The sequence below is a fragment of the Aestuariispira insulae genome (assembly GCF_003385955.1).
Taxonomy (GTDB): domain Bacteria; phylum Pseudomonadota; class Alphaproteobacteria; order UBA8366; family Aestuariispiraceae; genus Aestuariispira; species Aestuariispira insulae.
Map to the genome: position 1 here is coordinate 1 of NZ_QRDW01000002.1, position 56,987 is coordinate 56,987.

Annotated in this window: 53 protein-coding genes (1 of these 53 running past the window's edge); 22 read left to right on the forward strand and 31 right to left on the reverse strand. The window is 56.6% G+C overall.

Annotated features, from left to right (window positions below; all coding sequences use genetic code 11):
• Positions 1-812: IS66 family transposase (tnpC, locus tag DFP90_RS05965; protein WP_115935550.1), on the forward strand; the 812-nt coding region annotated here is incomplete at its 5' end.
• A gap of 149 nt (positions 813-961) precedes the next feature.
• Here the strand turns inward: tnpC and DFP90_RS05970 are convergent.
• Together DFP90_RS05970 and DFP90_RS05975 are read right to left on the reverse strand one after the other, a co-directional pair.
• The gene (locus tag DFP90_RS05970; RefSeq protein ID WP_115935551.1) at positions 962-2,152 is read right to left on the reverse strand and encodes a YbfB/YjiJ family MFS transporter; all 1,191 of its coding nucleotides are present in this window, start codon (positions 2,150-2,152) and stop codon (positions 962-964) included.
• Positions 2,149-2,715: a hypothetical protein gene (locus tag DFP90_RS05975; RefSeq protein ID WP_147300946.1), complete on the reverse strand. Its 567-nt coding sequence runs from the start codon at positions 2,713-2,715 to the stop codon at positions 2,149-2,151. Before DFP90_RS05975 ends, DFP90_RS05970 begins: the two co-directional genes overlap by 4 nt.
• Positions 2,716-2,933: 218 nt before the next feature.
• Between DFP90_RS05975 and DFP90_RS05980 the strand changes: the two genes are divergently transcribed.
• Positions 2,934-3,587 carry an MBL fold metallo-hydrolase gene (locus DFP90_RS05980; protein ID WP_115935553.1) on the forward strand — a complete coding sequence of 218 codons (654 nt, stop codon included), beginning with the start codon at positions 2,934-2,936 and terminating at the stop codon, positions 3,585-3,587.
• 12 nt (positions 3,588-3,599) lie between these two features.
• Here the strand turns inward: DFP90_RS05980 and DFP90_RS05985 are convergent, their stop codons facing one another.
• From DFP90_RS05985 to DFP90_RS06015, 6 genes are all read right to left on the reverse strand, one after another.
• Positions 3,600-4,241, reverse strand: a complete 642-nt coding sequence (locus tag DFP90_RS05985) for a LysE family translocator (protein WP_115935554.1) — start codon at positions 4,239-4,241, stop codon at positions 3,600-3,602.
• Positions 4,242-4,307: 66 nt separating this feature from the next.
• Entirely contained in the window at positions 4,308-4,994 is a 687-nt protein-coding gene (radC, locus tag DFP90_RS05990) for a RadC family protein (protein ID WP_115935555.1), read from the reverse strand.
• Between the two features lie 81 nt (positions 4,995-5,075).
• Positions 5,076-5,888, reverse strand: a complete 813-nt coding sequence (gene map, locus DFP90_RS05995) for a type I methionyl aminopeptidase (RefSeq protein ID WP_115935556.1) — start codon at positions 5,886-5,888, stop codon at positions 5,076-5,078.
• A gap of 42 nt (positions 5,889-5,930) precedes the next feature.
• Positions 5,931-6,647 carry a DNA/RNA nuclease SfsA gene (sfsA, locus tag DFP90_RS06000; RefSeq protein WP_115935557.1) on the reverse strand — a complete coding sequence of 239 codons (717 nt, stop codon included), beginning with the start codon at positions 6,645-6,647 and terminating at the stop codon, positions 5,931-5,933.
• A 29-nt stretch (positions 6,648-6,676) separates the two neighbouring features.
• Positions 6,677-7,444 (reverse strand): DsbA family protein, encoded by a 768-nt coding sequence (locus DFP90_RS06005; protein WP_245956990.1) that lies wholly within the window; start codon positions 7,442-7,444, stop codon positions 6,677-6,679.
• Between the two features lie 130 nt (positions 7,445-7,574).
• Entirely contained in the window at positions 7,575-8,960 is a 1,386-nt protein-coding gene (locus tag DFP90_RS06015; protein ID WP_181905216.1) for a M48 family metalloprotease, read from the reverse strand.
• 39 nt (positions 8,961-8,999) lie between these two features.
• On the opposite strand from DFP90_RS06015, the gene DFP90_RS06020 reads away from it, so the two are divergent.
• The gene (locus tag DFP90_RS06020; protein ID WP_181905217.1) at positions 9,000-10,628 is read left to right on the forward strand and encodes a gamma-glutamyltransferase; all 1,629 of its coding nucleotides are present in this window, start codon (positions 9,000-9,002) and stop codon (positions 10,626-10,628) included.
• Between the two features lie 19 nt (positions 10,629-10,647).
• A complete protein-coding gene (locus tag DFP90_RS06025; protein WP_115935560.1) occupies positions 10,648-11,811 on the forward strand; it encodes a pyridoxal phosphate-dependent aminotransferase in 1,164 nt (387 codons plus the stop codon).
• A gap of 20 nt (positions 11,812-11,831) precedes the next feature.
• On the opposite strand, the gene DFP90_RS06030 is transcribed toward DFP90_RS06025, so the two are convergent.
• Together DFP90_RS06030 and DFP90_RS06035 are read right to left on the reverse strand one after the other, a co-directional pair.
• Positions 11,832-13,835, reverse strand: coding sequence for a methyltransferase domain-containing protein (locus DFP90_RS06030; RefSeq protein ID WP_181905218.1), 2,004 nt, complete (start codon positions 13,833-13,835; stop codon positions 11,832-11,834).
• Position 13,836: 1 nt separating this feature from the next.
• Positions 13,837-14,400: a TetR/AcrR family transcriptional regulator gene (locus DFP90_RS06035; protein WP_115935562.1), complete on the reverse strand. Its 564-nt coding sequence runs from the start codon at positions 14,398-14,400 to the stop codon at positions 13,837-13,839.
• Between the two features lie 158 nt (positions 14,401-14,558).
• Here DFP90_RS06035 and DFP90_RS06040 point away from each other — a divergent pair, with 158 nt between their 5' ends.
• The gene (locus DFP90_RS06040; RefSeq protein WP_115935563.1) at positions 14,559-15,221 is read left to right on the forward strand and encodes a cupin domain-containing protein; all 663 of its coding nucleotides are present in this window, start codon (positions 14,559-14,561) and stop codon (positions 15,219-15,221) included.
• A 16-nt stretch (positions 15,222-15,237) separates the two neighbouring features.
• Here the strand turns inward: DFP90_RS06040 and DFP90_RS06045 are convergent, their stop codons facing one another.
• The 4 genes from DFP90_RS06045 to DFP90_RS06060 form a co-directional block, all read right to left on the reverse strand.
• Entirely contained in the window at positions 15,238-15,699 is a 462-nt protein-coding gene (locus DFP90_RS06045) for a GNAT family N-acetyltransferase (RefSeq protein ID WP_115935564.1), read from the reverse strand.
• Complete coding sequence (locus DFP90_RS06050) at positions 15,692-16,285, reverse strand: DUF2062 domain-containing protein (RefSeq protein ID WP_147300948.1); 594 nt, start codon at positions 16,283-16,285, stop codon at positions 15,692-15,694. Before DFP90_RS06050 ends, DFP90_RS06045 begins: the two co-directional genes overlap by 8 nt.
• Positions 16,286-16,316: 31 nt before the next feature.
• Complete coding sequence (locus DFP90_RS06055) at positions 16,317-16,985, reverse strand: CDP-alcohol phosphatidyltransferase family protein (protein WP_115935566.1); 669 nt, start codon at positions 16,983-16,985, stop codon at positions 16,317-16,319.
• 81 nt (positions 16,986-17,066) lie between these two features.
• A complete protein-coding gene (locus DFP90_RS06060; protein WP_115935567.1) occupies positions 17,067-17,696 on the reverse strand; it encodes a class I SAM-dependent methyltransferase in 630 nt (209 codons plus the stop codon).
• A 97-nt stretch (positions 17,697-17,793) separates the two neighbouring features.
• Here DFP90_RS06060 and DFP90_RS06065 point away from each other — a divergent pair, with 97 nt between their 5' ends.
• Entirely contained in the window at positions 17,794-18,678 is an 885-nt protein-coding gene (locus tag DFP90_RS06065) for a LysR family transcriptional regulator (protein WP_115935568.1), read from the forward strand.
• Here DFP90_RS06065 and DFP90_RS06070 read toward each other — a convergent pair whose 3' ends face one another.
• The gene (locus DFP90_RS06070; protein ID WP_115935569.1) at positions 18,679-19,560 is read right to left on the reverse strand and encodes a PHP domain-containing protein; all 882 of its coding nucleotides are present in this window, start codon (positions 19,558-19,560) and stop codon (positions 18,679-18,681) included.
• A gap of 232 nt (positions 19,561-19,792) precedes the next feature.
• On the opposite strand from DFP90_RS06070, the gene DFP90_RS06075 reads away from it, so the two are divergent.
• Complete coding sequence (locus DFP90_RS06075; RefSeq protein WP_115935570.1) at positions 19,793-20,971, forward strand: helix-turn-helix transcriptional regulator; 1,179 nt, start codon at positions 19,793-19,795, stop codon at positions 20,969-20,971.
• A 218-nt stretch (positions 20,972-21,189) separates the two neighbouring features.
• Here the strand turns inward: DFP90_RS06075 and DFP90_RS06085 are convergent, their stop codons facing one another.
• The 3 genes from DFP90_RS06085 to DFP90_RS06095 all read right to left on the reverse strand — a co-directional run bounded on the left by DFP90_RS06085 (position 21,190) and on the right by DFP90_RS06095 (position 25,892).
• Positions 21,190-21,957 (reverse strand): substrate-binding periplasmic protein, encoded by a 768-nt coding sequence (locus DFP90_RS06085; protein WP_115935572.1) that lies wholly within the window; start codon positions 21,955-21,957, stop codon positions 21,190-21,192.
• 123 nt (positions 21,958-22,080) lie between these two features.
• Positions 22,081-24,531: a transketolase gene (locus tag DFP90_RS06090; protein ID WP_115935573.1), complete on the reverse strand. Its 2,451-nt coding sequence runs from the start codon at positions 24,529-24,531 to the stop codon at positions 22,081-22,083.
• 122 nt (positions 24,532-24,653) lie between these two features.
• The gene (locus DFP90_RS06095; RefSeq protein ID WP_115935574.1) at positions 24,654-25,892 is read right to left on the reverse strand and encodes a methionine gamma-lyase; all 1,239 of its coding nucleotides are present in this window, start codon (positions 25,890-25,892) and stop codon (positions 24,654-24,656) included.
• A gap of 252 nt (positions 25,893-26,144) precedes the next feature.
• Here DFP90_RS06095 and DFP90_RS06100 point away from each other — a divergent pair, with 252 nt between their 5' ends.
• Positions 26,145-27,686 (forward strand): sigma 54-interacting transcriptional regulator, encoded by a 1,542-nt coding sequence (locus DFP90_RS06100; RefSeq protein WP_115935575.1) that lies wholly within the window; start codon positions 26,145-26,147, stop codon positions 27,684-27,686.
• 6 nt (positions 27,687-27,692) lie between these two features.
• Here the strand turns inward: DFP90_RS06100 and DFP90_RS06105 are convergent, their stop codons facing one another.
• The 5 genes from DFP90_RS06105 to DFP90_RS06125 form a co-directional block, all read right to left on the reverse strand.
• Positions 27,693-28,217 (reverse strand): hypothetical protein, encoded by a 525-nt coding sequence (locus tag DFP90_RS06105; RefSeq protein WP_115935576.1) that lies wholly within the window; start codon positions 28,215-28,217, stop codon positions 27,693-27,695.
• 3 nt (positions 28,218-28,220) lie between these two features.
• Positions 28,221-28,700 carry a RidA family protein gene (locus DFP90_RS06110; protein ID WP_115935577.1) on the reverse strand — a complete coding sequence of 160 codons (480 nt, stop codon included), beginning with the start codon at positions 28,698-28,700 and terminating at the stop codon, positions 28,221-28,223.
• 74 nt (positions 28,701-28,774) lie between these two features.
• A complete protein-coding gene (locus tag DFP90_RS06115; protein ID WP_115935578.1) occupies positions 28,775-30,088 on the reverse strand; it encodes an HlyD family type I secretion periplasmic adaptor subunit in 1,314 nt (437 codons plus the stop codon).
• Positions 30,081-31,820: a type I secretion system permease/ATPase gene (locus DFP90_RS06120; RefSeq protein WP_181905219.1), complete on the reverse strand. Its 1,740-nt coding sequence runs from the start codon at positions 31,818-31,820 to the stop codon at positions 30,081-30,083. The genes DFP90_RS06115 and DFP90_RS06120 overlap by 8 nt, the downstream gene beginning before the upstream one ends.
• 75 nt (positions 31,821-31,895) lie before the next feature.
• Positions 31,896-34,343 (reverse strand): hypothetical protein, encoded by a 2,448-nt coding sequence (locus tag DFP90_RS06125; RefSeq protein ID WP_115935580.1) that lies wholly within the window; start codon positions 34,341-34,343, stop codon positions 31,896-31,898.
• A 447-nt stretch (positions 34,344-34,790) separates the two neighbouring features.
• Here DFP90_RS06125 and DFP90_RS06130 point away from each other — a divergent pair, with 447 nt between their 5' ends.
• The 4 genes from DFP90_RS06130 to DFP90_RS06145 all read left to right on the forward strand — a co-directional run bounded on the left by DFP90_RS06130 (position 34,791) and on the right by DFP90_RS06145 (position 38,352).
• Positions 34,791-35,408, forward strand: a complete 618-nt coding sequence (locus DFP90_RS06130) for a LysE family translocator (protein WP_115935581.1) — start codon at positions 34,791-34,793, stop codon at positions 35,406-35,408.
• Positions 35,409-35,458: 50 nt separating this feature from the next.
• Positions 35,459-36,316 (forward strand): putative RNA methyltransferase, encoded by an 858-nt coding sequence (locus tag DFP90_RS06135; protein ID WP_218044597.1) that lies wholly within the window; start codon positions 35,459-35,461, stop codon positions 36,314-36,316.
• Between the two features lie 137 nt (positions 36,317-36,453).
• A complete protein-coding gene (locus DFP90_RS06140) occupies positions 36,454-37,398 on the forward strand; it encodes a DMT family transporter (protein WP_218044598.1) in 945 nt (314 codons plus the stop codon).
• Between the two features lie 48 nt (positions 37,399-37,446).
• The gene (locus DFP90_RS06145) at positions 37,447-38,352 is read left to right on the forward strand and encodes a type 2 periplasmic-binding domain-containing protein (RefSeq protein ID WP_115935582.1); all 906 of its coding nucleotides are present in this window, start codon (positions 37,447-37,449) and stop codon (positions 38,350-38,352) included.
• A 6-nt stretch (positions 38,353-38,358) separates the two neighbouring features.
• On the opposite strand, the gene DFP90_RS06150 is transcribed toward DFP90_RS06145, so the two are convergent.
• Positions 38,359-38,562: a hypothetical protein gene (locus tag DFP90_RS06150; RefSeq protein WP_115935583.1), complete on the reverse strand. Its 204-nt coding sequence runs from the start codon at positions 38,560-38,562 to the stop codon at positions 38,359-38,361.
• 417 nt (positions 38,563-38,979) lie between these two features.
• Here DFP90_RS06150 and DFP90_RS06155 point away from each other — a divergent pair, with 417 nt between their 5' ends.
• Positions 38,980-39,939: a DUF3137 domain-containing protein gene (locus DFP90_RS06155; RefSeq protein WP_181905220.1), complete on the forward strand. Its 960-nt coding sequence runs from the start codon at positions 38,980-38,982 to the stop codon at positions 39,937-39,939.
• Here the strand turns inward: DFP90_RS06155 and DFP90_RS06160 are convergent.
• Positions 39,936-40,847 carry a LysR family transcriptional regulator gene (locus DFP90_RS06160; RefSeq protein ID WP_115935585.1) on the reverse strand — a complete coding sequence of 304 codons (912 nt, stop codon included), beginning with the start codon at positions 40,845-40,847 and terminating at the stop codon, positions 39,936-39,938. The genes DFP90_RS06155 and DFP90_RS06160 overlap by 4 nt on opposite strands.
• Before the next feature lie 116 nt (positions 40,848-40,963).
• Here DFP90_RS06160 and DFP90_RS06165 point away from each other — a divergent pair, with 116 nt between their 5' ends.
• Positions 40,964-41,899, forward strand: a complete 936-nt coding sequence (locus DFP90_RS06165) for a carbon-nitrogen hydrolase family protein (RefSeq protein WP_115935586.1) — start codon at positions 40,964-40,966, stop codon at positions 41,897-41,899.
• A 3-nt stretch (positions 41,900-41,902) separates the two neighbouring features.
• Positions 41,903-42,637: a glutamine amidotransferase-related protein gene (locus DFP90_RS06170; protein WP_115935587.1), complete on the forward strand. Its 735-nt coding sequence runs from the start codon at positions 41,903-41,905 to the stop codon at positions 42,635-42,637.
• 38 nt (positions 42,638-42,675) lie between these two features.
• Here DFP90_RS06170 and DFP90_RS06175 read toward each other — a convergent pair whose 3' ends face one another.
• Positions 42,676-43,590 carry a DMT family transporter gene (locus tag DFP90_RS06175; RefSeq protein ID WP_115935588.1) on the reverse strand — a complete coding sequence of 305 codons (915 nt, stop codon included), beginning with the start codon at positions 43,588-43,590 and terminating at the stop codon, positions 42,676-42,678.
• 98 nt (positions 43,591-43,688) lie between these two features.
• On the opposite strand from DFP90_RS06175, the gene DFP90_RS06180 reads away from it, so the two are divergent.
• The gene (locus tag DFP90_RS06180; RefSeq protein WP_115935589.1) at positions 43,689-44,621 is read left to right on the forward strand and encodes a LysR substrate-binding domain-containing protein; all 933 of its coding nucleotides are present in this window, start codon (positions 43,689-43,691) and stop codon (positions 44,619-44,621) included.
• Between the two features lie 143 nt (positions 44,622-44,764).
• Positions 44,765-47,665, forward strand: a complete 2,901-nt coding sequence (locus DFP90_RS06185; protein ID WP_115935590.1) for a PAS-domain containing protein — start codon at positions 44,765-44,767, stop codon at positions 47,663-47,665.
• A 61-nt stretch (positions 47,666-47,726) separates the two neighbouring features.
• Here DFP90_RS06185 and DFP90_RS06190 read toward each other — a convergent pair whose 3' ends face one another.
• From DFP90_RS06190 to DFP90_RS06200, 3 genes are all read right to left on the reverse strand, one after another.
• Positions 47,727-48,509 carry an enoyl-CoA hydratase gene (locus DFP90_RS06190; RefSeq protein WP_115935591.1) on the reverse strand — a complete coding sequence of 261 codons (783 nt, stop codon included), beginning with the start codon at positions 48,507-48,509 and terminating at the stop codon, positions 47,727-47,729.
• Positions 48,509-49,390 (reverse strand): 3-hydroxyisobutyrate dehydrogenase, encoded by an 882-nt coding sequence (gene mmsB / locus DFP90_RS06195; protein ID WP_115935592.1) that lies wholly within the window; start codon positions 49,388-49,390, stop codon positions 48,509-48,511. Before mmsB ends, DFP90_RS06190 begins: the two co-directional genes overlap by 1 nt.
• Positions 49,391-49,475: 85 nt before the next feature.
• Positions 49,476-50,975, reverse strand: a complete 1,500-nt coding sequence (locus DFP90_RS06200; protein WP_115935593.1) for a CoA-acylating methylmalonate-semialdehyde dehydrogenase — start codon at positions 50,973-50,975, stop codon at positions 49,476-49,478.
• A gap of 105 nt (positions 50,976-51,080) precedes the next feature.
• Here DFP90_RS06200 and DFP90_RS06205 point away from each other — a divergent pair, with 105 nt between their 5' ends.
• Positions 51,081-51,980: a LysR family transcriptional regulator gene (locus tag DFP90_RS06205; protein ID WP_115935594.1), complete on the forward strand. Its 900-nt coding sequence runs from the start codon at positions 51,081-51,083 to the stop codon at positions 51,978-51,980.
• Positions 51,981-52,128: 148 nt separating this feature from the next.
• On the opposite strand, the gene DFP90_RS22670 is transcribed toward DFP90_RS06205, so the two are convergent.
• The gene (locus tag DFP90_RS22670) at positions 52,129-52,482 is read right to left on the reverse strand and encodes a hypothetical protein (RefSeq protein WP_147300949.1); all 354 of its coding nucleotides are present in this window, start codon (positions 52,480-52,482) and stop codon (positions 52,129-52,131) included.
• A 17-nt stretch (positions 52,483-52,499) separates the two neighbouring features.
• The gene (locus tag DFP90_RS06210) at positions 52,500-53,288 is read right to left on the reverse strand and encodes a hypothetical protein (RefSeq protein ID WP_115935595.1); all 789 of its coding nucleotides are present in this window, start codon (positions 53,286-53,288) and stop codon (positions 52,500-52,502) included.
• Between the two features lie 474 nt (positions 53,289-53,762).
• Between DFP90_RS06210 and DFP90_RS06215 the strand changes: the two genes are divergently transcribed.
• The 4 genes from DFP90_RS06215 to DFP90_RS06230 form a co-directional block, all read left to right on the forward strand.
• Complete coding sequence (locus DFP90_RS06215) at positions 53,763-55,283, forward strand: bifunctional metallophosphatase/5'-nucleotidase (RefSeq protein WP_115935596.1); 1,521 nt, start codon at positions 53,763-53,765, stop codon at positions 55,281-55,283.
• A 98-nt stretch (positions 55,284-55,381) separates the two neighbouring features.
• On the forward strand, positions 55,382-55,819 hold the full coding sequence (locus tag DFP90_RS06220) for an NUDIX hydrolase (RefSeq protein WP_115935597.1): 438 nt from the start codon (positions 55,382-55,384) through the stop codon (positions 55,817-55,819).
• A gap of 5 nt (positions 55,820-55,824) precedes the next feature.
• Positions 55,825-56,307, forward strand: a complete 483-nt coding sequence (locus DFP90_RS06225) for a methyltransferase family protein (protein WP_115935598.1) — start codon at positions 55,825-55,827, stop codon at positions 56,305-56,307.
• A 119-nt stretch (positions 56,308-56,426) separates the two neighbouring features.
• Positions 56,427-56,987, forward strand: partial view of an FAD-dependent oxidoreductase gene (locus tag DFP90_RS06230; protein WP_115935599.1) — the 5' end (the start) only. The gene runs 690 nt beyond the window's last position; the window shows 561 of its 1,251 coding nt (coding positions 1-561); the start codon lies at positions 56,427-56,429; its stop codon lies beyond the right edge, outside the window.

Consider the following 56,987-nt stretch of genomic DNA (forward strand, 5'->3'; position numbering starts at 1 on the left):
ATGACACGCCGGTCAAAGTCCAGGCTCCAGGCCAAGGCAAAACCAAGACCGGCCGGCTCTGGACCTATGTTCGTGATGAGCGGGATTGGGGCAGCCATACCGCCCCGGCGGCTTATTACCGCTATTCCCCGGATCGAAAGGGCGAGCGTCCCCGGGAGCATCTGAAAAGTTACAGCGGCTACCTGCATGCGGATGGATACTCCGGCTACGAACATCTCTATCGCAGCGGCAACATCACCGAAGTTGCCTGTCTGGCGCATATCAGGCGCAAGTTCTACGATATTCACCAGGCGACTAAATCACCGATTGCAGAAGAAGCGCTGAAGCGAATTGCCGGCCTTTATGCCGTGGAAAAGGAAATCCGCAGTAAACCGCCGGACCTCAAAAAGGCCGTTCGTGAGGAAAAAGCGAAGCCTCAGTTCGAAGACCTTCAGGGCTGGTTGCAGGGTCAGCTCACCCGTTTGCCTGCGCGTTCCGCCCTGGCGGGAGCAATCCGCTATGCCGTCACCCGGATGAAGCGGCTGGAGATCTATCTCCAGGATGGCCGGCTGGCCATCGACAATAACGCGGCGGAAAGATCCATCCGTGGCATCGCCCTTGGCCGCAAGAACTGGCTGTTTGCCGGATCTGATGCCGGTGGCGAACGCGCCGCCAACATCTATACACTGATCGAAACAGCCAAACTCAATGGTGTGGATCCGCAAGCCTGGCTGACCCACGTTCTGACCATCATCGCAGATCATCCGATCAATCGGATTGATGAACTGTTGCCCTGGAACTTCAGGGTCAGTCAGGAAAAACTGGCCGCTTGATCAGCCGACCGGGCGCTTACGGATCTGGCAGACCGCCTTGGCGCGGTTGTTCGAGGCGATGAAGGTGAAGAATACCAATAGCCTCTTCCATCTGGTGAGTTGCCGAAATCCGGTTCTATGGGATTTTTGGAACCGGAGTTGAAGATATGTCAGGAATGCACTGTGCTGGGGCGTGGGCTGATCAATGCTAAAATAGCCCCCATTGCCAACGCGATCCAGCCTGCCTGGAACAGCGGGAAATAGCTGGCGGTTACATCAAACAGCCAGGCCATGAAAAAGCCGCTCACCGCTTGCAGGATGGCAAACGCAAAGGTCATCCAGCCCCAGACCTGGCGGTTTTTCTCCGGTCCGACCAGAACGGCGGTGAAGCCGGACACCAGCGCCACCATGCCAGGAATGATCGCGCCCACCACAAGGGAAGAGACAGTCAGCAGGGGCAGGGAGGTGTCAATCAGGGGCAGGGAGACGGCGGCTGCCTTCATTCCAAATGCCAGGGTCATGGCCCATTTGAAACCGATCTTATCGGCGCTCCACCCGGCCAGGACCGGGCCGAAGACCGCACCCAGGCCGACCAGCATCCAGAAGAACCCGCCCAATTCTTTTCCATGGCCCAGGCCGCGGGCGATGAAATCGACCCAGAAAACCGTGTGCGGCACGAAGCCGAAGGCGTCCAGCGCATAGGCGCCCAGCAGCAGGATCACCGGCCAGGTGAGCAGCTTGGCCGCGGGGGCGGCGCTGGCGGTTTGGATGGTTTGGGGCTTGGCCTCCCACGGGGACCAGGCCAAAGCGGAAAAAAACACGCAGACCAGGCCTAGAATCAGCCAGGTTTCCACCACGCCCAGTTCCGCCAGCTGTGGCATGGCCAGGCCGGAAAAGATGATGCCAAAGCCGATCCCGGAAAAAACAATGCCGCTGGCCCGGCCCTTGCGGCTGGGCGGGATGGCGGAAAGGACGGCGGGGACGGCCACCACCATCAACTGTGCACCGGTCACACCGGCGACCAGACGCCAAAAGGCCAGCCATTCAAAGCCCAAGGGCCAGGCGCAGGCGGCGAAGCTGATGATTGAGATCAGCATATTGGCGCGGACCACTGAACGCACGCCGAATTTTAAAGCGGTAGCATTGGCGCTCAGTGCGCCCAACAGATAGCCCAGCAGATTGGCCGCCCCCAGATATCCTGCCTGTTCCGGTGTCAGCCAGTTGGCGGTGATCAGGATTGGGATGAAGGCGATATAGGAAAACCGGTTGAGGCCGATCCCGATAATGATTGCGGAAAACCCTGCCAGGATGCGGGGCGCGATGCTCTCATTGTCGATGACGGGCAGGCTGGACGGGGTCATTGCCGGGTCAGAAGGCCGGTAATGGTTTTCAGCGGTTTGCTGTCCTTGATCCGTTTGAAGATCACATCCAGATTGCCGTCTGCCCGCAAGGTGCGGTCATATTGCTGCATCTCATAGCCACCCTCATCGGGGATGATCAGGGCGTAAACGCTTAATGTGTCACCTGCCAGAGTCGCCCAGACATAGGGATCGCCCTTCAGGGGGTTAAGTGGGATCCATTTACCAAACATGTTTTTCTTCATGGCCGAACTGAAGGTGCCATCCTGCTCGGTTTCCTGGAAATGGATTGAGTAGGAGACCTTTTTCACCCGGCCATCCTTCTTGGTGATGATCGTGGTCCAGTTCAGCCGGAACCCCTTATCTTCTTCGATAATATCAACGGCGGTCTTGCGTTCGTTGCCGCCTTCTTCGCCCTCAACTTCCTGATCGAGCACGACGGAACCTTCGTAATGGCCGTAGAATTCTTCAAGATCAGCGGCTTGTGCCATGCTGGCAGTGGCCAGGATCATTCCGGCGGCAAGGGGGCCGCCCAGGCATTTCAGCATTTTGCGCAAGGCTGTCATGTTTCTCAATTCTCCCGGTGTTCTGCTGGCTTTTTCGCCTGCCAGTTTCCTGGCATTATTCTTAACTAATTCAAATATAGGTGTCATTGCCGGTTTTTGCATCTCTCCTATTTGTGATATTCCACCAATCGCGCGGCAAAACCTTCGCTGCTTGCAGGATCAGGGCATGAGCCCTATCTTTCGCGGGCGAAAAGAATTGAACAACCGGAATTGCCGTTATGCCGCTGAAAGCCTGCATCATCCCCGTGACTGCCTTTGCCCAGAATTGTTCGTTGATCTGGTGTGATGAAACCATGAAGGGGGCCTTTGTTGATCCGGGCGGTGAGGCGGAACGCCTGTTGGCGGCGGCGGAAGAGAATGGGGTCGAGATCGAAAAGATCCTGGTTACCCACGCCCATCTGGATCATGCGGGCGCGGTGGCGGACTTGGCGGAAAAACTGGGTGTGCCGATCGAAGGGCCACATCGCGATGATCAATTCCTGATCGAGAGCCTGCCCCAGCAATGTGAGATGTACGGCTTTCCGCCTTCTAGAAGTTTCGAACCCAGCCGCTGGCTGGATGGCGGTGACGAGGTTAGCGTTGGCAAACTGACCCTGACTGTGCGCCATTGTCCGGGCCATACGCCGGGCCATGTGGTGTTTTATGAAAAAGAGACCGGCCTGGCCTTTGTCGGCGATGTTTTGTTCCGGGGATCGATCGGGCGGACCGATTTCCCACGCGGCAATCATGCTGACCTGTTGAATTCCATCCAACAGCAGCTCTGGCCGCTGGGCAGCGAAACGGTCTTCGTGCCGGGCCATGGCGATACCTCGACTTTTGGCGAGGAACGGCAATCCAACCCCTTTGTCAGTGACCGTGCATTGGCGGGCTAGCCCCCGCCCATATCAGGTTGCGCGCCTGACCACGGCAGTTAGCAGGCCAGCCCCCATCAGGAAGGATCCTCCGATCCGATTAACCCATTTGAGAGTGGTTGGTTTCCGGAACTTAGCCCGTAAACCGCCCGCCACCATTGCCCAGCAGGTCACCACCAGGGTTGCTAGGCCGACAAAAGTGAATTCCAGCAGAGCGAATTGTGCCAGCGCCGGGGCGGCCGGATCAACAAACTGCGGCACAAAGGCGATGAAAAAGACAATGCCTTTTGGGTTGAGGGCGGTCACTAGGAACGCATTCCAGAACATCTTACGCGTATTGTTGGTCAGGACGTCCTGGTCCGGCTCCGTCGGTTCCAGATGGTTTTCCGCGGGGGCAGAGCGCCAGAGTTGAACACCCAGAAACAGAAGATAGGCACCGCCTATCAGTTTCAGCACGGTAAATAAGGTGGCTGAAGCCGCCAGAACCGCACCTGCACCGGCCAGAGAAATGGTCATCGCGGTCAGATCGCCCAGGGCAACCCCCGGAACCGTTGCCAGCGCGCTTTTGCGCCCACGGCCCAGGACGTAAGAGATCACCAGCATCACCGTCGGCCCCGGTATCACCAGAAGGGCCAGCGACGCCACAACAAAAGACAGCCAGAGTTCCAACGACATTCCTACCTCCATAAGCCATGATACTGTGACTAAAGACAGCCGTTCTTTCAGGAGGCAAGGGGTAATTTACAGCAATCCTTCGGCCCGGAAGCTGAAATGGCGGTCCCGTCCGATGATCAAATGGTCATGCAGGATGATATTGAGGGCAGCCCCCGCATCGCGCACCGCCTGCGTCATGCGCTTATCGGCGTCTGACGGGGCCGGGTTCCCGCTGGGGTGGTTATGGACCATGATCAGGGCTGAGGCGGACAGCTCCAGCGCCCTTTTGACCACTTCCCGGGGATAGATGGCGGTATGGTTGATTGTGCCGGTCTGCTGAACCTCGTCCGTGATCAGCTGATTCTGGGCATCAAGGAAAAGCAGCCTTGCCTGTTCGACCTTTTCCCGGGCCATAGTTGCGTGGCAATAGTCCAGCAGTTGGTGCCAGCTGGAGAGAACCGGCTGGTCGAGTGCCTCGTGGCGCAGCAGGCGCTGGGCGCTGGCCTGGGCCAGTTTCAAGGCAACCAGGGCGGCGTCTTTGATACCGGGAACGCGGGTAAGGGCTTCCCGGTCGGCGGAGATGACATTGGCATAGGATCCAAACGCCGCCAGCAGGTTTTTCGCCAGCGGTTTCACATCCCCACGCGGCAGGGCCTGGGTCAGCAGCAGCTCCAGGATTTCGTAATCCTCCATGGAAGCGCCCATATCGCGCAAAAATCGTTTGCGCAGACGTTGCCGATGGCCGTGATAATGTGGTTTTTCTGCATCCTTCATGCCGGATGATCCACTCCCTTTCCCCCTGAACGGGCAAAGTCTGCGTGAATTCCAGTGAAAAGGCCAGTTGCTTTTACCTCATCATGCGTAAGGCGGACAGGTGAAGCCTTTGGGGGATTTGGTGAAAATCTCGACCCCATCGGCGGTCACGCCGATGGTATGTTCGAACTGGGCGGACAGGGATTTGTCCTTGGTAACTGCGGTCCAGCCGTCCTGCAGGACTTTGACCCCGTATTTGCCGGCATTGACCATGGGTTCGATGGTGAAGAACATGCCTTCCTGCAGGGTGACGCCGGTATTGGGCTTGCCGTAATGCAGGACGCTGGGCGCATCATGGAACACCCGGCCAATGCCATGGCCGCAGAAATCGCGGACAACGGAATAGCGGTTTTTCTCGGCATGTTGCTGGATCGCATGGCCGATATCGCCCAAGCGCACGCCCGGTTTGACCATCTCGACACCGATCATCAGACATTCATAGGTGGTCTGGACCAATTTGCGCGCCTTGACCGGGATCTTATCACCGACCAGGAACATGCGGCTGGTATCGCCGTGCCAGCCGTCGACAATGACGGTGACGTCGATATTGATCGCGTCGCCTTCCTTGAGCTTCTTGGTGTCGTCGGGAATGCCGTGACAGACCACATGATTGATGCTGGTGCAGATGGATTTCGGGAAACCACGGTAATTGAGCGGCGCGGAAACCGCCCCTTTGGAAGCGGTATATTCCGCGCACAGGCGGTCCAGCTCTCCGGTGCTGATGCCCGGCACCACATGGGGGGTGATGTAATCGAGAACCTCGGCGGCCAGGCTTCCGGCCTTGCGCATGCCTTCAAAATCCTCCGGACCATGCAGTTTGATTTTTCCAGCTTCGGGATCAAAGGCTTCGTTCATCGCGATTACGTCTTTCTGTCTTAGGTCCTGGTCTTTGAAACATCAGTCTGAAATCCGGATCGGCAGCGGCTTTCGGATATGGATGCCGTCGGCACTGACGTCACAATCATAGCACAGAGCCTCCACACCGGCGTTTCGGGCGGCCCTGAAGGCGCTGATATACGCGGGATCAATGTCTTCCGCCAGCCCAAAATCCAAACAGTCAGGGCGCTGGACCAGATAAAACATGACCGCGCGGTGCCCTTCGGCCACCATATCGGCCAGCTCATTCAAATGTTTGGCGCCCCTGGCGGTGACGGCATCGGGAAATTCCGCACGTTCCGGATGGGGGCCATCGGGGCGGCGCAGGGTCACATTCTTGACCTCTACATAGGTCTTCCGACCGTCTTTTTCCAGCAGGATGTCTATCCGGCTGTTCTGGCCGTATTTGACTTCCCGCCGCAGGCTGTCATGGCCGGTCAGCTCCGGAATTCTCCCGGCTTCGATGGCGTCGGCGACAATGGCATTGGGTCGGCTGGTGTTGATCCCGACCGGCACGCCGCCTTGGGAGGCGAGCTCCCAGCGCCAGTCCAGCTTGGCCTTGGGATTGCTGTTCGGTGAAAGCCAGACCTGGGACCCTTCATCCTTCAACCCCATCATGGAACCGGAATTGGCGCAATGGGCTGTGACGAGCCGGCCGTCGGGCAAGGTAACATCGGCAAGAAACCGTTTGTAACGCTTGATCAGGCGGCCCGGTTGCAGGGCGGTCTCAAATTCCATGATGCTGCTTCCCAGATCCCTTCGACGGCTCAGCTGCCCTTGCGGGCATTGGCAATCATTTCTTCCATGGCGGCCTTGTCGATTGCGCCGGGGGCCAGCTCTGAACCGATCAGGAAGGCGGGAGTGCCGCGGATGCCGAGGGCGCTCGCCAATTCCTGGTTCCTGGCAATATGACTAGAAATCTCATCCGAGGCCATGTCTTTTTGCAACTGGTCCGCATCAAGGCCGACCTCTTCTGCTGTCTCAAGAATGACCTTTTCACTCAGCCGGCCCCGATAGCCCATCAGCGCCACATGGTATTCCATGTATTTGCCCTGGTTTCGGGCGGCGAGGGCAGCCTTCGCCGCGTATTCGGAAACCGGCCCAAGGACCGGGAATTCAACCATCACCACATCCAATTTGCCGTCTTCTTCCATGATGTCCATCACCTGGGGAAAGACCTTTTTGCAATAGCCGCATTGGTAGTCGAAAAATTCAACCATTTGAACATCGCCTTCGGCATTGCCGGTCCGGGGGAAATCCTTGGCATTGGCAAAGAATGCGGCGGCCCCTTTCAGTGCCCCTGCCTGCTGTACCCGTTCTGCTTCTTCCTGCGCCGCACGGTGCTTCATGGCTGCTTCGATGACGATCTCCGGATGTTCCAGCAGATAATCACGGATCATCTGTTCGATTTCACTACGCTGCTGGTTGGAAAAACTGTCCGCGTGGGCCGGCGCGATGGCGGCGGGAAGAGATATCCCGGCGGTCATTGCGGCGCCAAGAAAGAGGGCCTTCAGGGAGTTTGCGCGGTTAGACATGGTTAATCCTTGGTCAATGAGGTTCTCATTCGGTTCCGTCAGCAGACGGTTTACCGATGCTTATATGGTCTGGGGGAAGCAAAAGGGCAAATCACGAAGGCATGATCACAGCAGGATGCGGTTGGCTTCTTCATCCTGCGGACTTGTTTTCATCCACATCGTTGATTTCGCCTTTGTTGGCTTCAAATTCGATATCCTGGGCACGCAACCAATCCGGTGAGCCTTTTGGCAGCAGTTCCATGGCTTCGCGTGCCTTGAATTTCGCTTTTTCATGATTGCGGGTCAAAATGGCATATTCTGCCTCGGCCAGCTTTGCCTTTGGCTGGTTGCCGAGGCGATAATAGGCCGTGCCTTTCAGCTGCCAGCTGAACGCAGATGTCGGCGCATAGCGCTGTGCGGCATCAAGATGGGTGATCGCGGCTTTCAGGTGCTTTTCGGTTTCCGAATCCGAAACGGAACGGTTCGATGCCTCGATATGGGCCCGTGCGGCGGAAACACGGATCTGATCCGCCCATTCTAAAATTTGGACGGCACGCTCAAAAAAGGGAATGGATTCCTCGATCCGACCCGCCCGGAACAGGATGTCGCCTTTAACTTCCTGAAAATAGGGGTCGTCCGGCAGTTTATTGATCAACCCGTCAACAATCTGAATGGCCTCTTCGGTCTTGTGCCGCTGCATCAGGCTGAAGACCCGGGCATATTGGGCATAAAAACCGGTATCGCTGGGGTCGTAATACCGGTCTACTGAATCCGCCATGAAATACCCGATCAACTTCGCTTTCATCCGTTGATGCAATTCATTATACAGCGGATCCAGCTTATTTTCGCTGAACCGGGATATCTGGACATGGTGATCAACAAAAGCGATACGATCCGCGGTCAGGGGATGTGAACGAGTGTATGGGTTCTGACTGGCGCTATAAAGGGCCTCGTTCTTTTGCAGTTTTCCGAAAAACTCGAGCATCCCTTCGGCGGAAATGCCCGCATCATCCAGAAAACCAACAGCGGCCTGATCGGCGGCTTGCTCCATGGAGCGGGTGAATTTCAGGAAACTGCGGTTTCCGATTTGTTGGGAGGCGGATTGTCCGGCAACAACGAACTCTCCTTTGCCGGTTGCAATGGCCAGCGGGATCGACAGCAGAAGCGTTGCGATTGACCGGGCCTGGGCATTGCGGATGCCTTCGTCAAATTGCGATAGGTGACCGCCGGTGATGTGGCCGGTCTCATGGGCCATGACCCCTATCACCTGGTCAGCATTGTCGGCGGCCATCAACAATCCGGTATTGAAGAACATATGCTGGCCGCCGGATACAAAGGCGTTCAGCCGGGGATCATTGATCAAATGGATCCTGACGGTGTTGATGTCCAGTCCGGCGGCTTCGAATATCGGCCTTGCATAATAGCGCAGCGTGTTTTCAATTTCGGTGTCCCGAATAGTGCTTGCCTGTGCCGAAGCGGCTGTGGCAAGACCTATGGTCAGTGTTATCAGGGACATGAAAACTTTAAGAAGACGCATTATATGATGCTCAGCCAGAGAAACGTTTTGACTAACATAATGAGTGCTTTCCGCGGGCGCAATTGCCTCGCGGCAGTTTTCGCCGCCGGCCTGTTGCTGTCCGGCTGTGAAACCGGCGAGGAATTGGAACCTGGAACCATCGGGTATGTCGGCGGTTTCTTTGGCGGTGTCGCCGGGGATGAACCCAATGCCGTGCTGCTGGCGCGCGATGTGCTGACGGCAGGTGGCACGGCGGCGGATGCGGCTGTCGCCATGTCCTTTGCCATGACGGCAACGGCGCCGGGCAATGTCAGCCTGGGTGGCGGCGGTGTCTGTATGGTGCATGATTCCACTGCCGGCATTACGGAAATGCTGGATTTCACGGCAGTTTCCGCCACAGGAAAAACCGGCCCGGTCGCGGTTGGCGTGCCGGCATTCACCCGTGGCATGGTTGCGCTTCATGCCCGCTATGGCAGCCTGGACTGGCGATTGTTGCTGGCGCAGCCGGAGCGGATCGCCCGGATTGGTCATCGTTTGTCCCGGGCAACCGCGACCGATCTCAAACGGGTTTATTCCGCGTTGTCCCGAGATCCGGAATTCCGGAAAATCTTCACCAGTCCGGAAGGCCGGTCTTATGAAGAAAGTCAGGCTTTGCGCCAGATTGATTTGGCGACCTTGCTGGGCCGTATCCGCGTTCAGGGCGGTGGGGTGATCTATTCAGGCAATACAGCCCGCCAGATTGTTGCCGCCGTGGGCGAGGTGGGAGGAAACCTTACGCTTCAGGATCTGCAGGATTACAGGCCGCAGTGGCGCAACACGCTGACGGTGGAACTGGGAGATGACGCAGCACATTTCCCGATGCCGGATGTCGGGGGCGGTGCGCTTTTGGCTCAGGCATTTGCACAGCTTGCCTATGATGACCGTTATGCCGAAGCCGGTGCCGACGAAAGGCCGCATATGATTCTTGAGGCATTGAAGCGGGCCTATATCGAGCGCGGGCGTTATCTGGATCAGGATTGGCAGGACGATACCTCTGCACAGGGGATTCTGCTGTCCGAGGAAAAAATAGAAGGGTTGATTGCCAGCTATGATCCGTCAAAGGCGACAGCCCTCAGCCGTCTCGGCCCTGTTCCCAGCAAAACGGAACCCCCCGCCGGTACCGGTATCCTGGTAGTTGATCCATCGGGGATGGCGGTGGCTTGTGAATTTGGCCTCAACAACCTGTTTGGGATTGGGCGGATTGCGCCCGGGACTGGTTCTTTTATCGCCGCGGCACCCGATGCCCGGAACCGCAACAGCTTGAATCTCGGAGCCTTCATGGTTTCCAACCGGGCCAATTTCAAATTTCGCTATGCGGCGGCAGGTGGCGGCGGCATCACCAAGGATGCGGCGGTCCTGTCCATTGCGGCTGAGACCCTATTGGGGAATACACCGCTGGAAGAAGCTGTGCGCCAGGCCCGGCTTTCCGCAGGGCCCAACCTGACCAACAGCTATGTTGAAAATGAAAATGGGGCGAATCTGAAGGCCTCGCTGATGAAGCGCGGCCATAAGGTGGAAGGGGCTGGGCGTTTCGGCCGGGTGAACGTGATGTATTGCCCCAGTGGCCTGCCGCAAAGTGATCCGGGCCGGATTGCCTGTGCGATTGAAGAAGACACGCGTGGCCATGGCCTCGGGATCATGTCGAAGTAGCCTTGGGAGCCAATGGGCCATGTCTGGTTTGAAACAGTCCCTGCGGGGCAAAATTCCGCCTTTTATTGTCATGGAAGTGATGCGGGCGGCCGCGCTTCGGGAATATGAAGATAAGGCCGTATATCATCTGGAGGTTGGCCAGCCGGGAACCGGGGCGCCAAGAGGTGTGATCACCGCGGCGAAAGAGGCGCTGGATAGCAACCGGATCGGTTATACCGTCGCACTTGGCGTGCCGGAATTACGTGAAGCAATCGCGAAACATTATTCAACGGTTTATGGTGTTGAGGTGCCGGCGGATAATGTGGTGGCGACCACTGGTTCCTCCGCCGGGTTCCTGTTGTCTTTCCTGGCCTGTTTTGATCCGGGCGACAGGGTTGCGCTGGCTGCGCCCGGTTATCCCTGTTACCGGCATATCCTGAATGTGCTGGGGGTTGAGCCTGTCAGCCTGGAAACCGGTCCGGCGGAGCGGTATCAGCCGACACCGGCATTGCTCGAAAAAGCCCTGCAGGATGGGCCGATCCATGGTTTGATTGTGGCCAGCCCTTCCAATCCCAGCGGCACAATGCTGGGGGATGAGGAAATGAAGGCCCTGGCGGATTTCTGCCGTGACCATGGCATTCGCATCATCAGTGATGAAATTTACCAGGGCATCAGCTATGGCAAGCCGACAAGATCCATGCTCTCTTTTGAGCCTGAATGTCTGGTGATTAATAGTTTTTCAAAATATTTCTCCATGACCGGCTGGCGATTGGGCTGGATGGTGGTGCCGGACGGGCTGATGCGCTCTGTGGAAAGCCTGGCGCAAAATCTATTCATATCGCCGCCGACCTTGAGCCAGGTTGCGGCGGTGGCCGCCTTTGATTGCGAAGAGGAATTGCAGGCGAATGTGGCCAATTATGCCCGCAGCCGTGAAATGTTGTTGAATGAACTACCGGGCATGGGATTTGATCGGCTGGCACCATCCGACGGCGCGTTTTACGTCTATGCGGACGTGGCCAATCTCACGAATGACTCACAGACATTTTGTCGTCGGATTCTGAATGAGACCGGGGTGGCGGTGACGCCCGGGCTGGACTTTGATTCAGGCCGCGGCCATCACACAATGCGCTTTTCCTTTGCTGGAAGCCCGGATGAGATCCACGGTGCGATCAAGGCGTTAAAGGGCTGGCACGGACTGAGATGAGTGTTCTGGTGCCGAGGCGCTCAGATTTTCAGGCACCAGAAAACATACATGGACCCGAAAGCGTTGGGATATGCCTCTTCAAAGTCGGCCCAGCGTTCCAGGTCCCGCAATAACGCCGGATCGTGGTTCTGATCCAAAAAGCGCTGTCGCTGCCAGCGGCTGGGGAATTGGAAGCCCAAAAACCGAAGGCCCAGCATCTGGAGGGCGGATTGTATTTCCGCAATGGTGAACTGATGTTCCTGCACATGAAAGACCAGGTCCCGGCAGGCGGAGAGGGTGTAAAAGTCACTGCTTTTCAGGATTTCGCGTTCCGGAGCATTTTCCGGCAGGGCTAGGATCTCCGCGCGATAGGCACGAATATCATCCAGGGTCGCAGTATAGCCTTTTTGTTTTATCTGGTTCCTGGCGTCGCGGATAGCGCTGCGGGCAGACCGGCTGTAGAGGCCGATTTTCATAAAACCGCCCGTTTCCAGGAGGTCGGTCAGGATGCGCCAGCCCGCCATCGGATCCGCCAAATGGTGCAAGACACCGGTGGATTCAATGATATCAAACCGGCGGTCCCAATCCTTCAGGGACAAAATGTCGGCCTGCATGAACTCTATATTCTCCAGTCCGGCATTGTGGCATTTCCGGATGGCATAGGAAAGCGAGCGCCGGGAAAGATCCAGGGCGGTAATATCCGCCTGGGCAAGCGCGTCCGCTGCCAGAACGCATTGTCGGCCGGTACCGCATCCGGCCAACAGCATGCGGGGAGTCTCCAGGAGTTCAGCCTCTGCCGGCAGGTCATGGTAGGGGAGCTGGGCATGAAGCAGGTCAGAAAAGTTCCCAGCGGTGCCGCGGCCGACAAGATTCCAACGCGGATAGGGGGATTCCTCGTATTGTGCGCGGACCTGTTCGGAAACGCCTGCCTGAATGGTCCCAAAAGTTGGAATATTCCGGGCAATCTCTGCTTCGGCTAGGGGATGCTCGAGATGGCGTTCCATCAGTGCGGCAAAAAGCGGTCCTTTGGCCTCTTTTCCCAATGTGAGAATCTTATCCTGGAGCGGATGGCCGAACAGGGGCCTGAAGCATGCCAAACAGCAAACTAACCCTGTCATTGGACCGAGAGCGTCTGAGGTGGCTTCCTCGATCAGGTGCTCGATCTGATCAACTAGCGCATGATCGTCTGTTTGTTCCTGATAGGCATATTCCGTCAGCAGGCATTGCTGGGCAAGTGCAATGGCCACCGGCTGCGCGGCTTCAAAGTTTTCCGGATCGGCCAGCAGGTGACGTGCCAGTGCCGAACGCAGACTGATCAGTTGGCTTTCCAGCCCGGGATCGGTCATGGGGCATTCGCGCAGGAAGAACAGTAACAGCATCTCCCCGGCCAGCAGCTTAAAGTCGTCGGCGGTGAAATCAACGCGGTTCAAGATGGTTTGCAGGGTGGGTTTTGCGGCCAAAAGCGCTTGAACATTCGGGCGCAACGGCACTGGATTGATCTCGCCGGTTTGGATGACTTGCATTGCCAGCCTTTCCAACGGCTCAATATAGCGGTCGGGTCGGAAATCAGCCAGATAGCGATTCACTTCGGACCGGGCCTTGGGGCTGCTGGCCGGATGGGCAAGCGCCACAGAAAACGACTGGATCGCCGTGGCGTGATCAGGCATGTCCCGAGCCGCGATGGCGAGCAGGAAGTGACTTTCGCCATAGGCAGGATCGGTTGGTGTTGTGATCAGGGAAAGCGCTGCACGATGGGACTGCATCGCCTCTTCGGGACGGCCCAGCTGACAGAGTAACTCTCCCAGCGCGTTCAGGATCAGCGGGCTTGGCGATGCTTTGGCCGCCGTCAGGTAGTAATCCACTGCCTGTTCGGATTTGTTGGTTTTTTGCAGGAAGACCGCATAGGCGACATTCACACGCGGATCGTCCGGGACCTGTTGCAGGATTGCCTGATAGGCGCGGTCGGCCTCGGACAGTTTGCCTTCATGAACCAGAACATGGGCATCATACATTCTTGCAGGAATATCGAATTCTTGCCCTGTCATATTAATCTGAAGCCTCCGAGACCTCATTGAGCAGTGATTTTGCGATGAGGTCGAAACCCTCCATGTCCGACATGGTTCGGGCGACAATCATGGCCCCTTCCAGGGTCGCTAAGGTTCTCATGGCCCAGATAGCAGGAGACATTAATCGCCTGTCTTCCGCAACCCCGCGATAAAGGGCTTCCAGCCAACCTTTATTCATTTGGAAAAAGCGTTCAACCTCGGTGTTGACCTGTTTGGGTAGCGATGCGCTCTCCGCCCCGAGCATGCCGCAAAGGCACATTTTGCCATCCTGCATCAGCGCATTGCGGAAAGCGGAGACGTAGAGAGTCAGCTTTTCCAAGGGCTGGATAGAGCTATCTTCACTGTCGGGCATGCCTTGCAGAAAGCGGTCTGTATAGCGTTTCGCAAGGGCCGAGCCCAAAGCTGCTTTTGTTGGGTAATGATAATGCACGCTGGCGCTTTTGATGCCCACTGTCTCGGCAATATCCCGGAAACTGAAGCCGTTATAACCCTGGCGCTGGACCATATCCTCTGCCACATCGAGTATTTCGTTGGCTTTGCTCATACCTGTATCCTTTTCTTCCCTATCGATAGATAGGGGTTGAAAGCAGTTTAGGGAAGCCCAAATATTGTTGATGAAAACTATCTAGTGATAGATAGAATGATGAGCAAAGCTCTGAGAGGCGCTGTGGATATGGACATTCAAAGAGGGATATTGGAACCATGATGATCAATGCGGATTTTTCCAAGCGGGTTGCGATATTGCCCGACCAGATGCAGTGGGAGGCCTCGCCAGCCGGCGGGGTGGAGCGTATCAAGCTGGATCGGATCGGCGTGGAAAGTGGTCATGCCACATCCATCGTCCGCTTTGCGCCCGGGGCGGCCTTTCCGGAACATGAGCATCCGGGCGGAGAGGAGTTTTATGTGTTGGAAGGTGTCTTTTCCGATGACAGCGGTGATTATCCGGCTGGCAGCTATATCCGCAATCCCATCGGCACCCGGCACAGCCCGCACAGTAAAGATGGGTGCACCATCTTCGTGAAGCTCTGGCAGTTTGAGGATGAGGACCAGACGCAGCTTGCGATAGATAGCCGCGCATCACGATGGATGCCGGGGCTGGTGGAGGGGCTCAGTGTCTTACCACTGCATCAGTTTAGCACCGAGCATGTAGCCCTGGTCCGTTGGGAGCCAGGCACGGTATTTATGCCGCATTACCATCCGGGCGGTGAGGAAATCCTAGTTCTGGAGGGGACCCTCTCAGATGAAAAGGGGGATTATCCAAAGGGCAGTTGGATTCGGAATCCACCTGGCAGTCACCATGCGCCTTTCAGCCATGAAGGATGCCTGATACTGGTGAAAACAGGGCATCTTTCCCGGACAGCTTAAGGGCAGGCTTAAAATGTCAGAGGGTTTTTTCCATGAAAAGGGAATAGGGATCTTCCCGGTAGTCGCCGAACGGGCCGGTTTCGGCAAAGCCGAGGGATTGATACAAGGCCTCGGCTTCCGGCTGGGAAGGCCCCATTTCCAGTTTCAGACAGGGCAGCTTGGCCTGTTGGGCATGATCAATGATGGCCTGCATCAAAAGTCGACCGACTTTTCGCCCGCGGCCCTCGGAACCGACAAACAGACGTTTGATCTCGCCATATTGGCCCTTGTTAAGATACCCGCCACATCCGACGGCACGACCGCTGATCCTGGCCACAAAGAAAGTGACGTCGGCGGCTTCAAGGGCGGAAACATCAACCAGATGATTGCTTTCCGGTGGATAGAGATCTGCGAAAAAGGCGTCACTGGCATCCAGTAGCGCTTTGACCTCTGGCGCGATTTTTTCTTCAATCGCGATTGTGATACCGGTCTCAGTCATTGCGATGCCGGAAACGCTGATAGCGTTTTGCCAGCACCAGGGCGAGCCAATAGCCGAGCGCTCCAAAGCCGATGGCATAGGGCAGGCAACCGACCACCAGGGCCAGGCCGATATCCTGGATCATGGTCCAGAGAAACAGCATGGAATCGCTGAAAGTGTCGATATTGGACAGGCCTTCGTTGATATAGCTGCGGAAACTATCCTCATCCAAGTCGCTGCCGTTGGACGGCAGGATCGCCTTGCCCGTGACATAAAAGACGTAATAGAGCGGCACCATGGTTGCGCCATTGGATAGCCAGGACCAGGCAATTGCCATGATCAGGCTGAAATGGAAATCAAAACGCCGGGCGGCATACCAAAGCAAGATGACAAAGGGAATCTGGATGCCAACGGTCGGAGTCATGCCGACAAACAGACCAATGGCAGCCCCCCAGGCTATCACTTGCGGGCCGCGTTTCTCCCGAATGATCGGCACCACCAGGCGGAAATAGAGCAGCCGCACAAATCGGGTCAGGAATTTATGCTTGTTGTCGCGATGCCGCACCTCGTCAAACCAGTGCAGCGCTTCACCGTTCGGGCCTTTCATCGCGTTATCATTTTCTCTTTTGTTGTTCTCGTTACCGGTGGTCACGCGTGCGGCCCTCAAGGCTGAAATGCCGGTGAATTCGGATCAGTGCGTGGAGAATATAGAAGATGTAGTAGACGGAGAAAACCATCATCAGCAGGTTTGGCAGATCATAGGCGCTAAAGCCCTTGATTTGATAGGCCGGACCGATCAGCGATGCCAGGCAATAATTGAAGTAAAAGAAATACTTAACTCGCAAGAAGCCCCAAAGCCTTACCCCACGCCCATTGGCATAAATCGCCAGCGCGATGAAGGAGAGATAAGCGCTTGAAAAGAGAGTGGCGAAGACCGGGCTCGCGCCATAATGGAATGTAGCGGCGGCAGCCACCACGGCCACCCCAACCTGGTCCGCGGCAATATCAAGCATGGCCCCGCCTTCATGGGCCTGTCCCGTGCGCCGGGCCAGCGGGCCATCAAAACCATCCAGCACACAATAGAAAAACAGGCAGAAGGAGAGATAGAACCAATTCCCGGTTACCGGAAGGTTGCCCTGAACGGGAATGAAAACCCCGATCACTAACAGGATGACGGCGAAAAGCGTTATATGCCAGGGGCGGATACAGGCCTTGATGAAAAAGCCGGTGACCGGCTCCAGGGCGCGGTCCCGCCAACGGGCAAATTCTTTTTGTTTGGCCCGTTCTTCTTCGTTGAAATAATCCATATGTCCTGTACCAGCCAATCCGGAGACTTGTAACTTTAAAAGCCTTCTACAGGATCACAGGCCCGGCGGCAATTGCCGCGCTCAGGAAACTGGTTTTCTTGCCACGATGAATCTCTTGGGCTTGTTTGCTGGATGATTGACGGCTTCGACCAGCTCAAATCCTGCGTTCGCGATGATGTTTTCCAAATCCCGGATGGTCAAAAACCGCACAAAGGGCCAACCCCGCAAGCGCTGCATGATCCAAAGGACCGGTTTGAACCAGCGATAATCCTCTTCCAGGCAGGCGGTTTTTGAGATGAAAAGCCCGCCTGGCAGGACATGGTCATGGACCAGAGCCAGATAACTTTCCAAATCGTCAACAAGATGCAGCAGGTTAAAGGCCAGAACCCGGTCATATTTTTGGCCATCCAGGTGGCCGTCCCGCAAGGATGTTTGAACGAAATCCATATTGTCAGCCTTTTGTTCCCGGGCTTTCTCGACGGCGATATCCAGCATGGATTGTGAAAAATCACTGGCGGTGATGTGACCGACCAGCTTTGCCAGTCTGAGGGCGGTTGTACCGGTGCCGCAACCGATTTCCAGCACACTGTCCGTTTTGTTAAGATGGCGTGCGGTGCTTGCCAGGGTGTTTTCGTAACTGTCCGGGTCGGCGACAGGACGTTTGGCATATTTCCGCGCAATCTTGTCCCAGAATGTGAATGGTTTGGTCATATTTGAGCCCCGATAGAAAATTCTTTGCTGAAAAGCTTATATATGCAGAGAAGACGGATAAATTGACAAAATTCTCCGATCCATTATGCAAATATGCATGAATTGGCGATCAATAAAATTTGACTGGAACCGGGCCCGCGCCTTCCTAGTGACCGCGGAAGAAGGGTCCTTATCCGCTGCGGCAAGGGCTCTGGGGATGGTGCAATCCACGCTGGGTCGACAGGTCGAGGCGTTGGAGGCGGAGCTTGGCGTTACCCTGTTTGAACGGGCTGGGCGGCGTTTGGTCTTGACCCGGAATGGCCGTGATCTGCTGGAACATGTACGCGCCATGGGGGAAGCTGCCGGCCAGGTCTCCATGTCCGCCTCCGGGCAGTCAGAGTTGATCGAAGGCACGATCCGTATCTCTGCAACGGAAACCTTTGCCGCCAAACGGCTGCCGCCGGTAATCGCCAAACTTCGGAAGTTTCAGCCGGAGATCACTGTGGAGGTTTGCGCAACGAACAAGGCGGTGGATCTCAACCGCCGGGAGGCGGATATTGCGCTCCGGCATTTCCGACCGACCCAAACCGAGCTGATTGCGCGCAAACTCTCGGATGATAATGCATTTCTTTATGCTGCGCCGGACTATCTGGCCCAGATCGGCGACCCGTCAACACCAGCGGCACTAGGGGACGCCGATTTCATCGGTTTTGAAAATAACGATGTTTATCTCAAGGGCCTTAAGCAAATGGGGGTAGAGATCACGGAAGGAAATTTCCGACTCATCACAGACAGTCACAATGTTCATTGGGAGCTGGTCAAGGCCGGTGCCGGCATCGGCGTGACAATGGATCTGATCGGCGATGCGGAGCCACAGGTCAAAAGGGTGCTGCCGGATTTGGCACCGGTGCCGGTCAGCACCTGGCTCGTCACCCATAGGGAGTTGAATACCAGCCGCCGGGTGCGGATTGTGTTTGATTTTCTGGCGGAAGAACTATCCTGATCAGGCAGCATCCGGATGGGTATGTTTAGCCCCGGCGGTCAACCCGGCGCGCTGTGCCTTTTTCTCAACAGCCTCGCCAAAAGTGCAATAGCTGCTCTCGATGCCATGCCATAGTTTGAGCAGGTTCCGGTTGCCGTGATTGCGAACCTCGGTTTCCTTGAAATGATGGCGCTGTTTCAGAAAACTGAACCAGTCTGATGGGCGCTGGCCATCTGCTGTTTCAATGCCGCCGACAATGGTCTGGTGGCTGGGGAAATGAGCGTCAGAGCTGACGGCCCAGCCGATCTGGTTCAGACGGAGTTCATCCGGCAGACGATAGGTATATTCCACAGATTTCTGCAACTTGGGCGGGGTGACCGCCTTGCCGCCGCGCATGCCGTTTTCCAGGAAATGCAGGCTCAAGCCATTATGGACCTCGATATAGTCGACCTCTTCCTGCAACTGCATGAATGTCTCGCTGCCCAAAACATTGGCGGTGCCGGTGCGCCCCGGCGTGAACGGATGCGGGATAACGACAATCGCGCCGGTATCCCGACCGAGGCGGCCCATATCCTGGGCTTTCCATTTAAAGGGCTGGATCACGCGCAAGGCGGAACGTAGCGCATCTTCATCGGGATAGATGAAGATGATATCGACCCCTTCTTCGGAAATGGCCTCGACGGCTGGCAGAATCTCGGTGGGCAGGTCCAGGACCGCATCTCGCAGATATAGATAGGCGTCGAGCGGTGCTTTATAGGCATGTTCGGTGGAGGCAACATAATCCACACCCGTTTCACCCAAACATTTGCGGTGTTGGGCCAGGCGGCGATCCCGGTTCCAGCGCTGCATGCGATAGACATTGGTGTGATAATGCAGATCAAACGTTACCCGACCGTTTATCATATCCGCTGATACCTGTGACTTGATCCATAAAGGGTTGCGCTGTTGGCTCCATGCCTAATCTAACACGCCATACCACCCTTTGCATCTTCGGGAAAGGGGGGAGAGGGACATCTGAGGTGGTCAGGGGCGGAAACCCGATCTTATTCTTTCCAGTTTAATCATAATTATTCTAAACTGTTCGGGGACATAGCGGTCGGCATATTGTCGGCGGGATCGGCGTCAGGGAGCCGGTATGGTCATCAGTCAGAAAAACCTGGACCTGATTTCGGGTATATATGAAATTGCGCTCGATCCTCTGGCCTGGCGGCCGGTGCTGGATCAACTCTGTCTGGAAACGGGGGCAGTTGCGATCAACACGGTTCTAGTGGATCACACGATCCCGGAAATCAGAATCAATGCCACCAGTGCGAAATTCACCGAAGCGGTTTTGCGCGAATTCAACGCCCATCATCTGGAAAATGAAGCCCCGGCCATCATGGCCCTGACAAAATATCGCCCCGGAGAGTTCATTTCCGAGACCCAGATCTACAGCGATATCGGTCGGAACCGGGAAGAGGTTTCGACCACAGGATGGCTGCGTGAGCGGTTCAACATCGATTACCGGGTGGCGACCCGGTTGAATACCGACCCGGCTTGGCTGGATTGCCTGACTTTCCACTATTCCGCCGAACGTCCCTTCATCCGGGAAGAGGAAAAACGGGTGATTGATCTGTATCGCCAGCATTTTGCAAGGGTAATTGAAATCAATAGGCCATTTACCCTGCTTCAATCACGCTTCCGGGCGGTATTGTCGGTTTTGGATCGGTTTCAGATTGGTACATTCATTCTGTCCGAGCAGGGCAATATTGTTGTTTGCAACCGGGAGGCTGAGAGGATCCTGAGCCTGGATGACGGGCTGGCCCGGACCCGGGACCAGCAACTGGTTTGCCGGGATGAGAAAGATCGTCTCAAACTTGCGCAAACGGTTGAGAAAGTTTGTAAAACCGCTAAGGCCGAGCGGGATGATAAGGGGCGGCTGCTAACCATCGGCAGGCACTCGGAGGAAGATCCGTTCCTGGTGGATATCGCCCCGTTGCGTGGTTCGGACATGGTGTTGGGTAACCGGTTCCGGGGAGCGCTGGTGTTGGTCTCTGATCCGGGCAATCATCGCGAGCTATCGGCGGACGGCCTCCGGTTGCTATATGGTTTGAGCGAAGCGGAAGAGGCCATATGCCGGATGGTGATCGAGGGGTTGCGCAATGATGAGATTGCGGAAAGCCGGAATGTGTCGCTTGATACAGTAAAGACCCAGTTGAAATCGCTTTATGCTAAAACCCGAACCAGCCATAGGATCGATTTGCTGCGCCTGGCGCAGAATGTGAACATACCGGTGGACCCGCCAGATCAGTCACCGGAAACTGATGAAACGTAATTTTTTGCGAAAAGTGACAGCTTATCCCCCATAGGGGTGATGCGGTGGTATCCGGGGCTGGATAATATTTTTTCACGTCGAGACTTCCATGGGGGGAAGCTTGAGACGGCAGAGTTTCATAGTCTTTGGATCGAACCCCGCACCGATCCAATTCAGAAGCCAGAGGCCGGCACAGCCTCTGGCTTCGCCCTTTCTGGGGCTTTAGAGATTCTGGGACTTTAGAGATATTGTCCGTCGCGCAAATCGTTGAGATAACGGTCATACAGACCGATTTCGCGGTAGATACGCAAACGATTGTTGAATTTCTCCATCAGGATTACGCTGTCGGCACTTTTCTTTGGGAACAGAAGATAACTTAGATTGTTCAGCAGCGGCGTTTTGTGGTGGGTGATCCGTCTCTGTTCTTCGGCGGTGAAATGATCACGCAGCGATGCATACCCCACATTCACCTCCTCCGGGAAAATATCAATCCGGCCCAGCAGCAGTTTGGAGATATTCTGCCGGACGGCTGGCACCCGCTCCATATGCAGTAGGCCTGTTTCCAGTGCTTGGTCAAAGATCGGGCCATAGCTGTATTTCACGCCGCCCCCGATCCTAAGACCGGACAGATCCTCCAGGCTTTTCCAATGGAATTCTCTATCCTTGCGATGGAAAAAGACGAATTGTTCGGTCAGCACCGGATCGCTGTAATGGAAGTCCGCTTCCCGCTCGTCTTTATGCATCCAGACTCCGGTTGCCTGATATTTGCCATCTGCGGTTTCCGCATAGGCCCGGCCCCAGGGGAGGAACTGGATCTCCGCCTCAATGCCTTCATCGGTAAATATATCCCGGATTAAATGGGCGATGGCGCCATCATGTTTCTGCTTTTGGGAGATATATGGTGGCCAGTCACCCACCGCGACAGTGATTTTTCTGTCTTCCGCCCGTGAGCCGTTGCTGTCGAAGCACCAGCCTAACAAGCAAAAAATCATGATCAAGAAGCGCATACCAGCCGGACCGATCCCAATGTTATTCCATTCCCTAACGGGAAGAGCATACCGTGATCCGGTCAATCATTGGTTAATGGCCGCGCCGCCTGCGATGGCATCCGGCGCGGCCAAAGACCAAGACTATCGTCTCTCCTGAAACCGCCGGGCGGCTCGTTCGATGGAATCCGCATCGATATTGTAGGTGGCATAAAGATCGGGGAGATCCCCGCACTGGCCGAAACCTTCGATGCCTAGAGGTGCGACCGAATGGCCGCGCACGGCGCCCATCCAGGCGAGCGCCGCCGGATGGCCGTCGATCACGCTGCAAAAGCGTGCTTTTGCGCCAAGCGGTTCAAACAGATCCTCCACATGGGCCATTTCAACTTGGTCCAGGCCATTCAGCCGCGCACGTTCCAGCCGCTGCCAGTCATTATAGAGCCGGTCGGCAGAGGTGATGCATAAAAGACCTGCATCCGGATAATCCGTGACCAGCCGGTCATAGGCTTCAATCGCCTGTGGGGCGACGGCCCCCATAAAGACGATGGCCAGGGTCGATCCGGCTGCTGGCTTTTTCAACCAGTAGCCGCCCTTGATGATCTGATTTTTCAGATCCTCGTCCATGTCACGCTGCGGTTGGTTCAGGTTTCGGGTGGAAAGTCGCAAATAGAGCGAGCCGCCATTTTCCCGGTCCTGCATATGATCGAACCCCCAACGCATGATGACCGAAAGCTCATCCGCGAAGGCTGGCTCGTAAGAGGTCAGGCCCGGCTGGCCCATGCCGATCATTGGGGTTGAAATGGACTGATGTGCGCCGCCTTCCGGCCCGAGCGTCACACCGCTTGGGGTGGCTACCAGCATGAATCTGGCATCCTGGTAACAGGCGTAATTCAGTGCATCCAGGCCGCGCGAGATGAAGGGGTCATAAAGCGTGCCGATGGGCAGTAATCGTGCGCCAAAAAGGCTTTCAGACAGACCCAGCGCCGCCAGGTTCAAAAACAGGTTGTTTTCCGCGATGCCCAGCTCGATATGCTGGCCTTGGGGGCTGCGGATCCATTTCTGGGCAGAGGGCACCTTGCGGTCTCGGAACTCATCGCCGCGTTCGAACCGTTCAAACAATCCCTGCTGGTTGATCCAGCCGCCCAGGTTGGTGGAAACGGAAACATCCGGGCTGGTGGTGACGATCCGTTCGGCCAAGGGCCCGCCTTCCTTGGCGATGTTGTTCAGGATCTTGCCGAATGCCATTTGCGTGGAGGTTTGTTTTTCAACCGCATAGGGCAGGGCGGCCGGTACCGGGATGGGTGCTTCCGAAAGGCGGCGCTGCTTCAATATATTGAAGGGCACATGGTCCAGATAGGCCTGCAGATTCTCCGCGCTGGACTCAAGCCCTGCGAATTTTTCCCATTCGGATCCCTGGGTCACGTTATTGTCGGCACGGAAGGCTGCCATCTGTTGCGGGTTCATCAGGCCGGCGTGATTGTCCTTATGACCGGCCAGCGGCAGGCCGAAACCTTTGATGGTATAGGCGATGAAACAGGTGGGTTTGTCATTGGGGACATTTTCAAACGCGTCCAGCAAGGCTTCCATGCAATGACCGCCCAGATTGGTCATCAGATCCTGCAATCCGTCATCGTCATAGGATCCGATCAGGGTGGCCAGGTCGGCATCACCCGGATTGTCTTCCAGGATCTGCTTGCGCCAGGCGGCTGCCCCCTGGAACGCCAGGGCGGAATAGATATCGTTGGGGCAGGCATTCACCCATTTTTTCAAGGCGCTTCCGCCGGGGCGTTGGAAGGCCTCGTAAAGCTTGCGGCCATATTTCAAGGTGATCACGTTCCAGCCGACCGCCCGGAAAAATCGCCCGATCAGACGGAACAGATGTTCGTTCACCATGCCGTCCAGGCTCTGGCGGTTGTAATCAATCACCCACCAGACATTGCGGATGTCATGTTTCCAAGTATCCAGCAGTGCTTCATAGACGTTGCCCTCATCCAATTCCGCATCACCGACCAAGGCGACCATGCGGCCGGGAACGTCGTTGGTCGGCACCAGGTCCTTCATCCGCAGATAATCCTGGGTGAGTGCTGCAAAGTTGGTGACGGCCGCGCCCAGGCCGACAGACCCGGTGGAAAAATCCACGAAAGAGCCGTCTTTGGTGCGGCTGGGATAGGATTGCATGCCGCCCAGCGCCCGGAATTTCTCCATCTTATCGCGCGTTTGGTTGCCCAGCAGATATTGGATCGCATGAAAAACCGGGCTGGCATGGGGCTTGACCGCGACACGGTCCTGCGGGCGCAACACTTTCAGATAGAGCGCGGTCATGATCGCGGTGATCGAGGCGCAACTGGCCTGATGGCCGCCGACTTTCAGCCCGTCCCGGCTTTCCCGAAGGTGGTTTGCATTATGGATGGTCCAGGCGCTCAGCCACAGGATTTTTTTCTCAAGCTCTTTCAGCAGGGTGAGCTCTGCGGCATCAACGCCGCGGGTGATGCGGGTTTGTTCCGGCAGGGCTTCATGCTGGTTTGCCACGGGGGCCTCCTTCGGCCAGTTGGGATCATTGAGGTCGGGGCGCAGATTGGATCTGTTGAACGGCATTATAACGGTCCTGGACTGGGTGGGGAGGGGGCGGTGATGGATCCCCGGGTCAAACCCGGGGGTGACGGATTGTTTCTCGCTTCGTCATTGCCGGGCCTGACCCGGCAATCCATGACAGAGACTCACGCGCTCTTTTTCAGGGGCTGTACATCCGCGCTGCCCGCCAGGCCATCCAGCGCACGCAGGATATCCGCCTTGATATCATCCAGGGTTTCCAGACCGGCGCTTAAGCGCACCAGGCCGTCGGTAATGTCATGTTCCAGCCGCTCTTCGGGGCTGTAGGTGGAATGGGTCATGCTTGCCGGGTGCTGAACCAGAGTTTCGGCATCGCCAAGGGATACCGCGCGGATCACCAGTTCCAGGGCATTCATGAAGCGGATGCCCGCTTCCAGGCCACCTTTCAGTTCAAAGGCGATCATGCCGCCGGGCTGGGTCATCTGTTTCTTGGCGATTTCATGACCAGGGCAACCTTCAAGGCCCGGATAGAAAACGGTTTCCACCTGAGGGTGGACATCTAACATTTCGGCCAGGGCCTGGGCGTTTTGGCAATGGCGGTCCATGCGCAGTTCCAGTGTTTTTAACCCGCGCAGGATCAGCATGGCATCCATGGGGGAAAGCACGGCTCCGGTCATGTCTTTCAGGCCGAAGAAACGGATCTGGTCCATGTCTTCCTTGGTGCCGGTGATTACGCCGGCAATGATGTCGCCATGGCCACCCAGATATTTGGTTGCGGAATGCACGGTCAGGTCCGCGCCCAGTTCCAGCGGCCGGGTGAGATAGGGGGTGGAATAGGTATTGTCGACGACCACCCGGATGTCGGCGTTGAAGTCATGGGTGATGTCGGCAATTGCTTCGATATCCACCAGCCGCATGTTCGGATTGGCCGGGGTCTCGAAATAAACAATCTTTGTCTTGTCGCCCAGCGCCGGTTTCAAATTGGCCGGATCGGTCAGATCCACGGTGGTGACGGTGACGCCGAATTTGGCCAGGCCATGCTGGAAGAAGGCGAAGGTGCAGCCGTAAAGGGTTTTGTCGACGATAATCTCGTCGCCCGGCTCCAGCAGGGTCCAGATGGCCGATGTGATCGCGCCCATGCCCGATGCGGTTACGATCGCCGCTTCCGCGTTCTCCAGGGTCGCCATGCGCTGTTCCAGAAGATCCAGGGTCGGGTTGCCGAGGCGGGTATAAATATACCCCTCACGCTCGCCGGCAAACATCTCGCCGCCCTGCTCCGCGGTTTCGAAAGCAAAGGTGGAAGACATATAGACCGGCGGGTTCAAGGAGCCGTTGGCTTCGCTTGGGTGATAGCCGTGATGGATGGCGCGTGTGGCAAAACCCTGGGTGTTTTTCTTATCGGACATAACCATTCCCTATTCTGATCGACAAGTCGAATTGACGTTTCTGTGTCACTATCAGCAAAGGGTATGCCAAGATATATTATACAATTAAAACAACATGTTAATTCAGCTTTAAGATTTGTGCTTTTCATCGAATGTAAGGATAAGTATACATTATTCTAAGGAAAATTTCAGTATTTGTATTAATATGCTGATATTAAACAATAAAAATACATGTAAGAAAAAACTTCCAATGTAAGGAAAAACGTACAAATCATGAAGCTGGATATCCGGGGCGAAAACAGGGTCGGCATCACGCAGGAAGTCTTGGCGGTGCTCTCCGCCGAAGGGCTGGATGTGGCCCAGGTAGAGGTGATCACCCATCATATCTATTGCGAGATCAAGGGCGTGCGAAAACGTGATCTGCCTCGGTTGAATATAAAACTGCGCCAGGTGCCGGGGATCGAACAGGCTGAAGAGATCGACCTGCTGCCGGGAGAACGCCGTAGGATGCAACTGCATACTATCTTGGAGGCGCTGGATGTGCCCGTCCTGGCGGTGGACGGCACCGGCAAGATCATTCAGGCCAATCGCAGCGCAGTTGCTGCAGCGGGGTTAGAGGAAGACCGCTTACGCACTTTTCAGTTGGACCATCTGCTGGAGGATCCGGGCCTGATGGGGGACCTGCAGGCCAATGAATTCACCCTGCCGGACCGGGAAGTTAGCCTGGCGGGTCAGGCCTATCTGCTGCAGGCGACCCCCTTGCGCGAGCGGGACCATTCGGAAGACGCACCCAGCGGCTGCGTGATCCTGCTGCAGTCGCCGGGCCGGCTGGGGGTGGTGCTTTCCGCCATGCAGCGGCGCGAAGTCCAGGGGCTGGAGGCAATCATCGGCAGCTCGCGCCCGATGAAACGTCTGAAGCAACAGGCCGCACGGGTGGGCGCGGTCGAAGCACCGCTGCTGATCTTAGGCGAGACCGGCGTGGGCAAGGAATTGCTGGCCCGGGCCTGTCATGAGGTGAGCCCGCGCCGGGGCAGTGCTTTCCTTGCGCTGAACTGTGCCTCCCTGCCGGAAGGTTTGGCGGAATCGGAATTGTTCGGCTATGTGCCGGGTGCCTTCACCAGCGCCAGCCGGTCGGGCAAACCGGGCCTGTTGGAGCTTGCCGATGGCGGTACGCTGTTTTTGGATGAAGTGGGGGAGCTGACCCCATACTTGCAGGCAAAGCTGTTGCGGTTCCTGCAGGATGGCACTTTCCGCCGGGTCGGCGGCGCGAAGGAAATCTCCGTGGATGTGCGGGTGATATCCGCCACCAACCGGGACCTGGAAAAAATGGCGAGCCAGGGTGCTTTTCGCGAGGATTTGTTTTATCGCCTGAATGTGCTGAGTTTGACCGCGCCGCCGTTGCGTGATCGCGCCGAGGATATCCCGCTGCTGGCGCAGACTTTTCTGGAGCGGGCTGCCGCCCAGGTCGGGCGCGACCCAGCCCCCAGATTGACCGGCCAGGCAACCGCCCGTTTGGCCTCTGCCCCCTGGCCCGGCAATGTGCGCCAGCTGGAAAATGTGATTTTCCGGGCGGTCTCACTGACCGATGGGCCTTTTATCGAGGCGGATGATTTGGAGATCGGTCCGGTTGGCGGCCCGGCCACGGACATGAAGGTCGAGCCGGACAGCTATGCCGATGCCCATGAGGCTTTTGAACGCGACCTGTTCCGCAGGCTCTATCCGAAATACCCCAGTTCGCGAAAACTGGCGGACCGGCTAGGGGTTTCCCACACCACCGTTGCGCAGAAACTGAAGCGTTATGGTTTGGGGCGGTAACCGGCGTTAGAATGCTTCGCAAATGTAATTTGCATATTCCCGCGCCGGTCTTCCATCAGTTGGCAAAATCGCTACACCCTGTTTATCGGTATCTTCCAAAACAAAGATCATGTCCGGGTGGTTCCCGGATTGAAAAAAAGGGGAGGAATCACAACGGCGGATAAAATCCAGATTAAAGCTGTTGATCATGACGCTTTTGAAATTCGGATCCATGCGATGGGATTCCATCGCGCAGTTGGTGTCTAAATCGCGGTTGCTCATGATGAAAAAACCATCGCCTTCCTGGGCAAAGTCGGCGGATCGAAATTCGTCCGCGTTTTTTTCACTGCCCGTCAATGCCAAATCATCTTGAACGAATTTGCCGGCAAGTTCGGAAAACCAGACAGGATCATCAGCATCTCCGTTTAGGTAGGGCAGGCACACCTCTTCGACAGCTCTATGCACCAGACCTGTTTGGGTAACTGATTTGTTCTGGCTCTGGCATGCGGATAAACCCAGCAGAAGAAAAAAGAGGGTAGTTATTGTTTTCATTTTTTAGTCCTGAATTTCAGCAATGACGGCCAGTTCAATCGAGATGTTTTTCGGCAGGATCCGGGGGCCGAAAGCGGTGCGGGCATGGCCGGCGCGATCGTCCAAAACCGCGTTGAACAGATCGGAAACACCGTCGATAACGCCTGGCTGATCAAAAAAATCGTCGGCGCTGGCCACATGGCCGTCAATCCGGACAATCTGTTTGAGCGCGTTGAAGTCCCCCAGTTCGGCCCGGATGCGCGCCAATGTGTTCAGGCCTGCGATCTTGGCCGCCGCGTAACCTTCTTCCGGGGTCAGGTCCAGGCCGACCCGCCCGGGATAAACCACCTTGCCATCCTGGATCGGCATCTGGGCCGACAGGAACAGCAAATTGCCGGAACGGGCGGCAGGCAGATAGGAGCCTGCTGGCGCGCTTGGTTCCGGCAGCTCGAGCCCCATCCTTTCCAGGCAGGCCAAGACGGTGGCGTCAAAATCAACGGTCATTCAAAGATTTCCCCCGGCAGATTAAATTGCCGGGGGAGTATTGAGGAATAGAAAGCGTAAAGCAATCAATTGGTTCAGCTTTCCCGGAAGGCGCGGTTAAACCCTTTGCTGATCGGTTCAAACAGATATTCCAGCATTGTTTTCCGTCCGGCATGAATGAAGGTTTCCGCCTCCATGCCCGGCACCAGTTCCACTGTTGCAATGCTGTCATCTGTTTTCAGCAGGGACAATTCCGCCTGATAAAATTCCTCGCCCGTTTTTTCATCAACCAGCCGGTCGGCGGAGATGGAAAGCAGTTGCGCGTCCAGCGGCTTTGCGGTGCGCTGGTTGAAGGCCGATATGCGGACCTGGGCATTCTGGCCGATCCGGACAATGTCGATATCCTTGGGCGCGATCCGGGCCTGAATGATCAGGTTCCCCTGGTTGGGGACGATATCCATCAGGTTGCTGCCCGGTGCCACGACACCGTTTTTGGAATGGATCTGCAGCCCGACCACGGTCCCGGAAATGGGCGCGCGAACCTCGGTGCGCTCCAGAACATCCAGGGAAGCATGAATGCGCTCATTCAGGTCCCGCAATTCCGCCTGGGTGAGCTTTAGCTGCTCCATCACCTCCTTAACGCTCTGATTGGAAAGCTCGGTGATGCGAAGGTCGGTTTCCCCGATGCTTTGCTGGGCGCGGGCGATCTGGGCATGATGCATATTCTTGCTGCCCAGGATCTGGGCGGCCTGGCGCTGCAACTGCAGCAGGCGCGGCACCCGGGCCAGGCCTTTGTCCACCATGCTTTGCACATTCTTGATCTCACGATCGATCAATTCCAACTGGCGGGTCTCGGCGGCCATTTGCCCTTGGATGCCCTTGATTTCCTCGCGGTATTGGGCATTACGCTGCCGCAGGATGGCTATCTGGCCTTTCAGTGAGGCCTGGCGGGACTGGAAAATGATTTTCTGGTTCTGAACGATATCGGCGATGGTCGGATCACTGGCAAGTTTGAGCAAATCGTCGGGGAAACGGATTTGTCCGAGGCTGTCGCGCTCGGCCCGAAGCCTGGCTTCCACGGCCAGGGCCTCCATTCTGCGGCCCGATAACAGGCCCAGCATGGCTTTGGCCTTGGTATCATCCAACCGGACCAGGGGACGGCCCTCTTCCACATAATCGCCATCACGGACCAGAATTTCGGCAATGATGCCGCCTTCCAAATGCTGCACGGTCTTGCGCTGGCCTTCGACGACAATCTTACCCGGCGCCACGGCGGCACTGTCCAGTGGCGCCAGGGATGACCATGCAATCAGACCGCCAAAGAAAAGGGCGGTGACCGCCGCGCCGGCAAGGGCGGGCCGGGTGATCGCGGGAGCATCCGGTTTTTGAAGAGTCGGGGTATCAGTCATTTTTCACCTCCCGCAGCATGCCAAGATGCTTGCGATTTTCAGGTTCGGTAATCTTTTGGAGCATGTCGTTGCGGGCGCCGGTTTCGGCATGGCCGTCGGCATGCAGCACCATGATCCTGTCCACATGGCGCAGGATGCTGGGTCGGTGCGTGATGACCACAGTGGTGATCGTTTCATCCTTGAGGGTCTTCAGGGATCGGATCAGGGCGGCATCCCCCTTGAAATCCAGGCTGGCATTCGGTTCATCCAAAATCACCAGATGGGGGTCGCCAAACAGGGCCCGGGCCAGGGCGATACGCTGGCGCTGACCGCCGGACAGGGCGGCACCGCCGGCACCGATCTGGGTTTCATAGCCCTGGGGCAGATGCAGGATCATGTCATGAACCTGGGCGCGCTGGGCGGCTTTCACCACCTGGGCTGCGTCCGCGTCGCCAAAACGGGCGATGTTTTCGCGCACCGTGCCCTCAAACAGGACGACCTCCTGCGGGAGATACCCGATATGCTGGCCCAACGTGTCTGCGGGCCATTGCGCCATATCGGCGCTATCCAGCCGGACATGCCCTGCCTGCGGGTGGGTCAGGCCGACCATCAGCCGGGCCAGGGTAGTTTTGCCGACTGCGGTCGGTCCGGCAATGCCCAGACTTTCCCCGGCTTTCAGGGAAAAGCTGATGTTTTTCAGCAGGGATTCGCATCCTTCATGGGCATAATAGAGGCTTTCCACATCCACACGGCCCTCTGGCGCGGGCAGTTCCATGATCTCTGCATCCAGGACGGGAATGGGGCTGAGCAGGGCTTTCAAGCGCTGGTACGCACCTTTTGCCGCGACGGCTGCCTTCCAGAAGGATATCGCCTGGTCCGCCGGGCCAAGCGCTTTGCCCAGCAGGATGGAGGAGGCGATCATGCCCCCGGCAGTCAGCTCACCGCCCAGCACCAGCCAGGCGCCAGCCCCGGTCATCGAGATCTGTAAGGCAAGCCGGGAGAATTTGGATAGTGCCGCCACCAGGCCGGACCGGCTGCTGGCCACGGCCATATCCTTCAACGCCGCTTCATTGGTCCGGGCCCAGCGCTGTACCAGATTGCCGGCAAATCCCATGGAGACGATGGTGTCGGCATGGCGCACTGCGGTTTCCGCATTATGCAGACCGGTGATGGAATAGGCGCTGGAATTTTTCATGGGCTCATCGGTCAGCCAGTTATTCAGCAAGGCCAACAGGATCAGCATGACGGCACCGCCCACAGCCATGAAACCGAGCAGGGGATGCAAAAGAAAAATCACCGCCAGGAAAACCGGCATCCAAGGGGCGTCCAGCATGGGAAACACGGTCGGACCGGTCAGGAAATTACGGATGATGGCAATATCCCGAAGCCCCTGGGCATTCCGGCCGCTCGCCGTTGCCGCCGCTATATTGATATGGCGTTCCAGGGTAACATCTGAAAGCTTGCGTTCCAGCCAGGTGCCGATGGAGATCATCATTCGGCTGCGTAAAAATTCCAGGCAGGCCATGGCAACAAAGGCGATCACGACAATCAGGGTGAGATAGGTCAGGGTCTCAACACTGCCGCCACCAAGTACCCGGTCAAAAACCTGGAGCATATAAAGCGGTGCAGCAAGCATCAGCAGGTTGATTCCGAAACTGAAGGCGGTAATGGCAAAAAGGCCTTTGCGGCAGCGGCTAATAGTGGCTGTCAGACGGTTGTCATTCTGGATTTGGGTCTCATTATTATTGGTCATTTCCCGATGTCCCCGTTTGAATTGGTCTGAAAAACGAACCGGCGATGGATGTGCCATCGCCGGTTTGCCATGAAATCAGAAGATGAAGTTGTCTTCCGTCAGGTCATCCGTTTGAACCCCATAGAGGGAAACTGTTTCCCCGGTTCCGAAATCAAGGATGACCCGGGTATCGGTCTCGATTGCGCCGGCAATCACTTCGCTGAAATTGCTGACCGAGGCGACGTTTCGCAGATCCACGCGATCTTCATCAGCGTTAAAGTCAAAGATGCGATCATTGCCGTCGCCATCACTAAAGACGAAGGTATCACTGCCTTCTCCGCCCCAGATGATGTCGCTGCCACCGCCGCCTTCAATGACGTCGTCGCCGCCTTCACCATGAATTTCGTCATTGCCGGTGCCGCCGTAGATATCGTTGGGCAAGGCATCCCCAATCAGGATATCGCCGGAGGCACTACCCTCCACATCAACGGACTCGATGGTGATATCGAGGGCGATATCGCCATAACCCGGGATCGATACGCTGAGGCTGTCATTTTCGTAACTATCCAGCCCTTCGGGCAATTCCAGCGTGATATCAAAGGTATAATCACCCGGCCCGGCATCTTCATAAACCGACGGGGTGACGCCTGCGACATAGCCGAAATCATCGTCAGTGATATCCAGGGTCAGATCGACCGTGGCATCCTTGAGGCCGCTGGTGATCGCGTCGGTGATGTTGGAGCTGTCGGAGGCAAGCTCCGTCACGGTGCCAAAACCCCAGCTGTCCACCAGTTCCTGATAGGTGTCGATCTGGTCTGCGGTCACGGCGAATACCGGTACGATGCCTGCCGCTTCCAGAAGCGCGCCCACATCGGCGGGATCGGGATAATCCTCATCCTCCAGATCGGTGTCCAGATCATTGGGCGCGGCGTCGGCATAGTCGCCTGCCTGATGGAAGGGGGCGTCTGTTGCCAGTACCACAAACTTTTGGGCGCCGTCGCGGAAGCCGATTTCTTCCCCGCGCAGGGCAACCTGCACCAGCGCTTCCAATTGGGCTTCGTGCCAATCCGCGCCGTAATTGGTGAACAGGTCCATCAGACTCTGTGTTGAGGCATCAATATCTGTCGTGACCGCCTGATGGGTCTGATAGACATAATCCCCATAGGTCTCGCTGCCGAACGGTTCAACGGGTTTGTCCACGAAGCTGCCGACCCCAAACGCGGCGTCATATTCCGCCGACAGGCTTTCGATGATGCCCGGGAACTGTTCTTGCACATTGGGCAGATCGTCCCAGAAGGATCCGGACAGATCCTGGACCATGAAGACGTCAAATTTGTCGGGCAGTTCGGTGACGGTAACATCGACGGAAACGGTCACAGTTGAATCTGCTGACAGGGTTACAGAGATGGGGACGGTTTCGCCATTGCTGTCGCCCAGATCCACCTCGATGACATCAACCGGTTCAGGCTCTGGCTCAGGCTCTGGCTCCGGTTCGGGTTCCGGCGGATCCAGGATTTCAATTTCCATATGCTCCAGGTTTCGGACGTTCAGGCCGAAGGAGGTTTCATAGACTGGATGTTGGCCGCCCCGGTCGCTGGCGTCGTTGAAGGCATGGCCGGACGAGTTCTTAACGTCGGCATTTTCCGCGATCCAGGCTTCCAGGTCCGCCAGTTCCTCCTGATAGGTTTCGTATTCTTCCTGGGTCAGCCGCAGGACCAGGGTGTCAGAACCTTTGCCGCCGTCATACCAATCCAGATTGCCTGTATTTTCAGACATTGTGTAAATGAGCCGGTCGTCGCCCTTCTCCCCATCCACCACATCTTCACCAGCGCCGCCATCAAGCGTGTCGTCGCCATGGCCGCCGCGCAGCCAGTCATCATTGCCGCCGCCGCTGACATCATCATCGCCTTTCTTACCGCTGATGATATCGACACCGTCATCGCCCGCGATCACCTCATCCTGGCCTTTGCCGGTGACCCGGCTGTCGGCACGGGTTGTGTAATCAGAGGGGGAGGGGCGGTCGGGCTTGCCACGATCGGGCTCTTCAATCACTTCATCCACGAAAGAGACTGGGTCGGTTGTGGGAGAATCCGCCAGCACATCTTCGTCACCCGTGCCGGTTTCCGTCCCGTCGGAAACGGCTGCCGGTGGAGCTGCAGGGCTGCTGTCAGAAGAATCACGCCCAAGGCCTTCATCGCGTTCGGACCGGCCGCGGCCACGGCCTGGCGCGTCACCGGAACGTCCTGGCGCACTGGCATAGGTGGGGCTATCGTCACCGCCGGCGGAAATGTCGCCGCCGGAACTTTCTGTGCCATCATCGCCAGATTCATCATCCTCGTCAGAATAGCTGCCACCACCTTCTGTCGTGCCGGACGCGGCCCCGGCACCTACATAAGAGGCGTCGCCGCTTGAATCGGGGGGGAATTCGTCAGATAGGATATCCGATCCCAAATCCGACGGGAGAATGTCTTCGTCAATAAGGTCCGAACCCGCAATATCACTGCCAGGGAATGGGCCAGGCTTAATGTCTGTTGGACGTGCCATGGTCTGGGCTCCTTGCTCTAACTTGTTTCCTGCCCCAAGCTCCAGCAAAGACGACAATTCCACATGAATTAACCAAGCCTGTGAAACTGCCGCTCCCGTTTTAAGAGAAGGCTAATGATTAGGTGGATAACTGGGCAATAAGTTAAACAAGACGCTGTTTCACGCCGAAATGCGGGAGATTTCGCGTAGTTTTTCCATAAAATGCCTTACAGGGGGCAAGGCTTTGTTTCTTTGGGTGAATTTAAAGTTATTGGAATGAAACTAAAGAACAGACGGGGCTGATCCCCCACTTTTGCGGCAATTCCTCTCGGACTTCTCACATCCATGTGATTGGCTGTGAGACCAGCAATTCTCATTGGCCCTGTTCATCCGTGGAAAATGGCCCTGATGAAGGGGAGGTCGATCCGGCTATTGTGGGGTCTATTCAAAGACTTCACGGAACCTCTCATGGAATTCACACCCCTACTCATTTTTGCCCTGGCCCTCCTGGTATCCGCCGGATCACCCGGCCCCAGCATCGCCGCCCTGGTGACCCGTGTCCTGGTCAAGGGCTGGCGAGATGTCATGCCTTTTCTGGCCGCTATGTGGCTGGGTGAGGCGATCTGGCTCACATGCGCAGTGGCGGGGTTGGTGGTGTTGATGGACACGTTTTATTGGGCGTTCCAGATTCTGAAATATTGCGGGGTGGCCTATCTGATCTATCTGGCCTGGCGCATGTGGACCGCCCCGGTCAGCGCAGAACCCACGGCAGAAGACGCGCCCAGGGGGCGGGACGGGCTGCGCATGTTCCTGGCGGGCATGGCCGTGACTTTGGGCAATCCGAAAATCATGGTTTTCTATCTGGCGCTGTTGCCGACCATCATCGATCTTCAGGCAATCAGTCTGATCGGTTGGGTCGAGTTGACCTTCACCATGTTGCTGGTCCTGATTGCGGTGGATTGCGCCTATGTGATTGTGGCGGCCCGGGCGCGTCTGATGCTGAAAAATCCGCGCGCGATGAGAATTGCCAATCGAGTGAGCGCCGGTGTTATGGGGGGGGCGGCGGCGGCCATTGCCACGCGCTGATGCGCTGCCTATAAAGGCCCGGAAACAGGAACCCTGACCGGAGCCGCAGCTTGGCCATTCCCGACCACCAGTTTGATTTCCCACTCGCCTGTCCCATCGATGGCAGCAGCCTTTGCCTGGACGGCGGATCGCTTGCCTGCGGGGAAGGGCACCGGTTTGATGTCGCCAAAGAAGGTTATGCCAACCTTCTGCCGGTCCAGTTCAAGAATTCCAGGGATCCGGGCGACAGTAAGGAAATGGTCCAGGCCCGCCGCAAGACGTTGGAAAGCGGTGCTTTTGCGCATGTGGCAGATGCCTTGGCCGGGGTTGCGGCTCAGCATGCCGGGCGGGTCGAACGACCTATTAATCTGCTCGATGCCGGATGCGGCGAAGGGTATTATTTGGGGCAGGTTTCAAAGCATCTGGAACCGGGGGTGGCCAATTGCATCGGGCTCGATATTTCCAAATGGGCGGTGCGCGCGGCGGCCAAGCGCTATAAGCCCCTGTGCTGGCTGGTGGCGACCAACCGTCGCCTGCCTGTCCGGGCCGGTGATATTGACATGATCGCCTGTCTGTTCGGTTTTCCCGTCTGGTCTCATTGGGCTGAACTGCAGCGGCCCGGCCAGCAGGTGGTAATGATTGATCCTGCACGTGATCATTTGAAGGAACTGCGCGAAATCATCTATGAGGATGTGCGCTATCATGATGCCCCGGCACTGGATGGAGCCTTTGATGCCGGGTATCGCCTGGAAGCTTCGGAGATTGTTTCCCGGCAGGTTCTGCTGGATGGCATGGAGCTTATTGCCAGCCTGGTTTCCATGACCCCCCATGCCCACCGGATGGGAGAGGCCGGTGCGGCGGCCCTGGCCGGGTTGGAGCGGCTGGAGGTGACCGTCGCGGTAGAGTTGCGCCGACTGGAACGAATTTGAACAACCGGCCGGCAAAAGATCTGTGCCCGGCGATGCGGCAATCGGGATCAGTCTCTTGTTGAACAGGAGGGGCCGGGCCGTTTAACCTGCTGAAACCGGTAAAAAATTAATTTCACCAATTGGGCAGGGTCGAAGTAATGGGCGGGATTTCCGACAATATCAAGGGTGCGCTATTGATGGCGGTCAGCATGCTGGCCTTCGTGCTTAATGATACCATGGTCAAAATGGCCGCGGATCACCTCAGCCTGTTCCAAACGATCTTTTTGCGTGGCGTAATGACCGTTGTTCTGGTCGGGATTTTTGCCTGGTATAAAAAACAGCTTTTTTATCGCTTTGACCGGCGGGATTGGGGCGTGGTCGCCCTGCGCCTCATGGGGGAGGTGGGCGCGACCCTCTGTTTCCTGACTGCGCTTTTCAATATGCCGCTGGCCAATGCAACCGCGATCATGCAGGCGCTGCCCCTGGCGATAACCCTGGCGGCGGCGATTTTTCTGGGCGAGCCGGTCGGCTGGCGTCGCTATGGTGCGATCCTGGCCGGATTTGTTGGTGTTCTGGTGATTGTGCGGCCGGGGGCGGAAGGGTTTAACGACTATTCGCTCTGGGCGCTGGGCGCCGTTTTTTGTGTGGTGCTGCGTGATCTCGCCACCAGCCGTTTGTCCCGCAACGTGCCATCCCTTTATGTTTCCTTCCTGACCACGATCATTGTCACGGTCTTTGGCGCGGTCATGCTGCCGACTGAAAGCTGGCAGCCGGTGACGACCCCGGCCCTGGTCCAGCTTCTCGGTGCGGCGGTCTTCATTATCTTCGGTTATCAGACATCGATCATGACCATGCGTATCGGTGAGATCAGCTTTTCTTCACCCTTCCGTTATACGGTTCTGATCTGGGCGATGTTGCTGGGGATTTTCGTTTTTGGTGATATTCCGGATGTCTGGACCATCATCGGCAGTGCCATCGTGGTGCTGGCCGGGATTTATACCTTCTACCGGGAACGGCAGGTGGGACGGCAGGAAATTGCCAGCCAGGAACAGTCGCCCAGGCCGGAGATTGATGGCATGATCGAAGAAGAAAAAATATCCTGACGTCCGGAGGGCTTCGCTTTGCCGGGGAAACTGGATTAGGATGGAAGCATGAAGACAAGATTAATCCCGGTCCTGCTGTCATCCCTGATTGCGATACTGTCGGCAAGTGCCTCTGTTCGGGGGGAAGAAGCCGAGAAACAAAAGATTGTCTGGCTGGCGGCGGAATGGGTGCCGAGCTGGATCAAGGAAGGTCCTGAAAAAGGCACAGGATATTCAGACCGAATGGAAAAACTGTTGAAAGCCGCTTTGCCCGGTTTTCAGCATCAGGAGAAATTTACCAGCGTTCCCAGGGTGGTCCGCGAGCTGTTTGGCGAAGAGGAAACCTGTTTTTCGGCAGGGTTCTACGAATGGATCGATCCGGAAACCGGCGAACCCCATACGGATACTATCTGGTCTGCGCCGATCTATCTTTTTTATTGGCATGGTCTGGTCATGCTGAAGGAAACCCGTGATAGGTTGCCAGGCGGGGAGAAGATCTATCTTTCCGATGTTATTGGTGATGGCTCCCTTCGTCTCGGGCTGGATCGGGGGCGGGTTTACGGACCAGCCCTGGATCCGATCCTTCTGGATTACCAGGAAGCCGATCATGTGTTGATGAGCGGCGGCAATAAGGACGCGACCGCAAACCAATACCGGCTGTTAAGCCGGGGCCGGATCGACTATATGGTCGACTATTCCTTCATGATGGAATATGCGGCGCGTTTGCTGAAAACGCCTGACAGGTTCGTCTTTGTGCCGCTGGCGGACCATGAAACACCTCACGGATTGGGGGCGGTAGCCTGCAATAACTCGGAAAAAGGTCGACGGGTGATCGCCGCTGTGAACAAAGCTCTTGTCGATCTTCGGTCCAGCCAGGAATTCCGGGACATCAATTCGGAATGGTTCATGCTGGAAGGGCGCGAAGAAGAGTTTTGGCGCCTTTGGGAAGAAGAGCTTTTGAGCCGATCGGAATGAGAGGCATCATGCGTCCGCAACAAGGAGGCCGCTGGCAATCTCAAGACATTGCTGGAATGTGTGCCGGATCCAGGCGGCGTCTTCCGGGCAGACCGGCCCATTGTCCAGAGCGGTCCGGAGACAGCGTCCTTCCGCTTCGGCAATTCCCATAAGCAATTTGCAAGCGATTTGCTCTGCACTATCGCCCGACTGATAAATATAGTCGGTCATTCCCCACACTCACCTGAATAAGGTGTCTTAGCCACAATCCAGTAGCGTAGTATATTACCGTTTTGAGGTCAATTGCGGGTTTCCGGCGGGGCTTAGGCCCGCAGTAGGACAGGTTTTGCGCCAAAACCGATAAAAATGATCCCGGTCAGAAGTCGGCAGGGTCGTTGTGAACAGCATGTCCTTGGGAACGGGTGACATTACCAATAGGCACGCCACCAGCATGAAGTCAGAATATCGGCGATCGGCATGGTCCCGGTCCTTTTCATTGGTCTTGAAAATGAATATCTAGGAAAGAGAATGCCGGTCAACGGGAGTATTGTCCGGGTTCAATCCAGAGAACCGAAGCTTTTTCCTATATGTGGTGTTGGGACAGCGAATGCTGGCATGGGATGGCTTGTCCGAAGGAGCATTGAAACTGTGAGTGGGGTCGTGATCGACAGTTTGCTGGAACGCCGGTTCCCGGGGTTTGCGCATTTCGTCCAGGAGCAACTGTCCGGGCGGCTGCGCAAGTTGGAACCGGACCGGCGAGCCTGGCTGGACAGGCGGAGGAAGGCAGCGTTGCTGGGGTGGGCGGCGGGCCTGGCGCTGGCGGTCTGGGTTGCCCAGGGACGTGAGACACTGCTTGAAGTCATTTCAATTTTCACCCTGACGGGCGGACTGGCCGGATTCATCTGTGCTTGGCTGGCCAAGCGGTATCTGACCAAAGCCTTTGAAGGTGATGTCCAGGCGGAAATGTTGGGGCCGCTTTGTTATTTCATGAAGCTCGGTTTTGAGCGTCGCCCGGATGATTTCCATCTTTATGGCTATCAGAAACAGGGGTTGGTGCCGGATTATGACGGCCATGACCTACGCAACCGGATTTATGGGACCTATGATGGGGTTGATTTCGAATGTGTGGAATTGGCGCTCACGGAATTGGGGGTGACCAGGCGGCTGCGGGACCGTCGCTATTATGGTGTGTTGTTCCGTTTGTCGGCGGGGCGGCGCTTCGAAGGGCGTACAGTGATCCTGGATCGATCGGTCAGGCTGGACTCGCTCTCTGCCGATTTTCGCGAATATAAGGAGCAGGACCACCCCAACAGCGGCTTCACCCGGATCTATCAGACCCTGGGCACGGACCCTGCGGAGGCGGGTCAGCTGCTGCCCGATGACGTGGTGTCGGGTTTGGTGGCGATCCGCCATAAAAGCGGGGTCAAATCCGTGCGCGGGGCCTTTGTGAACGGCAATTTCCTGCTGGCGGTGGAATATGCAAAAAGGCCGTTTGATGTGGATGTGGAGAAAACCGCCTTCCGATCGAAGCGATTGATCGAGACGTTTCAGGGCGGATTTGAGGATCTGTTTGATATTCTGGAAAAAATACGCCCGATCTCGCTTTAATCGCGAACGGTAGCCGTTTCTCGCACCATGTAATCGACAAAGGCGCGGATCCGGGGCGAAACCAGCCTCCGGTCCAGCCAGACCAGCAGCATCGGCGTGCCGGTCGGACGGAAGGGGCTAAGAATTTCCACCAGACGCCCGGCCTCCAAGCTCTTGCGCACAGCCAGGCTGGGCTGTTGAGCGATGCCCAGGCCGGTTTCGGCCGCATGGGTGATCTCTTCCCCGTCATTGATGGTCATCGGGCCCTTGAAGCGGCATTTTTCCACCTGGCCGTTGATGGTGAAGGTCCAGGGCATATGCTGGCCGGTGCGCGGGTTGCGGAAATTAAGACAGGCATGATGTTCCAGATCCTCGACCGTCTGCGGGATGCCATGGCGTTCCAGATAATCGGGGGCTGCACAAGTGACCAGCGGGTCGACCAGCAGCTGCCGGGAAATCAGGTTTGTTTTCGGTGTCGCACCAAAGACCCGGATCGCGCGGATCGCCACATCAACTCCCTCGGCGGCCAGATCAATCTCGCGCTCGTCATAGGTCAGTTCGATTGATATTTCCGGGTTTTCCAATGCAAAGCCGGAAATCAGCCGGGTCAGCCAGGGCCGGTTATAGGCGGCAGGTGCCGAGATGGAGAGCCGCCCGTGGGGGTGCTCGCGTTGGTCCGATATTTCTCGGGCGAGGGTGGAAAATTCATCCAGCAGCCGTCTGGCCCCGTCATAAAAGCGCTCTCCCTCGGCGGTCATGCTGACCGACCGTGTGGTGCGGTGAAACAGCTTTACCCCCATGCCTTCCTCCAACCGGGCAATGGCCTTGCTGGTGGCTGAGGTGGACAGGCCCAGTTTATGGGCGGCGGCGGCGAAATTGCCTTGTTCGGCGACCGCAACAAAGGCGCTGATGTTTCGTTGGCTCCACATGGTCTCTATTAAGGACAAAAAGTTAATAGTAAGGCGATAATAACTCTCTTCATCGGATTGAAAAACAAATTGTAGAATAAAGATCAATAACGGGTGGTTTTGCGAGGGAGAATGACATGACCATTGTAACCGGAGCGGTGATCCAGGCGGGTACATGCCTGTTTGATAAGGAAAGAACCTTCCAGAAACTGGCCGATCTGGTGCATGACGCGGCAAAGCAAGGGGCAGAGCTTGTGGTTTTGCCGGAGGCCTTTATCGGCGGCTATCCCAAAGGCCTGGATTTCGGTGTCCGGCTGGGCATGCGTTCGGACGAAGGCCGTGACGATTTTCGGCGCTATTTTGAGCAATCCATAGCCGTGCCGGGACCGGATGCGGATAGGATCAGCGAGATAGCGGCCAATGCCGGGGTACATCTGGTGGTCGGCGTGGTGGAACGCGACGGCGCCACCATGCATTGCGCCCAGCTCTATTACGATGCAGCAGGCCATTTGATCGGCAAACACCGCAAGGTGATGCCGACTGCCCTGGAACGGGTGGTTTGGGGATTTGGCGACGGCACCGGCATTGTGGCCCCAAAAACCGGGCTTGGTGTGTTGGGCGGGGCGATTTGTTGGGAAAATTATCTGCCGCAGCTGCGCCTGGCGCTGTATCAGAAAGGGGTGGAGTTTTATTGCGTCTCCACTGTAGATGACCGGGAAGTCTGGTTGCCGACGATGCAGACGGTGGCATTGGAAGGCCGCTGTTTTGTCCTGTCCGCGCATCAGTATTTTACCCGCGGTGACGGGCCGGCGGATTATAACCCGATCCAGGGCGACGACCCGGAAACAAAACTGATCCGCGGCGGCAGCTGCATCATCTCGCCGCTGGGCAAGGTGCTGGCCGGGCCGGTCTTTGATGAAGAGGCGATTTTGACAGCAGAGCTGGACAAAGATGAAATTGTACGGGGAAAATACGATCTGGATGTGGTTGGTCATTATGCCAGGCCGGATCTGTTCACTCTGCTGGTGAATGAAACACCGCAGCGGCCGGTTGAGTTTGTGGGAGAAGAATGAGGCATGAGTTTTCGTATTGGTCTGCTTGAATCCGGCCGGGTCACCTCTGATCTGGTGGAGCGTCACGGGCGCTATGCGGACATGTTCAAGCAATTGTTCGGCGAGCTGGATGACAGCCTCATCTTTGTGGATTATGCGGTTCTGGATGGTGAGTTGCCGGGGAAAGTTGATGATTGTGATGCTTATATCGTGACCGGCAGCGCCAATGGCGTTTATGAACGCCTGCCCTGGATGGCGGATCTGCAGGATTTCCTGCGATCTGCCCACAAGGCGGGCAAGCGGTTGCTGGGTATCTGTTTCGGTCATCAGCTGATCGCCGATGCTTTTGGCGGCCAGGTTGAGAAGGTGGATCGGGGCTGGGCGGTGGGGCTGCATGATTACCGGGTCCATCATCCGCTGCCCGGCATGCCGGACGGCCGCGAAAGCTTCACGGTTTTTGCCACGCATCAGGATCAGGTGGTGGCCCCGCCGCCCGACGCTTTGGTCCTGGCGGGCAGTGATTTCTGCCCCAATGCGGTCTTGAAGATCGGGGATCATGTGCTCACCATGCAATGCCATCCGGAAATCCCCCATGCCTTTGCCCATGATCTGCTGGAAACCAGGCGGCCCCGGATTGGGGATGATCTGGCGGACCAGGCGCAATCAACCCTGTTTGGTGATTGTGATCGCTGGCATGTGGCCGGCTGGCTGCTGGATTTTCTGAAAAGCAAAGAGGCCGGACAGGTCCGGCCTCAATGAGAAGGAATTGACGGAACAAGACGAGGGGCTGCCGAAGGTCAGGCTTCAGCCGTCTTATTTGTCTCCTTCCGGGAAGAGGGCAACAGTTTCCAGCCCATATTGACCCCGGCGGCGGCAATGAGGATCAGCGCGATCCCTGCCATCTGATAGAGGCTGAGATCCTGGTCATAGACCAGATAATCCACCAGGATGGCCACTGCCGGGTAGACAAAGGCCAGAATGGCGATGGCGGCGGTTTTCAGCTTCTGGAAAGCGGAATAGAGCAGGATATACATGATGCAGGTATGGATCAGACCCAGGCCGACCAGGAATCCCCAGGCCCGTCCATCCTGGGGAGCGGCTTGGAAATCCACCAGGGGTGCCAGCATGAAACAGCCGAGAATAACCTGGATCAGCGCAATCAGATGCGGGGCCATGCCCTGCTGGCGCTTGATCACCAAAGTGGCGATTGCATAAAGCACCGCGGCGCCCAGGGCCAGGCCCAGCCCCTGGATCATGGCCATGTCACCGGTGAAGCTGGCGCTGTCCAATTCCAGGATCAAGACCAGCCCGCCAAAGGCGATGGCCAGCCAACCGAGCTTGGATCCGCCGATCTTCTCACGCAGGAATAGCGCGCTCAGCAACACCAGGAAAAATGGCTGTGTGTGATAGGCGGCGGTACTGATCGATATGCTGGCCAGGCTGAAGGAGGAAAACAGTAAAATCCAGTTGGAAACCAGCGCAACCCCGCCAACGAGCGCCAGGATCACATTGCGCCGGTTGAAGGAGGCGGGGCGGAGCAATCCGCGCCACCAGCAAAAAGCGGCAAGGCCGAGCGCGCCAAACAGGCAACGGAAGAAAACAGCATTAAAGGCCGACTGGCCGGATTCCAGAACAAAAAGCCCAATGGTGCCGGAAAGCGCCATGGCGATGATCATTTCGATCATGCCGGGCTGAAAACGGTGTATTTGCATAATAATGGTTTTCCTACTCAAAATGGTTCTGACATCAATTTGAGTTGCAATGGCGCCGCGGTAAATTTAGAACTTCTGAAACAGATGAAGAAAATCTAATGCTAGAGTCAAGGAACCGTCACCTGCCGCCGCTGAATTCTATCCGCGCTTTTGAAGCCTGTGCGCGGCTTGGCAGCGTTTCCAAAGCCAGTCAGGAATTGTCGGTTTCACCCTCCGCAGTGAGCCAGCAGCTGAAATTGCTGGAAGACTGGTTGTCGGTTTCGTTGGTCTTGCGACAGCCCAACCGGATCGGCCTGACCGAGGCGGGTAAACGCTATCTGTTGGAACTGACCGATCTTCTGGATCAACTGGATGCCGCGACCGACCGTTTGATGGGGGATGGGATTGAAAACCGCCTGCGGATATCGGTTGTGTCCTCCTTTGCCAGTGAATGGCTGATGCCTCGGCTGCGATCCTTCCGCAGTGCCTATCCGAAGGTTCAGCTGGAATTGTTGACCTCTGATCATTTTGCGGAATTTGCCAGGGACAGGATCGATATGGCGATCCGCTATGGCGGGGGCGACTGGCCCGGCGTCACAGCGGAACGGCTGATGCCGGAATGGCTGGGGCCGGTGTGCCATCCGGAGGTCGTTACTGCCGGTGTCCCGGTCCCCATGCTGGTCGATAGCGGCAGCCCCACGGGGATGCGGGTTTCGGAGGAAAAGACGATCCTGGAACAGCTGGATGATCTGCCACTTTCCGGGGATAGCATCGGTTTCAGTGATGCGCATCTGATGTTTGCTGCCGCCCGCCAGGGTGAGGGAGTGTCGCTTGGCCGCTCAGCCCTGGTGGCGGAAGACCTGGCGGCGGGACGTCTGGTGCCGCTGGTGAAACCCTGGAAACAGTCGCCCTATGCCTATTATCTGGTTTTTCCGGAGCGCCGGGAACCGGGTCCGGCGGCGCGTCTGTTCCGCCGCTGGATGCAAAAACAGGCGGCGGTTTCCCTGGCCGGCTTGCCGGAATGGATGACCGGCACGGGACAGGATAACTGAAACACGCTTCGGAGATATGTCCGGTCCCGGCATGTTCTGGTCGCTGCGCTATTGGTATTCAGCTAATCTTTGGGGTAGAACTATCTCATCAGGTGCTGTTAAACACCTGAGGTGCGGGGAACAGGCAACTTGGGAAGAATCCCATGGGATGGCGTATTGCCATAGCAAACTGGATCAGGCGGGTTTCGAACGGTCTGGCAAATGGAATAGCGGGTGACGAACATGCTATCCCGCCAGACGATTATGAGTTGTATCTGGCGCTGATCGACGGGATCGAATCCCTGGCCGAAGCCTTCATCGTCTGTGATGACCAAGGCAAGATCACCTATTTCAACGAACAATATCGCCGTATTTTCCCGGAACTCAGTGATGTTGTGCGGGTCGGGCTGCCTTTCACCGAATTGGTAGAAGCGGCGGTTCAGCGCAATCTCTATTCCGATGCCATGGGGCCTGATGCCGGGTCGGTGCGGCTGGCGGCGATTGATTCCAGTGACGATGTGCCGTTTTTGCAGCGGATGCGGGACGGCCGCACGATCCAGACCCGCGAAAGACGGACAAAAACCGGCGGGTTTGTTGGTGTGCGCACTGATGTAACGGCGGTCCAGCGCGGTCGGGACATGCTGCAATCCCTGATCGACAATATACCGGAACTGGTCACTCTGAAGGACAAGGACGGTCGCTATTTCTTCGTCAATAAATGCTTTGAAACCTGGACCGGCACATCGCGCGAAAGCATCATCGGGAAAACCGTATTTGATGTCTATGACGCAAAAGACGCCCTGGGGTATGAGGAGCGCGACCGGCGGTTGGCCAAGACCCTGGCGCCGGAAGTGGATGAGATGGAGATCCGTTTCCCCGATGGCCTGAGCCGGGCGATCCTGATGATCGCTTTTCCGGTGCTGGACAAGGAGGGCGGATATGGCGGATCCGGTGTGATCTGCATTGATATTTCCGAACGTAAGCGGGCCGAACAGGAATTGGCGGAGAAAGAGGCACAATTGCGGGCTGCGCTGGATAACATGCCAAGCGGCCTGTTGATGGTGGATGAAGATTTGGTGATCCGCGCAATCAACCGGCGCATGGTGACGCTTTATGATTTACCGCGGCCGGTGGCGACTGTTGGCACCCATATCCGGGAATTGATTGAATTCCGTGCCCGGCGCGGGGACTACGGTTCGGGATTGCCCGAACGTCAGGCCGAAGCGCGGCTGGGGTTTTGGCGGTCGGGCGAAAAGAGACATTACGAGGACCAAGTGCCGGGAGACCGAACGATTGATGTGCGGCTGAGCCCCTGTCCGGATGGCGGATGCATCGCGATTTGCAGCGAGGTGACCGAGGCCAAGCGGGCCGAGATGGAGTTGGTGGAACAATCCCTGCTGTTGCAATTGACCCGCAATGCCATTCGTGTGGCCAATGAAGCCAGGGATTTCAATCAGGCGCTGCAGAAAACCGTTGATCTGGTCTGCCGTCAAATGGATTGGCCGGTCGGCCATGTGTATTTGGTGGACAGGGCTAACCGGGATCGCCTTGTGCCGTCCGGTATCTGGTCAATTGGCGCTGATGAACGATTCCTCAAATTCAAGAAAGTCACTTCCAAGACAGTATTCCGGGCCGGGATTGGCCTGCCGGGACGGGTGTTGGAAAGCGGATGTCCGGTCTGGCTGCGTGATGTGCATCAGGACGACAATTTCCCGCGTGCCCAGGTCGTCCCGGAAATATCCATCCGGGCGGGCGTGGGCATTCCGGTGCGTGCCGGCGCACGGATTGTTGCGGTCATAGAGATTTTCTGTGAACAGCTCGTGGAGCGGGATCAGGCCCTGTTAGATACCCTGGAACAGATTGGTGTGCAACTGGGCCGTGTCGCAGAGCGTGATGAGATCGCAAAAGCCACGAAATTGAATGCGGAACGGCTGCGGCTGGCTATGGAAACCATGACCGGCGGCATATTGATGTTTGACCGGGATTTGAAGATCCTGATGGCCAGCTCCAGCTTTGCCGAGATTTATAACATTCCGCCCGAATTAATGGAGGTCGGATCCTCGGCGATCGAGGTTATTCGTTTCCGGGCCGAACGGGGGGATTACGGGCCGGGCGAACCAAAAGAACTGGTCCGCGAGCGGATCGAAGGCTATTACAGTGACGAGGCCGTAACCGTCATCGAGGATCATATTCCTGGTGGCCGGATCGTGGAGCTTTTCCGCACCCGCACCAATAACGGTGATACAGTCGCGGTCTTCAATGATGTGACCGAGCGCAAACATACCGAGCAGAAAATTCAGCAGCAGCGGGATGAACTGGAGCGGTTGAACCAGCAGAAGAATAAATTTTTCTCCATCATTGCCCATGATCTGAAAGACCCGTTCGGCAATATGCTGAGCTATCTTGAATTGATGAAGATCCAGGCGGAAGGCGGCCAGTTTGAAAAAATGGCCGGTTATGTGGGCAATGCTCTGCAGTCGGGCCAGCAGGTTTTCGATCTGTTGGAAAATCTGCTGGAATGGTCCTGGCTGCAGATGGACCGGGTGGAATTCAAGCCGGATGTTATCGGGATCGAGCCGATCCTGGAAAAGAATATCGCCCTATTTCAGCCGGTGGCCGATGCCAAGGGGATCGAGCTGATCGTTGATCTGGAGACTTTGGAGCATATTTATGCTGATCCCCGGATGGTGGATACGGTAATCCGTAACCTGATTAACAATGCAATTAAATTTACGGAAAGCGGTGGCATGGTCACTGCCGGTGTCCGCCGTGATGGCCGGATGATAGAGGTTTTCATCCGAGATACCGGCCTTGGCATGAGCGGGGAGAAACTGGCGCGCCTGTTCAAGCCTGAGGAAAAAGTATCGACCAGCGGCACGGCGGGTGAAGCCGGGACCGGCCTTGGCCTGATCCTGTGCAAGGAGCTGGTGGAAAATAATGGCGGTACCATCACGGTGGAGAGCCAGCCTGGTGACGGCAGCACGTTCAAGGTGGCTTTCCCTTCCGGGGAAGCCCTGAATGAAGCTCTGCCGGTCAAGCGGGAGAGCGCCTCAAAGGCGGTGTGATGAATCCAACTGATCCCTCATCCCGGCTCTGAGGCCGGGATGACGGGATTGGTTAAAGTGCCTACCGGTCCTTGAACTGGGCCTTACGCTTTTCCACGAAGGCATTCATGCCTTCTTTCTGGTCTTCGGTTGCGAACATGGCGTGGAACAGACGGCGCTCGAACCGGATGCCCTCACTCAAGGTCATCTCATAGGACCGGTTCACGGTTTCCTTGGTCATGGCGACAATCGGCTGGGAGAAGCCGGCGATGGTGCGGGCGGCCTGTTTTGCCTCTTCGATCAGCTGGTCGGCGGCGACCACGCGGGCAACCAGGCCCGTCTGTTTGGCTTCGGCTGCATCCATCATCCGTCCGGTCAGGCACATATCCATGGCGACTGATTTGCCGACAAAGCGCGTGAGTCGCTGCGAGCCGCCCATGCCGGGCATGACGCCCAGCTTGATCTCCGGCTGGCCAAACTTCGCGGTCTCTGCCGCGATGATGAAATCACACATCATGGCCAGCTCACAGCCGCCGCCAAGGGCATAGCCCGCGACCGCCGCGATCACCGGCTTGCGCGCATGCGTGAAACGTTCCCAGACGGCAAAGAAATCCTCGCCATACATCTCCATGTAGGATTTGGTTTCCATCTCGGAGATATCGGCCCCTGCGGCAAAGGCTTTTTCCGAACCGGTGATCACCGAACAGCCCACTTCCGGATCGCGATCGATCAGACCGACCAGTTCAACCAGTTCACGGGCCACGGTGGAATTGAGCGCATTCAGGACGTCGGGACGGTTCAGGCGGATCAGGGCAACACCGTCCGCCTTTTCCACGATCAGGGTTTCAAAATCGCCATAAGACATTATTCGTCCCCTTTGAGCATGTTGATGATGCCGGAGAAATCCACGCCGCCCTGACCGGCCGCGTCAAACAGGCCATAGAGCTGGGTTGCCTGAGCGCCAAGCGGGGTGTTGGCGCCCACAGACGCTGCTGCTTCCTGGGCCAGTTTCAGATCTTTGAGCATCAAGGCGGTGGCAAAGCCTGGCTTGTAATCGTTATTGGCCGGGCTGGTCGGCACGGGGCCGGGCACCGGGCAATAGGAATTGATCGACCAGCACTGGCCGGAGGAGGTGGAGGCCACATCAAATAGTGCCTGATGGCTCAGGCCCAGTTTTTCCGCAAGGTTAAAGGCTTCACCAACACCGATCATGGAGATCCCTAAGATCATGTTGTTGCAGATCTTGGCGGCCTGCCCGGCACCATTGTCGCCGCAATGGACCTGTTTGCCGCCCATGATCTCCAGATAGGGCAGGGCAGATGCAAAAGCCTCATCCGAACCGCCGGCCATGAAGGTCAATGTGCCGGCCGCGGCTCCGCCAACCCCGCCGGACACCGGTGCGTCCAGGGATTTCAGGCCTGCCTGCGCCGCCAGGTCATGGGCCTCACGGGCCGAGGCCACATCAACGGTGGAGCTGTCGATCAACAAGGCTCCGGTGCTGATCAGCGGCACAACCTGGTTATAAACAGCCAGCAGATGCTTGCCGGAAGGCAGCATGGTGACGATCACTTCGGCATCCTGCACGGCGGTTTCAACCGCGCTTTTGCATTCGATGCCATTGGCGGCGGCGGTTTCAAGGGCGGCTTCGGACAGATCGAAGCCTTTGACCATATGGCCCGCTTTCACAAGATTGGCGGCCATCGGACCACCCATATTGCCAAGACCGATGAAGGCGATGGTTGTCATGATTGCAAATCCCCGTTTGTTTCATCTTTTTAAAGCCGTCATCCCGGATCAAGTCCGGGATGACATTTGTCTTAATGTTTCCAAATCAATCCATGGTCGGAATGACAAACTCGGCGCCTTCCTTCATGCCGCCCTGCCAGCGGGATGTTACCGTTTTGGTTTTGGTGTAAAAGCGGATGCTGTCCGGGCCATGCTGGTTCAGATCACCAAAGCCGGAGCGTTTCCAGCCACCAAAGGTGTGATAGGCCAGCGGCACCGGGATCGGCACATTGACGCCGACCATGCCCACATTCACACGGCTGGTGAAATCGCGTGCCGCATCACCGTCACGGGTATAGATGGCAACGCCATTGCCATATTCATGCTCGCTGGGCAGGCGCAGTGCCTCTTCGTAATTGGCGGCGCGCACGATGGACAAGACCGGGCCGAAGATCTCTTCCTTGTAGATCGACATGTCCGGGGTCACATGGTCAAACAGGCAGCCGCCCATGAAATTGCCGCTCTCATAGCCCTGCAGGGTGAAATCACGGCCATCAACCACCAGCTTCGCACCCTCATTCACACCCTGGTCCACATAGTTTTTCACCCGGTTGAGCGCATCCTTGGTGACAAGCGGGCCATAATCAGCCTCCATATCGTGGGAGGGGCCGATCTTGAGCGCTTCCACCCGCGGGGCCAGCTTTTCCACCAGCAGGTTGGCGGTGGCTTCACCGACCGGCACCGCGACCGAGATCGCCATGCAGCGCTCGCCCGCCGACCCGTAACCGGCCCCGACTAGGGCGTCGACCGCGCGGTCGATATCCGCGTCCGGCATGATCACCATATGGTTTTTCGCGCCGCCGAAACATTGGACCCGTTTGCCGTTGGCACAGCCGGTTGAATAGATATATTCCGCGATCGGGGTGGAACCGACAAAGCCGATGGCTTTCACTTCCGGATGGTGCAGGATCGCGTCGACCGCTTCCTTGTCGCCATTGACCACGTTCAAGACCCCTTCCGGCAGGCCCGCTTCGATCATCAGCTCCGCCAGACGCATAGGAACAGAGGGATCGCGCTCGCTGGGTTTCATGATGAAGGCATTGCCGCAGGCGATGGCCGGGGCAAATTTCCACATCGGGATCATGGCCGGGAAGTTAAAGGGCGTGATGCCCGCCACCACGCCAAGAGGCTGGCGCAGGGAATACATGTCGATATTGGGTCCGGCGCCTTCGGAAAACTCACCCTTTTGCAGATGCGGGATGCCGCAGGCAAATTCCACAACCTCGATGCCGCGCTGGATATCGCCATGGGCATCCGGGATGGTCTTGCCATGCTCGGAAGAGAGCAGGCGGGCCAGGTTATCCTTGTCCTGTTCAACCAGTTGCAGGAATTTGAACATCACGCGGGCGCGCACCTGCGGGTTTTTCGCCGCCCAGCCGCGCTGGGCCACGGCCGCATTTTCAATGGCTGCATTCACCTCGTCCGTGGAGGCCAGCGCCACCTTGCCCTGCACCTCGCCGGTATTGGGGTCAAAGATGTCGGCGGTGCGGCCGCTGGTGCCATCCTGGCGCTTGCCTCCGATGAGATGCCCGATGTGATAGGTCATGATGAAGTCTCCTGTTCAGGTCTGAAATTCTCTGTCCAGGAGTTTATTGTGCGAAAAATCCAGTATATATAGGAAAGAAATCCCAATCATTGTGCGGAAATACACATGCTGGATTTCAACTGGAATGATCTGCGCTTCTTTCTGGCGGTGGCGCGCACCGGAAAACTGACCGAGGCGGCACGGCAATTGGCCACCGACCATGCCACGGTAAGCCGCCATATCAACGCGCTGGAAGCCAGCCTGGAAGCGAAACTGTTCGAGCGCAGCCCGCGCGGCTATCGCCTGACCGAAACGGGCGAGAGCTTCCTCAATCGTGCCAAACAGATGGAGGCGGTGGCGCTGGAGGCGCAGGCGGAAGTCTCGGAAAGCCTGCATGCTATCGCAGGCTCGGTCCGGGTCGGCGCGCCCGACGGGTTCGGCAGCCTGTTCCTGGCCTCCAGGCTGGGCCATTTCTGCCGGGAAAACACCCGGCTGGATATCCAGCTGGTCGCCATGCCCAGGGCCTTTTCGCTGTCAAAGCGCGAGGCCGATATCGCCATCAGCCTGACCCGCCCGATCGAGGGGCGCCTGACCTTCCGCAAGCTGACCGATTATCGCCTGCGGCTTTATGGCTCAAAAGACTATCTGAAAGGCGCGCCGCGCCTGAAGGCGGTGAGGGATCTTAATAATCACAGCCTGATCGGCTATATCGAGGATCTGATCTTCACGCCCGAGCTGGATTACCTGCCCCAGATCGCGCCAGACCTGCGCCCCGCTTTTTCCTCCTCCAACCTTTTGGCCCAGATGCAGGCCACATTGGATGGCGTCGGCCTTTGTGTGCTGCCGGATTTCATGGCCACCAAACATGCCGCGCTGACCCCGGTCCTGACCGGCCCGGTCAGCCTGACCCGCAGCCTCTGGCTGGTCATGCATGCGGACATGAAGGACCTGGCCCGGATCCGCCTGGTCGCGGATTTTATTGCCAAAGAGACGCATGCGGCGAAAGGGGTGTTTTTGCCGGGGTGAGGGGGATGTTTCAGCGCACTTAGCGCGATTCCCAGAAATCCTCAGTATCTCGCCAGATGCATTGTGTTTTGATGCTAGTGTTAATAAGACGTATCCCAACCTCTCATAGTGAATAAGAGAATAGTGCTCCCAGCACCAATGGTGCATTCTACTCGGGCCAATGAGGATCGAGTTTTAGGTGTGAGGCTAGCGATGTACCATCCTTCCAAACATATTTACCGTCTTGCACAATGACGTGATTGAAACATTTCAAATAGTCGGGAACTGGGAGCGCTGCAAATGGATTCATATAAAGATAGTTTCTTCTTGATGTTATCGACCAAGGACAAAGATTTTTGAAGACCCATGCACCAGATACTCTGGTGTAAATTGGTCCGTCTCGACCTATCCAAGCTCCATTAGGAACTCTATTCATTTCTTTTATGGGTTTATTTGGATTTTGGAAGTTGATGATGAATTGTTCTTGACCAAAAAGAGCCTCCATTTCGTCTATACTATCCATGGTTATTGAATCCACGTTCACAGCAATGACCAAAGGCTTTTCCAATTTACCATATTTTTTCCTTTGTCTTTTATCGCATTTCTCAGCGGTTCTCTTATGTTTACCCATCGCGCTCCATCTGAATAACTGCCAACGTTTCTAACTGAATTTCCTCGTTTTTCTGGGGATTTTGGTAGCGCAGTTATGGTCAGAGACCAATCTTCGTGTGTCCAAGTCAATTGGGGAAAATCACTGATTTGTGTATGGTTAGCTTTCAATAATTCATCTGGATCAAGTTTATTAATCCAGTTTTGGACTTTTTCTCTGAGCTTTTTTGATGGAGGTGAAGTGTTTGAAGATCCATTTGAAGAGATAAGCAAGAAGAAGTCAGGGATTTTGTCGTTTTCTAGCGCCTCTAGTACAACATTTTTCCGTTTCTGTGCCGCTATTTCTTCTGCAGTTAAGTCGGAGGCCAGAACGGCTTCGACATAAACTTCTTCTCCGTCAGGCAAGGTCACCAGGAAATCTGGATGTTTGTTGCTTCCATTTTCTAATTCTGGGTGATGAATAACCTTACAACCTGCCTGTTTGAACACAGAAAATAGAAAAATCTCGAATGATGCAGATGAAAAATCACTCTGTTCGCCAGATTGAATTCTAGCCCGTATCTCATTTGATTCATCTTCGGGAAATTCCTTGATCCATGTTTCTAGAAAATCCCGGACACGCTGAGCAGCTTCTGTACCGGAACGATCAAGATACTCAAATTCGGTCTCTGTCAGTTTTTTTGGACCCAAGTCTGATCTATTAGAATTAGCGAAAATCATTTTGCTTTTAGTTTATCCCTGAAAATTCTACTAAAGTCGTTTTTCGATTGCTGGGGAAGGTTAGGAAGATCTTACTCTAACTGAAAGTCATTTGAAGGCGGGAGAAGGTTTAATTGTTGTTGCAGTTAGGCGCGCTGTTTTTAGGGGGCGTGCTTGTCGTGTTGACGATACTGACCGTTTTGCGGGGGCATGCCATTCGGAGAGCCGATCTCCAGGAAGGGCGGATCAACAGCATTTGGCGGTTTTTGTTGCTGCATATCTTTATGATCATCTTCTGTGCTTTCGGCACCATGCTTGTTTGGGCATCAATATCGTATTTCCTGTAAACCAGTTCAAAAGCACACCCATTCCTGTCCACCCCGTCAAGAATCTTTCCCTTTACGTCACTTCGGCCTTTTCCCGGGCGGTAATCGTGGTAAAATCCCGCAACCGGTGAGGGATGCCGGGAGAAAAATAAACCCCCAGGGGAGAGATATGATACTCAGCTTCAAACGTGCTGCCACGGCGGTTGCCGGTGGTGTGATAGCGGCCTCCTTGATGGTGTCGGCGGCGATGGCCGAACCCACCAGGATCACCTTCCTTCATTTCAACGATCTTGACCGGATCGCGCCGAAAGATGCCAAGGGCGGCTTTGCGCCCCTGATGACCCTGTTGGCGCAGGAACGGGCCAGGGCGGAACATTCCGTCACCACTTTTGGCGGCGATCTGATCTCGCCGTCGCTCATGTCGGGCCTGACCAAGGGCAGCCAGATGGTCGAGCTGATGAATGCGGTTGGCACCGATGTGGCCGTGGTCGGCAATCATGAATTTGATTTCGGGCCCGAGGTTGCGGCCAAGCGCATTGCGGAATCCAACTTCCCCTGGCTTGGCACCAACGTGCTGACCCAGGATGGCGGCCAGGCGGTCGGCACCAAGCCTTATCACATCATGGAAGCGGGCGGGTTCAAGATCGGCTTTTTCGGCCTGGTCACCCCGGAAACCCCTTTCCTGTCTTCGCCGGGCGAGGGGATCAAATTCCCGGAACTGGTCGCGACCGCCAAGAAAGCGGTAGAGGATCTCAAAGCCCAGGGCGCGGAGATCATTGTCGGCATCAACCATATCGATTTTGCCGATGACCGGAAATTGGCGGCGGAAGTGCCGGGCATTCATCTGCTGTTGGGCGGCCATGATCATATTCCGGTCAACCTGGTCGAGCATGACGTCACCCTGGCCGAAGCCGGCAGCCAGGCCCATTATCTGAATGTGGTCCAGCTGGATGTGGAATGGGTCGAAAAGCGCGGTAAGAAAAAGCTGGATGTGTTGCCGACCTGGTCGGTGATCTCCACCCGTGGCGTGGTCGGTGAGCCCACTGTCCAGAAGATCGTGGATGGCCATATGAACAAGCTGGACCAGGAAATGAATGTGGAGATCGGTGTCTCCGAGACCGAGCTGGATACAAGGCGTTCCACCGTGCGTTCCACCGAATCCAACTTTGCCAACCTGATCGCGGATGCGTTGAAAGACGAGACCAAAGCGGACGTGGCCATGACCAATGGCGGCGGCATCCGGGGCGACAAGACCTATGATGCGGGCCATAAGCTGACCCGCAAGGATGTCTTGTCCGAGCTGCCCTTTGGCAATGTCACGGTCAAGCTGGAGCTGACCGGCGACCAGCTGTGGCAGGCGGTGGAGCATGCGGTTTCCAAGGTCGAGGATGGTGCTGGCCGGTTCAGCCATTATTCCGGCATGACCATGACATATGACCCGGCCAAGCCGGCGGGCGAGCGGGTGAGTGAAATCCTGGTCGGCGGCAAGCCGCTGGACAAGGCGAAGCTCTATACCCTGGCGACCAATGATTATGTCGCCAATGGCGGTGACGGCTTTAAGATGTTCAAGGAATCCAAACATCTGATCGACAAGGCGGCGGCCACGTTGATGGCAACCACCGTGATCAACTATATCAGTGAAAAAGGCACGATCGCGCCCAAGGTGGAAGGACGCATTTCCGCCCAGTGATCCTCGGTTTTCTGGAGTTATGATGTCCCGGCCACCCTGTTCAGGTGGCCGGGTCTTTTTTGAGTTTTGTGTGAATGGTAAGAGCGGGGGAAACGGGCATGTCCTATTGGCGGCCAAAAGAAATGATCAGTATGAAGGTTTTGGGGCTGGTGATGCGGGGCGATGCCCTGCTGGCCATGGAGGTGCCGGATGATGACGGCCGCCTGAAAGGTGTGCGCCCGCCGGGCGGCTCTATCGAGTTTGGCGAAAGCCGCGAGCAGGCGCTGCATCGGGAATTCCAGGAAGAGTTTGGCTGCCGGATCAGCATCGACGGCCCCTGGAAAGTGGTGGAAAACATCTATGACCATCATGGGGCGGCCGGGCACGAATATCTCTTTATCGCGCCGGTCACCCTGTTGGAGGCGGGCCTTTATCATCAGGATCGATTTGATATTCCGGGCGAAGGCCAGGCATCCTGGTTTTCGCGCAAGGATTTCACCGACGGCGGAATTGCCTTGTTCCCGGAAGTGCTGCTGCCGGAACTGAGCGAGGGCTGATCATCATGGCGGACAATCCTCTCCCCGATGGCCGAGACGAGCCGGGTGTGCGTATTCCGCCGCCGCTGATCTTTACATCCTTCCTGCTGGCAGGATTGTGGTTTGATTCTCCTTGGTTTACGGGTGAGATGACCGCCGCCTGGCAGATGGGGGCTGGCGGAATCTGGGCCGGTCTCTGGCTCGGGCTGATCATTGTCTGTTTCCTTGATCATCTGGCCAGCGGCACCAATGTGGAGCCCTGGCGGCCGACCACCAAGGTGATCCAGTCCGGCCCCTATGCCTGGTCGCGCAACCCGATCTATCTGGGCATGGCGGGCTTTTGCGAAGGCATTGCCCTGATGGGGGCCAGCTGGGGCGCGTTGATAGCCGTGATCCCGGCCATGCTGGTGATCCATTTCCATATCATCAAAAAGGAAGAACGCTATCTGGCGGCCAAATTCGGGGATGAATATCTGGATTACAAGGCACGGGTAAGGCCCTGGCTCTAATTTAAGGCGGTTCTGATTTCGGGGACACTGAATTTGCCCGTCCGGGCTGGATTTTCGGTTGCTCCGCCTGCCATGATATTCCAGTCTGGCAAAAAGCAGGCTAACGGGACGGGGGCGTCATGAAGATTTGCGTGCTGGGCGGTGGCGTGGTTGGCACCACGGCAGCCTGGATGTTGTCGGAAGCGGGCCATGACATTGTTTTGGTGGAACAAAGCAAGCGCATGGCGGCGGCCACCAGCCATGCTAACGCCTCGCTGCTGACCCCGGGCCATTCCATGGCCTGGAATTCCCCCCGCGCCCCGATTGATTTCCTGAAATCCTGGCTGGACCGTGATCCGGTCATGAAAATGCGGCTGAAAAGCCTTTGGAAATCCTTTCCCTGGATCTGGCATTTCCTGCGACGCTGTCCGCCGCAGGCGGTGGAGCGGCTGAACGGCCTGCTCTTGCGCCTGTCCCTGGAAAGCACGGAAAAAACCGAGGCGCTGACCCAGTCGCTGGGGCTGGATGTTTCATTGGATTCAAAAGGCCTGCTCTATTGGCATGGCAGTGAAGCGGGTTTGGAACAAGACCGCAAACATGCGGATTGGGTCAGCCGTCAGGGGTTGGATGCCCGGATCATATCGGCGGACGAGGTGCTGCGCCTGCAACCGGCTCTGGCGGACCGGCGCAATCCGGTGGTC

Coding starts and splice junctions, on each gene's coding strand:
- DFP90_RS06015 (WP_181905216.1), bottom strand. CDS start 8,960: ATGCGTCTTCTTAAAGTTTTCATGTCCCTGATAACACTGACCATAGGT.
- DFP90_RS05985 (WP_115935554.1), bottom strand. CDS start 4,241: ATGTCGTTGGAACTCTGGCTGTCTTTTGTTGTGGCGTCGCTGGCCCTT.
- DFP90_RS06200 (WP_115935593.1), bottom strand. CDS start 50,975: ATGACCTATCACATCGGGCATCTCATCGGAGGCAAGCGCCAGGATGGC.
- DFP90_RS06045 (WP_115935564.1), bottom strand. CDS start 15,699: ATGACTGAGACCGGTATCACAATCGCGATTGAAGAAAAAATCGCGCCA.
- DFP90_RS06220 (WP_115935597.1), top strand. CDS start 55,382: ATGTCCTATTGGCGGCCAAAAGAAATGATCAGTATGAAGGTTTTGGGG.
- DFP90_RS06120 (WP_181905219.1), bottom strand. CDS start 31,820: ATGACCAATAATAATGAGACCCAAATCCAGAATGACAACCGTCTGACA.
- DFP90_RS06105 (WP_115935576.1), bottom strand. CDS start 28,217: ATGAAAACAATAACTACCCTCTTTTTTCTTCTGCTGGGTTTATCCGCA.
- map (WP_115935556.1), bottom strand. CDS start 5,888: ATGAACGAAGCCTTTGATCCCGAAGCTGGAAAAATCAAACTGCATGGT.
- DFP90_RS06150 (WP_115935583.1), bottom strand. CDS start 38,562: ATGACCGACTATATTTATCAGTCGGGCGATAGTGCAGAGCAAATCGCT.
- DFP90_RS06050 (WP_147300948.1), bottom strand. CDS start 16,285: ATGAAAGGCCCGAACGGTGAAGCGCTGCACTGGTTTGACGAGGTGCGG.
- DFP90_RS06070 (WP_115935569.1), bottom strand. CDS start 19,560: ATGATAAACGGTCGGGTAACGTTTGATCTGCATTATCACACCAATGTC.
- DFP90_RS05975 (WP_147300946.1), bottom strand. CDS start 2,715: ATGACAGCCTTGCGCAAAATGCTGAAATGCCTGGGCGGCCCCCTTGCC.
- DFP90_RS22670 (WP_147300949.1), bottom strand. CDS start 52,482: ATGGATAGTATAGACGAAATGGAGGCTCTTTTTGGTCAAGAACAATTC.
- DFP90_RS06165 (WP_115935586.1), top strand. CDS start 40,964: ATGACCATTGTAACCGGAGCGGTGATCCAGGCGGGTACATGCCTGTTT.
- DFP90_RS06190 (WP_115935591.1), bottom strand. CDS start 48,509: ATGTCTTATGGCGATTTTGAAACCCTGATCGTGGAAAAGGCGGACGGT.
- DFP90_RS06175 (WP_115935588.1), bottom strand. CDS start 43,590: ATGCAAATACACCGTTTTCAGCCCGGCATGATCGAAATGATCATCGCC.
- DFP90_RS06055 (WP_115935566.1), bottom strand. CDS start 16,985: ATGGATTATTTCAACGAAGAAGAACGGGCCAAACAAAAAGAATTTGCC.
- DFP90_RS06005 (WP_245956990.1), bottom strand. CDS start 7,444: ATGTCTAACCGCGCAAACTCCCTGAAGGCCCTCTTTCTTGGCGCCGCA.
- DFP90_RS06075 (WP_115935570.1), top strand. CDS start 19,793: ATGGTCATCAGTCAGAAAAACCTGGACCTGATTTCGGGTATATATGAA.
- DFP90_RS06225 (WP_115935598.1), top strand. CDS start 55,825: ATGGCGGACAATCCTCTCCCCGATGGCCGAGACGAGCCGGGTGTGCGT.
- DFP90_RS06170 (WP_115935587.1), top strand. CDS start 41,903: ATGAGTTTTCGTATTGGTCTGCTTGAATCCGGCCGGGTCACCTCTGAT.
- radC (WP_115935555.1), bottom strand. CDS start 4,994: ATGAAGGATGCAGAAAAACCACATTATCACGGCCATCGGCAACGTCTG.
- DFP90_RS06185 (WP_115935590.1), top strand. CDS start 44,765: ATGGGATGGCGTATTGCCATAGCAAACTGGATCAGGCGGGTTTCGAAC.
- DFP90_RS06145 (WP_115935582.1), top strand. CDS start 37,447: ATGAAGACAAGATTAATCCCGGTCCTGCTGTCATCCCTGATTGCGATA.
- DFP90_RS06130 (WP_115935581.1), top strand. CDS start 34,791: ATGGAATTCACACCCCTACTCATTTTTGCCCTGGCCCTCCTGGTATCC.
- DFP90_RS06040 (WP_115935563.1), top strand. CDS start 14,559: ATGATGATCAATGCGGATTTTTCCAAGCGGGTTGCGATATTGCCCGAC.
- DFP90_RS05970 (WP_115935551.1), bottom strand. CDS start 2,152: ATGACCCCGTCCAGCCTGCCCGTCATCGACAATGAGAGCATCGCGCCC.
- sfsA (WP_115935557.1), bottom strand. CDS start 6,647: ATGGAATTTGAGACCGCCCTGCAACCGGGCCGCCTGATCAAGCGTTAC.
- DFP90_RS06035 (WP_115935562.1), bottom strand. CDS start 14,400: ATGAGCAAAGCCAACGAAATACTCGATGTGGCAGAGGATATGGTCCAG.
- DFP90_RS06020 (WP_181905217.1), top strand. CDS start 9,000: ATGAGTGCTTTCCGCGGGCGCAATTGCCTCGCGGCAGTTTTCGCCGCC.
- DFP90_RS06085 (WP_115935572.1), bottom strand. CDS start 21,957: ATGCGCTTCTTGATCATGATTTTTTGCTTGTTAGGCTGGTGCTTCGAC.
- DFP90_RS06025 (WP_115935560.1), top strand. CDS start 10,648: ATGTCTGGTTTGAAACAGTCCCTGCGGGGCAAAATTCCGCCTTTTATT.
- DFP90_RS06110 (WP_115935577.1), bottom strand. CDS start 28,700: ATGACCGTTGATTTTGACGCCACCGTCTTGGCCTGCCTGGAAAGGATG.
- mmsB (WP_115935592.1), bottom strand. CDS start 49,390: ATGACAACCATCGCCTTCATCGGTCTTGGCAATATGGGTGGTCCGATG.
- DFP90_RS06160 (WP_115935585.1), bottom strand. CDS start 40,847: ATGTGGAGCCAACGAAACATCAGCGCCTTTGTTGCGGTCGCCGAACAA.
- DFP90_RS06030 (WP_181905218.1), bottom strand. CDS start 13,835: ATGACAGGGCAAGAATTCGATATTCCTGCAAGAATGTATGATGCCCAT.
- DFP90_RS06090 (WP_115935573.1), bottom strand. CDS start 24,531: ATGCCGTTCAACAGATCCAATCTGCGCCCCGACCTCAATGATCCCAAC.
- DFP90_RS06180 (WP_115935589.1), top strand. CDS start 43,689: ATGCTAGAGTCAAGGAACCGTCACCTGCCGCCGCTGAATTCTATCCGC.
- DFP90_RS06060 (WP_115935567.1), bottom strand. CDS start 17,696: ATGACCAAACCATTCACATTCTGGGACAAGATTGCGCGGAAATATGCC.
- DFP90_RS06100 (WP_115935575.1), top strand. CDS start 26,145: ATGAAGCTGGATATCCGGGGCGAAAACAGGGTCGGCATCACGCAGGAA.
- DFP90_RS05980 (WP_115935553.1), top strand. CDS start 2,934: ATGCCGCTGAAAGCCTGCATCATCCCCGTGACTGCCTTTGCCCAGAAT.
- DFP90_RS06140 (WP_218044598.1), top strand. CDS start 36,454: ATGGGCGGGATTTCCGACAATATCAAGGGTGCGCTATTGATGGCGGTC.
- DFP90_RS06065 (WP_115935568.1), top strand. CDS start 17,794: ATGAATTGGCGATCAATAAAATTTGACTGGAACCGGGCCCGCGCCTTC.
- DFP90_RS06210 (WP_115935595.1), bottom strand. CDS start 53,288: ATGATTTTCGCTAATTCTAATAGATCAGACTTGGGTCCAAAAAAACTG.
- DFP90_RS06125 (WP_115935580.1), bottom strand. CDS start 34,343: ATGGCACGTCCAACAGACATTAAGCCTGGCCCATTCCCTGGCAGTGAT.
- DFP90_RS06205 (WP_115935594.1), top strand. CDS start 51,081: ATGCTGGATTTCAACTGGAATGATCTGCGCTTCTTTCTGGCGGTGGCG.
- DFP90_RS06215 (WP_115935596.1), top strand. CDS start 53,763: ATGATACTCAGCTTCAAACGTGCTGCCACGGCGGTTGCCGGTGGTGTG.
- DFP90_RS06115 (WP_115935578.1), bottom strand. CDS start 30,088: ATGACTGATACCCCGACTCTTCAAAAACCGGATGCTCCCGCGATCACC.
- DFP90_RS06095 (WP_115935574.1), bottom strand. CDS start 25,892: ATGTCCGATAAGAAAAACACCCAGGGTTTTGCCACACGCGCCATCCAT.